Annotated in this window: 45 protein-coding genes; 30 read left to right on the top strand and 15 right to left on the bottom strand. The window is 46.6% G+C overall.

Annotation, left to right across the window (positions count from 1 at the left end):
* Positions 1–164: 164 nt before the first annotated feature.
* The 5 genes from SD450_RS14210 to SD450_RS14190 all read left to right on the top strand — a co-directional run bounded on the left by SD450_RS14210 (position 165) and on the right by SD450_RS14190 (position 7,932).
* Positions 165–1,148: an alpha/beta fold hydrolase gene (locus SD450_RS14210; RefSeq protein WP_318345122.1), complete on the top strand. Its 984-nt coding sequence runs from the start codon at positions 165–167 to the stop codon at positions 1,146–1,148.
* Positions 1,149–1,164: 16 nt separating this feature from the next.
* Positions 1,165–2,265: an AraC family transcriptional regulator gene (locus tag SD450_RS14205; RefSeq protein ID WP_318345121.1), complete on the top strand. Its 1,101-nt coding sequence runs from the start codon at positions 1,165–1,167 to the stop codon at positions 2,263–2,265.
* A 362-nt stretch (positions 2,266–2,627) separates the two neighbouring features.
* Entirely contained in the window at positions 2,628–5,879 is a 3,252-nt protein-coding gene (locus SD450_RS14200; RefSeq protein ID WP_318345120.1) for a SusC/RagA family TonB-linked outer membrane protein, read from the top strand.
* Between the two features lie 12 nt (positions 5,880–5,891).
* Positions 5,892–7,340, top strand: a complete 1,449-nt coding sequence (locus SD450_RS14195; protein WP_318345119.1) for a SusD/RagB family nutrient-binding outer membrane lipoprotein — start codon at positions 5,892–5,894, stop codon at positions 7,338–7,340.
* A gap of 73 nt (positions 7,341–7,413) precedes the next feature.
* Positions 7,414–7,932, top strand: a complete 519-nt coding sequence (locus SD450_RS14190; protein ID WP_318345118.1) for a DUF1440 domain-containing protein — start codon at positions 7,414–7,416, stop codon at positions 7,930–7,932.
* 280 nt (positions 7,933–8,212) lie between these two features.
* Here the strand turns inward: SD450_RS14190 and surE are convergent, their stop codons facing one another.
* Positions 8,213–8,953 (bottom strand): 5'/3'-nucleotidase SurE, encoded by a 741-nt coding sequence (surE, locus tag SD450_RS14185; RefSeq protein WP_318345117.1) that lies wholly within the window; start codon positions 8,951–8,953, stop codon positions 8,213–8,215.
* Positions 8,954–9,097: 144 nt separating this feature from the next.
* On the opposite strand from surE, the gene SD450_RS14180 reads away from it, so the two are divergent.
* Positions 9,098–9,967 (top strand): diacylglycerol/lipid kinase family protein, encoded by an 870-nt coding sequence (locus SD450_RS14180; protein WP_318345116.1) that lies wholly within the window; start codon positions 9,098–9,100, stop codon positions 9,965–9,967.
* A gap of 21 nt (positions 9,968–9,988) precedes the next feature.
* Here the strand turns inward: SD450_RS14180 and SD450_RS14175 are convergent, their stop codons facing one another.
* Entirely contained in the window at positions 9,989–10,459 is a 471-nt protein-coding gene (locus SD450_RS14175; RefSeq protein ID WP_318345115.1) for a thiol-disulfide oxidoreductase DCC family protein, read from the bottom strand.
* Between the two features lie 378 nt (positions 10,460–10,837).
* On the opposite strand from SD450_RS14175, the gene SD450_RS14170 reads away from it, so the two are divergent.
* The 3 genes from SD450_RS14170 (at position 10,838) to SD450_RS14160 (ending at position 12,912) form a co-directional block, all read left to right on the top strand.
* On the top strand, positions 10,838–11,308 hold the full coding sequence (locus tag SD450_RS14170; RefSeq protein ID WP_318345114.1) for a hypothetical protein: 471 nt from the start codon (positions 10,838–10,840) through the stop codon (positions 11,306–11,308).
* 173 nt (positions 11,309–11,481) lie between these two features.
* Positions 11,482–11,976, top strand: a complete 495-nt coding sequence (locus SD450_RS14165; RefSeq protein ID WP_318345113.1) for a YciE/YciF ferroxidase family protein — start codon at positions 11,482–11,484, stop codon at positions 11,974–11,976.
* An 87-nt stretch (positions 11,977–12,063) separates the two neighbouring features.
* The gene (locus tag SD450_RS14160) at positions 12,064–12,912 is read left to right on the top strand and encodes an SDR family oxidoreductase (protein ID WP_318345112.1); all 849 of its coding nucleotides are present in this window, start codon (positions 12,064–12,066) and stop codon (positions 12,910–12,912) included.
* A gap of 20 nt (positions 12,913–12,932) precedes the next feature.
* Here the strand turns inward: SD450_RS14160 and SD450_RS14155 are convergent, their stop codons facing one another.
* Positions 12,933–14,012, bottom strand: coding sequence for a DNA topoisomerase IB (locus SD450_RS14155; protein WP_318345111.1), 1,080 nt, complete (start codon positions 14,010–14,012; stop codon positions 12,933–12,935).
* Positions 14,013–14,163: 151 nt separating this feature from the next.
* Between SD450_RS14155 and SD450_RS14150 the strand changes: the two genes are divergently transcribed.
* Positions 14,164–15,435: a M23 family metallopeptidase gene (locus SD450_RS14150; RefSeq protein WP_318345110.1), complete on the top strand. Its 1,272-nt coding sequence runs from the start codon at positions 14,164–14,166 to the stop codon at positions 15,433–15,435.
* Between the two features lie 235 nt (positions 15,436–15,670).
* On the top strand, positions 15,671–17,254 hold the full coding sequence (locus tag SD450_RS14145; protein WP_318345109.1) for an amidohydrolase family protein: 1,584 nt from the start codon (positions 15,671–15,673) through the stop codon (positions 17,252–17,254).
* A 118-nt stretch (positions 17,255–17,372) separates the two neighbouring features.
* On the opposite strand, the gene SD450_RS14140 is transcribed toward SD450_RS14145, so the two are convergent.
* The 5 genes from SD450_RS14140 to SD450_RS14120 form a co-directional block, all read right to left on the bottom strand.
* Positions 17,373–18,665 carry a M20/M25/M40 family metallo-hydrolase gene (locus tag SD450_RS14140; RefSeq protein WP_318345108.1) on the bottom strand — a complete coding sequence of 431 codons (1,293 nt, stop codon included), beginning with the start codon at positions 18,663–18,665 and terminating at the stop codon, positions 17,373–17,375.
* Positions 18,666–18,808: 143 nt separating this feature from the next.
* Positions 18,809–20,755: an OmpA family protein gene (locus SD450_RS14135; protein WP_318345107.1), complete on the bottom strand. Its 1,947-nt coding sequence runs from the start codon at positions 20,753–20,755 to the stop codon at positions 18,809–18,811.
* A gap of 29 nt (positions 20,756–20,784) precedes the next feature.
* Complete coding sequence (locus tag SD450_RS14130) at positions 20,785–21,705, bottom strand: PorP/SprF family type IX secretion system membrane protein (protein ID WP_318345106.1); 921 nt, start codon at positions 21,703–21,705, stop codon at positions 20,785–20,787.
* 43 nt (positions 21,706–21,748) lie between these two features.
* Complete coding sequence (locus SD450_RS14125; RefSeq protein ID WP_318345105.1) at positions 21,749–24,757, bottom strand: Ig-like domain-containing protein; 3,009 nt, start codon at positions 24,755–24,757, stop codon at positions 21,749–21,751.
* A 210-nt stretch (positions 24,758–24,967) separates the two neighbouring features.
* On the bottom strand, positions 24,968–25,450 hold the full coding sequence (locus SD450_RS14120; protein WP_318345104.1) for a CAP domain-containing protein: 483 nt from the start codon (positions 25,448–25,450) through the stop codon (positions 24,968–24,970).
* Positions 25,451–25,712: 262 nt separating this feature from the next.
* Between SD450_RS14120 and SD450_RS14115 the strand changes: the two genes are divergently transcribed.
* Genes SD450_RS14115 through SD450_RS14100 form a run of 4 tightly spaced genes read left to right on the top strand, consistent with a single transcriptional unit; the run spans position 25,713 to position 28,641 of the window.
* On the top strand, positions 25,713–26,234 hold the full coding sequence (locus SD450_RS14115) for a 5' nucleotidase, NT5C type (protein WP_318345103.1): 522 nt from the start codon (positions 25,713–25,715) through the stop codon (positions 26,232–26,234).
* Between the two features lie 23 nt (positions 26,235–26,257).
* The gene (locus SD450_RS14110; protein WP_318345102.1) at positions 26,258–26,971 is read left to right on the top strand and encodes a carboxylesterase family protein; all 714 of its coding nucleotides are present in this window, start codon (positions 26,258–26,260) and stop codon (positions 26,969–26,971) included.
* On the top strand, positions 26,971–27,699 hold the full coding sequence (locus SD450_RS14105) for a M15 family metallopeptidase (RefSeq protein WP_404828249.1): 729 nt from the start codon (positions 26,971–26,973) through the stop codon (positions 27,697–27,699). Before SD450_RS14110 ends, SD450_RS14105 begins: the two co-directional genes overlap by 1 nt.
* Before the next feature lie 54 nt (positions 27,700–27,753).
* Entirely contained in the window at positions 27,754–28,641 is an 888-nt protein-coding gene (locus tag SD450_RS14100) for an alpha/beta hydrolase (RefSeq protein ID WP_318345101.1), read from the top strand.
* Here the strand turns inward: SD450_RS14100 and SD450_RS14095 are convergent.
* The 5 genes from SD450_RS14095 to tsaD form a co-directional block, all read right to left on the bottom strand.
* Positions 28,638–29,822: a class I SAM-dependent methyltransferase gene (locus SD450_RS14095; RefSeq protein WP_318345100.1), complete on the bottom strand. Its 1,185-nt coding sequence runs from the start codon at positions 29,820–29,822 to the stop codon at positions 28,638–28,640. The genes SD450_RS14100 and SD450_RS14095 overlap by 4 nt on opposite strands.
* Positions 29,823–29,829: 7 nt before the next feature.
* Positions 29,830–30,930, bottom strand: a complete 1,101-nt coding sequence (locus SD450_RS14090; protein ID WP_318345099.1) for an AI-2E family transporter — start codon at positions 30,928–30,930, stop codon at positions 29,830–29,832.
* 5 nt (positions 30,931–30,935) lie between these two features.
* Positions 30,936–31,583, bottom strand: coding sequence for a DUF4159 domain-containing protein (locus SD450_RS14085; RefSeq protein WP_318345098.1), 648 nt, complete (start codon positions 31,581–31,583; stop codon positions 30,936–30,938).
* 69 nt (positions 31,584–31,652) lie between these two features.
* On the bottom strand, positions 31,653–32,357 hold the full coding sequence (locus SD450_RS14080; RefSeq protein ID WP_318345097.1) for a 16S rRNA (uracil(1498)-N(3))-methyltransferase: 705 nt from the start codon (positions 32,355–32,357) through the stop codon (positions 31,653–31,655).
* Between the two features lie 43 nt (positions 32,358–32,400).
* On the bottom strand, positions 32,401–33,429 hold the full coding sequence (gene tsaD / locus SD450_RS14075) for a tRNA (adenosine(37)-N6)-threonylcarbamoyltransferase complex transferase subunit TsaD (RefSeq protein WP_318345096.1): 1,029 nt from the start codon (positions 33,427–33,429) through the stop codon (positions 32,401–32,403).
* Positions 33,430–33,557: 128 nt separating this feature from the next.
* Here tsaD and SD450_RS14070 point away from each other — a divergent pair, with 128 nt between their 5' ends.
* From SD450_RS14070 to SD450_RS14055, 4 genes are all read left to right on the top strand, one after another.
* Positions 33,558–37,958 (top strand): translocation/assembly module TamB domain-containing protein, encoded by a 4,401-nt coding sequence (locus tag SD450_RS14070; RefSeq protein ID WP_404828251.1) that lies wholly within the window; start codon positions 33,558–33,560, stop codon positions 37,956–37,958.
* 130 nt (positions 37,959–38,088) lie between these two features.
* Positions 38,089–39,075, top strand: a complete 987-nt coding sequence (pfkA, locus tag SD450_RS14065) for a 6-phosphofructokinase (RefSeq protein ID WP_318345094.1) — start codon at positions 38,089–38,091, stop codon at positions 39,073–39,075.
* A gap of 24 nt (positions 39,076–39,099) precedes the next feature.
* Positions 39,100–40,101, top strand: a complete 1,002-nt coding sequence (gene gap, locus SD450_RS14060; RefSeq protein WP_318345093.1) for a type I glyceraldehyde-3-phosphate dehydrogenase — start codon at positions 39,100–39,102, stop codon at positions 40,099–40,101.
* Between the two features lie 76 nt (positions 40,102–40,177).
* Positions 40,178–41,029 (top strand): N-acetylglucosamine kinase, encoded by an 852-nt coding sequence (locus SD450_RS14055; RefSeq protein ID WP_318345092.1) that lies wholly within the window; start codon positions 40,178–40,180, stop codon positions 41,027–41,029.
* Here the strand turns inward: SD450_RS14055 and SD450_RS14050 are convergent.
* Positions 41,022–41,402: a RidA family protein gene (locus SD450_RS14050; RefSeq protein WP_318345091.1), complete on the bottom strand. Its 381-nt coding sequence runs from the start codon at positions 41,400–41,402 to the stop codon at positions 41,022–41,024. The genes SD450_RS14055 and SD450_RS14050 overlap by 8 nt on opposite strands.
* Before the next feature lie 39 nt (positions 41,403–41,441).
* Positions 41,442–44,135 (bottom strand): putative LPS assembly protein LptD, encoded by a 2,694-nt coding sequence (locus SD450_RS14045; protein ID WP_318345090.1) that lies wholly within the window; start codon positions 44,133–44,135, stop codon positions 41,442–41,444.
* A 130-nt stretch (positions 44,136–44,265) separates the two neighbouring features.
* Between SD450_RS14045 and SD450_RS14040 the strand changes: the two genes are divergently transcribed.
* From SD450_RS14040 to SD450_RS13990, 11 genes are all read left to right on the top strand, one after another.
* Positions 44,266–45,471: an N-acetylmuramoyl-L-alanine amidase family protein gene (locus tag SD450_RS14040; protein ID WP_318345089.1), complete on the top strand. Its 1,206-nt coding sequence runs from the start codon at positions 44,266–44,268 to the stop codon at positions 45,469–45,471.
* A gap of 68 nt (positions 45,472–45,539) precedes the next feature.
* Complete coding sequence (locus SD450_RS14035; protein ID WP_318345088.1) at positions 45,540–46,508, top strand: MlaD family protein; 969 nt, start codon at positions 45,540–45,542, stop codon at positions 46,506–46,508.
* On the top strand, positions 46,508–47,833 hold the full coding sequence (locus tag SD450_RS14030; RefSeq protein ID WP_318345087.1) for a (Fe-S)-binding protein: 1,326 nt from the start codon (positions 46,508–46,510) through the stop codon (positions 47,831–47,833). The genes SD450_RS14035 and SD450_RS14030 overlap by 1 nt, the downstream gene beginning before the upstream one ends.
* A gap of 10 nt (positions 47,834–47,843) precedes the next feature.
* Complete coding sequence (locus SD450_RS14025) at positions 47,844–48,629, top strand: (Fe-S)-binding protein (RefSeq protein ID WP_318345086.1); 786 nt, start codon at positions 47,844–47,846, stop codon at positions 48,627–48,629.
* A 1-nt stretch (position 48,630) separates the two neighbouring features.
* Complete coding sequence (locus tag SD450_RS14020; protein ID WP_318345085.1) at positions 48,631–49,113, top strand: ABC transporter ATPase; 483 nt, start codon at positions 48,631–48,633, stop codon at positions 49,111–49,113.
* Positions 49,114–49,204: 91 nt separating this feature from the next.
* Positions 49,205–52,117 (top strand): glycoside hydrolase family 3 N-terminal domain-containing protein, encoded by a 2,913-nt coding sequence (locus tag SD450_RS14015; RefSeq protein WP_404828248.1) that lies wholly within the window; start codon positions 49,205–49,207, stop codon positions 52,115–52,117.
* Positions 52,118–52,235: 118 nt separating this feature from the next.
* Positions 52,236–53,378 carry an N-acetyl-alpha-D-glucosaminyl L-malate synthase BshA gene (bshA, locus tag SD450_RS14010; RefSeq protein ID WP_318345083.1) on the top strand — a complete coding sequence of 381 codons (1,143 nt, stop codon included), beginning with the start codon at positions 52,236–52,238 and terminating at the stop codon, positions 53,376–53,378.
* A gap of 2 nt (positions 53,379–53,380) precedes the next feature.
* Complete coding sequence (locus SD450_RS14005; protein WP_318345082.1) at positions 53,381–53,824, top strand: hypothetical protein; 444 nt, start codon at positions 53,381–53,383, stop codon at positions 53,822–53,824.
* Positions 53,825–53,941: 117 nt separating this feature from the next.
* Complete coding sequence (locus tag SD450_RS14000) at positions 53,942–55,111, top strand: OmpA family protein (RefSeq protein ID WP_318345081.1); 1,170 nt, start codon at positions 53,942–53,944, stop codon at positions 55,109–55,111.
* 59 nt (positions 55,112–55,170) lie between these two features.
* Entirely contained in the window at positions 55,171–56,583 is a 1,413-nt protein-coding gene (locus SD450_RS13995; RefSeq protein ID WP_318345080.1) for an MBOAT family O-acyltransferase, read from the top strand.
* A gap of 5 nt (positions 56,584–56,588) precedes the next feature.
* On the top strand, positions 56,589–57,560 hold the full coding sequence (locus tag SD450_RS13990) for a hypothetical protein (protein WP_318345079.1): 972 nt from the start codon (positions 56,589–56,591) through the stop codon (positions 57,558–57,560).
* Positions 57,561–57,671: the final 111 nt, after the last annotated feature.

Below are 57,671 nucleotides of genomic sequence, written 5' to 3'. Positions count from 1 at the left end.
CCATCTTAAGGTTTGTAAACCTTTATAAAGCTTAACCCATTGGACCAAGACAATCGGTTAGTTTTGCTTTTTGCTTGCTTTTCTGTTGGACAATTGTGTGGAGTTTTCCATCGTTGACCAGCATATAAAGCGAAGAATAGGAACAAATCATTCATTCCACTGTCATGATTTCAACATACGAACTGATAAGATATTTTAGGATTGGTTGTATCGTATTTGCCCTTTCCATGGGCAATGTCTGGGCACAATCGGGCAAGGCCAATGCAAACGGAATCACCATCGCCTATGAATCGTTTGGCAACAAGACAGATGAAGCCATCATTTTGATACAGGGAACAGGCGCCACCTTATTGCATTATCCCGTGGAACTCTGTGAGGGCTTGGCTGCCAACGGATACTATGTCATCCGATTTGACAACAGGGATGTGGGCCTGTCTTCCCATCTCGATTCCTTGGGTCAACCCGATTGGGAGGCGATTGGCCCGTTGGTAGGTAGTTGTGAACCCGCTCAACTACCTTATACTTTATTGGATATGGCCGAAGACGTAACAGGTCTGATGGATGCATTGGATGTGGAAAAGGCACACATGGTCGGAACATCAATGGGAGGGTCTATTGCACAATTGCTGGCCATCCATTTTCCAAACAGAGTATTCACGCTGACATCCATAGCTTCTTCCACGGGCAATCCTGCACGTCCACAAGGAAATCCTGAAGCTTTAAAGGCCATGTCCACTCCACCGCCGAACACTTCCGCCCCTGACTCCCTTGCCAATTATTTGGTCAATATATATAGAGTCCTTGGAGGTGTCGATGACAGCACAACGCTAAAAAATAGGGCATTGGACCATGTCAAAAACAGGAACTGGGATCCCAAAAGTGTGAATAGGCAGGTGGCTGCAGTTTTGATCGCGGATTATTGTGACAGAAGGGAACAACTGGGCCAACTTAACATACCTACCATGGTCGTGCATGGCGATGCAGACCCCCTTGTTCCGCTTGAAGTGGGGAAAGAAGTCGCTTCATCCATCCCAAATGCGGAACTGTGCATCATCAAAGGAATGGGACATGATTTATCCATGGAGTTTGTGGATAGCATTGAAGATTGTATTTTAAGGATAGTATCCAAACCCCTTCAGGGACAATAATACACTAACGCGTACCATGGGAACCACAGAGATCATCTTGTTGTTTTTTTCGTTTCAGGCCTTGTTGCTCGGGGCATTTTTTTTGATCAAGAATAGGGGGTACACATATGCCAATAGGTTGTTCGCTCTGTTTTTGTTCCTTTTTTCGTTCAGTATCTTTTCCATAGTGCTGTTCTGGTCACGTTTCAACGAGTCCCTGTTCATCCAACTGATCTATACCTTTTATATCCCCTTTTCCCTTTTTGGCCCCCTGTTCTATTTTTATGTGAGGAATTTGGTGACGGGCAGAAAGATTTCCCTTCGCGATACCTATCACTTTTTACCTTTTCTATTGGTATTGCTGGTCTTTGGGGGATTCATGGTTTTGCCCCTCGCTGAAAAAACCTTTGCCTACCGGCACCATCGGTTATCCGGCTACGAAGACTTTGTTCCCTATTTTGATTATTGCCTCACGGCATTGATGCTCATCTATGGCTTTGCCATCTATAACAGATTCATTAGGAGCTATGACAAGCAGGACGTGAACCTCCGAATCTGGTTGAAGCTGACGAATTCAATCTTTTTGCTTTTCGCACTCTCTTTTGTCGTCTATATCACACTATTGTATTTTGGTCTGTTGACCGAGGAACTGGATTATTTCATTACCTATATGATGGTGCTCTTCGTGGGCATCGTGTCCTATTTCTGTGTCATACAGCCAGAGGTGTTCAATGGCCGTCCAATGGACCGGACCATCCCGTTTGTAAAGTACGAGACTTCCGGTCTCTCGCCCAGTTTCGCCAAAGAACTCAAGGCACAGCTCACGGAACTGATGGAGAATGAAAGACCCTTTTTGAACCCTGAACTCAAACTGAACGACCTGGCCGGAATGTTGGATGTTTCAAGGCACCATGCCTCCCAGTTGATCAATGAACATTTTGGCATGAGTTTTTATGAGTTCATCAATACCTATCGCATAGAGGAAGCAAAAATCAGGTTGAAGGAAGATAGGAACGACAGCATTGAAAGCATCTCCCATGACTGTGGTTTCAACAACAGGGTATCTTTTTATAAATCCTTCAAAAAGATGGAAGGCATTACCCCTTCCGATTATAGGAACCATTTTCTGGCTTCTTAACATTTTTATGCCTCCCGTACTTCGCTAAGAACATCCATTGAAAAGGCAACTCTGCCGACCTCATATTGCTTTCCTGTCCTCTCTTGGACTTTCCCTTGTGTGTGCAGCAAGTTAATCTCTACAAAGGTTAACGTTGATCTCTATGGAGCGCAACGATCTTTCCGCGGTAGATGGCTTCTTTTGAAGCGCAATTGTAAAGGTAGGGCAGTGGGAGGCCTTACTTCAGACAAAAGACAATACTGTAAAATCCATTTGGTTTTGTTCTCATTTGTGAAGTGATTTTTTGAATTAGCACATATACTTCTTCCCTGCCCACCTTTCCCAATTGCACTGACTCTATAATTCTAACTAAAATTAAATGTATGAAAGTAAAGATCCAATGGATTGTGTCGATGGTATGCCTGTTTGGCATATGGTCGTTGTCAGCACAAGAAAAAACAATTTCGGGCCATGTGACCGATCAGTCGGGAATGCCGCTCCCAGGGGTTAACATTGTGGTGAAAGGCACCACTCTAGGTACCCAAACAGATTTTGACGGTAACTATGCCATACAGGCAAGTGTGGGCCAAACGTTATCGTTCACCTATATAGGGCAAAAAACGATCGAGCGTACCGTGGGGACCACCAATACGATCAATGTACAAATGGAGGAAGATGCACAGGCCCTGGATGAGGTAGTTGTGACCGCTCTGGGCATTTCAAGGGAAAAGAAATCCTTGGGGTACGCCACTACTGAACTGGAGGGGGATGATGTGAATGTGCCCGGCGAGAACAATGTCATCAATTCCCTTTCCGGGAAGGCCGCTGGGGTCAATATCACCAGGAACAACAACCTTGGGGGATCTACCAACGTGATCATCAGGGGGGTCACCTCCATCAATGGCGACAACCAGGCCCTTTTCGTTCTGGACGGGGTGCCCTTGAACAACAATCTGGGAAACCTCAATGGAGTAATGAGCGGTCGGGGTGGATATGATTATGGAAACCCGGTAGCTGATATTGACCCTTCCATCATAGAATCGGTGAATATTCTAAAAGGTGCCGCTGCAACAGCGCTTTATGGATCAAGGGCCGCCAATGGTGCGGTGATCATTACCACCAAAAAAGGCAAGGGCGATGGCAAACTGGGCATAACCCTTACCTCGGGAATCACGTTGGGGAAGTTCGATAAAAAAACCTTTATTGAATACCAACAGGAGTATGGGCAGAGTTATTTCGGGGATCTGACCACGGCTTCAGGGACTTTTACGGACGGATTCCGAACCACCATCGATTTTGATGGGGACGGTGCCGTAGACCCTTTGCCCAGATATGGTGACGATGCTTCCTATGGTCCAAGATTTGATCCCAACCTGATGATCTATCAATGGGACGCCCTTGTGGATGACCTGCCATCCTACAGGCAAAAATCCCCGTGGGTGGCAGCTGAACATGGACCTTCCTATTTGTTTCAAACCGCGTACAGCATCAACAATACGCTCAGTTTTTCACAGAACAATGAAAAATCGGATTTCAGGGCCACCTATTCCAATTCCATCCAAACTGGGATTTTGCCCAATAGCGAGATTGTGAAGAACAGCCTCAGTGGCACGGCCGGATATAACCTGTCCGATGATTTGCGGGTTTCCACCAATATAAACTATGCCAACATCCGCGGCAAGGGAAGGAACGGGACAGGGTATGATGGTGCCAACGCCCGGAACCTGATGACCAATTTCAGGCAGTGGTGGGCCGTCAATGCCGACTTGGAAAAGCTGAAAAGGGCCTACGAGACCACAGGCAGGAACGTTACATGGAACTGGTCCACCGTTGATGCTGAAAGGCCCGAGTTTTGGGACAACCCCTATTGGACATTGAACAAAAATATCCCAGAGGATGAACGGAACCGCGTTTTTGGAAATATAAGCCTTGATTACAAGATCAACGATTGGCTGACGGCGAATGCCAGGATTTCCGTAGATCATTTTGATGAACTCAGGGAACAGCATGTGGCTGTTGGCAGTGTGGGCGTACCTTTTTTCTCAACCTATAACCGAAGGTTCAGCGAGTTCAACTATGACGCCAACCTGACCTTCAACAAGACCCTGTGGGAGGATTTCAGCATAACGGCATTGGCCGGTCTCAACATACGAAGGACCATGACCCAAGTGATTTTTGCCCAGACCAACGGGGGGTTGATAGTACCCGATGTCTATGCGTTGAGCAACTCCCTGAACCCTCCCAATCCACCGACCGAGAATTTTTCAAAAGTTGGGGTCGATGGGGTCTTTGGTTCCATTTCCCTGGGATATGGGAACTTCCTCTACCTAGATCTTACGGGTCGCCAAGATAAGGCTTCCACATTGCCTTTGGCCAACAATTCATTCTTCTATCCATCGATTTCCACCAGTTTTGTTTTTTCCAATGTGCTTGATCAAGACTGGCTTTCCTTCGGAAAGTTGCGCTTGAACTATGCGGAAGTCGGGAAATTTGGGGAGCCGCAAAGCCTTATAAGTCCTGTACTCTTAAATCCCAATGGATCTTTTGGAGGAAACAACCTGGCATCCATTAGTGGTACATTGAGAAATCCCGACCTGAAACCGGAAACCACCGAAAGCATGGAGGCAGGTCTGGAGATGAACTTCATCAATAGGCGTATTGGGATAGATGCTGCCATTTACAAGACGAATTCCATCGATCAGATCATTGATGTGGCCGTTTCAACGGCAACTGGTTTTGATAGGAAATTTGTGAATTCGGGAGAAATTGAAAATAAGGGAGTGGAGCTCTCCCTGTATGGATCTCCCATCAAGACCCCAAATTTTGAGTGGAACATAAGGGCCAATTGGTCACAGAACAGGAGCAAGGTACTTTCCCTGTATGAAGGTGTTGACAATTTTGAGGTTTCATCTTCACAAACTGGCATCACTTTCAATGCAACCATTGGCAGGCCATATGGCACACTGAGGGGCAGTAACTTTGTCTATCACGAAAATGGTCGGCCAATCGTGGACCAGGAAACGGGGGCCTATCTGCTATCCGATACCAATGAGGAAATTGGAAATACCAACCCTGATTGGATAGGTGGATTGACCAACAGTTTCAGGTACAAAAATCTATCCTTCAGTTTTCTCATCGATGTGAGGAAGGGAGGGGGCGTTTATTCGGTCGACACCTTTTATGGTTTTGGCACCGGACTCTATCCCGAAACCGTTGGCACCAACCGGCTTGGGAATCCCATACGGAACCATTTGGAAGATGGGGGAGGGTATGTGTTCCCTGGAGTGGCCCCAGATGGAAGTCCGAACACCGTTTTGGCCGATGTCAGTGATGCTTCCGCTGCGTCTGGAGGACTCTTTGGCAATCTACCGCAGGCCTATCACGTGTGGGACGGCTCTTTCGTAAAACTCCGTGAAGTGGCCTTGACCTATACCTTGCCCAAAAAACTGGTCAATAAAATGAATTTGCAGGGCCTTTCCCTGTCACTTACAGGGTCCAACCTTTGGATCATCCATAAAAACATGCCCTATAGTGACCCTGAAGCCGGTTTCAGTGCAGGGAATGTGCAGGGCATCCAAATTGGGGCCTATCCGACTACCAAAAACTATGGGTTCAACATGAAATTGGAATTTTAAGAAATAGACAAGATGAAAAAAATAGCACTTATAATGGTTGCCTTGGGAATGTTGTTTTCCTGTGCCACCGATGATACCTTATCGAACCTCAATAAGGATCCGAAGAATCCGACCGAAGGGGTCCCGGACGAACTGTTTTTCAGCAATGCGCAAAAGGCCCTCTTTGATACCATGGAAAGCATAAGTATCAACATCAATATTTTTAGGTTTTTGCCGCAATATATCACACCCACTACCTATACTTCGGAAAGTTTGTACAATTTTCAGAGCAGGACCATCCCAGGAAATTTTTGGGGCATTCTTTACCGGGATGTGTTGACTGATTTTAAGGCGGCAAGGCAAGAACTGAACCGGGAGGGAAATTATTCGACCTCCAGGGAAATTGCCATTAGGGACAATCGATTGGCCATGGTCACTCTTTTGGAGGTCTATACCTATTCGGTCCTAGTGGATACCTTTGGGAACATTCCCTATTCAGAAGCGTTGGACGGAAACAATCTCACCCCGGCATATGATGATGCCATGGCCATCTATCAAGACCTGTTCACAAAAATCGATACGTCATTGTCCTTGTTGGACACCTCTGCGGAAGGTTATGGTGCCGCTGATGTCATGTACAATGGCAATGTGGAGCAATGGATAAAATTTGGGAATTCCCTAAAACTGAGAATGGCCATGCGATTGGTGGACATTGACCCATCACAGGCCCAATCACTTGTTGAGGAAGCGGCTCCCCATGTTTTTTTATCCAATGATGACAATGCCACCTTTGCCTATATGTCCGCTCCCCCGAACACCAACACACTCTGGCTTTCACTGGTACAAAGTGGCAGGAACGATTATGTGGTCTCGAGTACCATTGTGGATATGATGAACGATTTGGAAGACCCGCGAAGGGACATTTTCTTTTCCAATCCAATGGATGGGGAATATGTGGGTGGACCCTATGGTGCAGGGGCCGATTTTGAAACCACCTCCCAATATGGCAACTTGTTCTTGGAACCGGACCTGCCCGGCAATATTCTGGATTATTCAGAAGTAAAGTTTTTCTTGGCCGAAGCCGCTGCAAGAGGGTATAATGTGGGGGGTACCGCAGAAACGCATTATAATGAAGCAATCAGGGCCTCTTTTGAATATTGGGGATTGTCGGATGCCGAGGCAACTGCCTATTTGGCAAATCCCGATGTGGCTTACACTACGGCCACAGGTAATTTTGAACAAAAGATAGGTACACAATTGTGGATCGCCTTGTTCAATAGAGGTTTTGAGGGATGGTCGCATTGGAGAAGACTTGATTTTCCCATGATGAACCCCGCACCGCAACTGACCTTGGACGACATCCCCGTCCGGCTCACCTATCCCATTGATGAACAGAACCGGAACAATGCCAATAGGGAATCTGCTTCAAATGCCATTGGAGGAGACCGGTTGACCACCAAACTGTTTTGGGATGTAGATTAATGACACCATTTTCGGGAACGGCCTTTTCAATAAGGCCGTTTTTCTTTTTGTGATCAATTCAAACCAACCCTATATGAACCCATACAAACCCGTCGATACCCAAAACAGAAAACCATCTTTTAAAAAAATAACATCCATAGCGCTGCTAGTGGGCACCCTTGACATTCTTGCGGCAATGGTCATCACCTTGCTCCATGGCAATGGGCCCATCAAGATGCTGCGGTATATCGCCAGTGGTGCTTTTGGCAATCTGGCATTTTCGGGAGGGGAAATTTTCACTTTTCTGGGTTTGCTTTTTCACTATTCCTTGGCATTTCTTTGGACCATTTTGTTTTTCAGGGCATATCCGTTCTTAAGGAAAGTGATCAAGAGTGTTCTACTTTTGGGGATAGCTTACGGCCTGTTTGTTTGGGGCGTGATGAATCTGTTGGTCCTTCCAATCTCCAAAGCTTTCCAGGGGCCGTTTACCATGGTTTCCACACTAACGGGAATACTTGTTTTGATGGTCACGATGGGCCTTCCGCTGTCATGTATCGCCAACAGGTTCTACAACGGCGCCCATAAATCCTCCCAAAGGAACCAAAAAAAATGAGCTTTGACCCCTAGAAAATGTCCTTTATAAATCGGATTGTTGATCCAATCCATCAAGGGGGTTGGAGGGATCGGAAGGTATTTGTACTTTAGTATCATCATAAACGGGGTGCCCAATACTAGGCTGAGATCATACCCGAAGACTGGACAGGTAATACTGGCCAAGGAATTTATGAAAACAAAGGGAACTCAATATGAAATCATATTTTAGTTCCCTTTGTCCTTTATTGGCCCTATGGGTATTGGGGGCTTCAAATCCAATATAAATATGCATGTTATTTTCAGTCCCGATGTTTTTCTTTCTGGGTCTTCTTGAGGAATTGGGTATCCGTCAAATCCAGCATCATAGGGGTAATACTCGTTTTACCACCCTTGATGGCCCATCTGTCCGAACCTTCTTCTTCGGGTTCGACGGGGACGACTGTAAACCAAAAAAGAGGTCTTCCCTTCGGGTCTTCCTGGGCGATCACCTTGCCATCGTATTGGCGTAAGGCTTGGCTCGTCCATACAATATCCCCATTGGGAAACCGTGGAAAGTTGATGTTGATGAGTTCCAGTTCCTTCATTTGGATCACTTCGTCCAAAGCATTTTGCACAAAAGGTTTCAAGGCCTCAAAGTTGGTTTCGGATTCACCGACGGATACACTCAGGGCGATACCCCGTACCCCGAAGAGTACCGCTTGCCTTGCGGCGGAGAGCGTCCCCGAGTGCCAGGCCGAGTTTCCCAGATTAGATCCCAGATTGATGCCAGAGAGCACCAAATCGATGTTCTCAAAAAGGTGGAGTCCCAAAGCTACACAGTCCGAAGGGGTGCCATTTACCCTATACGCTTCAATATCATCAAAATGGATGGGGGATGTCTTGTAGGTTATTGGTCTGGATGAGGTGATGGCCTGCCCCATGGAAGATTGTTCCACATCTGGGGCCATCACAATCACCTCCCCGTAGCGGGCGGCCTCTTTTGCCAAGCATGAAATGCCCGGGCTATAAATACCATCATCGTTTGTCACCAAAATCCTCATATCCCAAAGTTTTTATAAAATTTACTAAAAAAGGATTATAAACCTCTTAATATGAGGTTAAAACCCAATGGAATTGCTTAATTTAAATAAAACGTTTCCAAAAGGGGGCATTCGCGAACCGAGTATTTTCATTCAATAAAAGCCATGGACCGATACCAAATCATATACAACCCCACTGCGGGAAACGAAGACCATTCCCCTGAAAAATTGGTCGATCATTTTTCCAAAAAGGGAGTGGAGGTGGAATTGATATCGACCGATGAGAGCGATTGGAAAGCAGCTTTGGAAAAATCACAGGCCCCTGTGATAGTGGCCGGAGGGGATGGAACCGTTCATAAGGTGGCCATTGAAATCCTGAAGCAGGATAACGACCATCCCTTGATCGTGTACCCATTGGGAACGGCCAACAACATAGCCAAGGCACTCCAGGGACCTGGCTACCCACAGGGCGTTATGTCCCCTTTTGATGCAGGCGAGATCACCGGGATAAAAAGTAACCGACATTTTATAGAAAGTTTGGGCTTTGGGGTGTTTCCAAGGTTTGTAAAAGCCATAAAAAAGGAGAAAAACAAAGATGAGGTCAAGCGAGATGGCAAGAAGGTGATACAGTTTTTGAAGGATGTTGTGGACAGCCATAAACCTCGCAAAACGACCATTTATCTGGATGGTGTGAAATTGAAGGGAAAATTTTTGCTGGTGGAGCTGTTCAATATCGATCATGTAGGTCCCAATTTGAACTTGGCACCGAAGAGTGTCCCCAACGATGGTTATTTTGACCTGTGTCTGGTTCCGGCCTCCAAAAAGAAGGAGTTTCAGGAATTTCTGTCTAGCACACCTGCCCAAAAATCAGTTATCGAGGAAAAACAGGATTTGTTTTTACGGTTCCGGTGCAGGACCATACAGTTGAAAAGCAAGGACCCAGATTTTCACATTGACGATGAACTCGTCGATTATTCCGGAGAGAAAATCAAAGTGGAGGTAATGCCCAATCGTTTACAGATGAAGCTCCACTGATTCTTATCCCTCCATTTTATTTCAACTCAAGACCCAGGCAACAATAAATAGAAGGGCTGCAAGATAGAAAATCCAATAGGGACTGGGGTTGTGGGGGTCTTCTCCAAAGAAGAGAACGGTCAGTCGATACAGAACGGGACGGTTGTTCGAAATGAACCGATATCCCATGTCGCTGGCTTTTCTGAACCATGCATATTTTTTATACCAAACCAACAGAAAGCTCCACCTGTGGGTATAGTGCAACACCCTATATGCGGCATGGGCACCGCTGTAAATTTTGCCATCTGTTTCGATCAAGCGAACCGCCTTCCGAAATTCATTTTCAGGGATTTCGTCAATACGCTGGTGCATGCGCTGGTATGGAGCATACCGGATGGAATGGCCTGTAAGGTGCCGCCACCTGATGACCCAGTACTTACAAAAACCACATTGGCCATCCCATATCAATAAAGGACGCATGGGTCTGAAGGTGGAATGGGAGGGAAGCTGCATGGGATTGTGTATTTGGAATAGACTTTTCCCTAGTTGCCTTTGGGGCATTTTGCCCCCATCGTAGGCGGTACGGGCTTATTTAAAAAGATACCAAAAAAAGATTCCAGCACATAACGGATAAGCAATAGGGACAAGATTTTAACGGTTCCGGTCAAAATGAGAAACAGTACCCTGAAGGGAAAAAAGGATTTTGCTTGTCTGGTTGAAACAAACCTATACAAAGGAGGTGTTCATTCCAAAAATGACCCAAAAAAGAGGAATGATGACCCAAAAGGGCAAGGGAGTGAATCAGCATAAAACAAAGCGGTAACTTGATGGATACTTTCATAAAATGCCATTGGGTTTTGTAAAGGTTGTCGGACCATAATATGTATAAGAGTGGAATTGCATTATAAAGCCTATCAAAAAATAAAAATCTATCTGGATAAGATCCAGATGTCCCATGGAAATTTGAGCGTGGTCCTCAATAGAATGCCATTTGCAAAGGGCAAAGCCCCCATAAAATCAAGGATAAAGGAGCTTGAACTCATGAAGGCGCTGTTGTGCGGGTTTTGTTTGAACCTTAGGTCCTCTTTGCCCTATGTGCCAGGATGTAGGTGCAAAGCATTTACATCGTGGTATGGGGACAAGGCATTGTTTGAACCCAATGATCTCTCCAGTTTCAAGGAAAATCTCCTAAAAGCAGATGATGAGGTACTCTTGGACGCAACCTATGCCATTTTGAACGATGAATTTCCTTCAGCGTTGAGGGACATATTTGTACAGCACGCTATCCGGTACAGAAAGATGCGGCAATCGTTGGACCTTGCCCAAGAAAATCCGGTTCCCCAAGAAGAAATATTTGAATAGCCACGGGCTTGTCCGACCCAAAAGGATGACCCGGAAGAAACGGCACGGACCCTTATTTTACAGTAGGTCTGTCACTCATTTTTTCAAGGCAATGTTTTGCGCAATGCAGTCAAAAAAGTGGAGGACAACCCGTTAATTTCGAGAGCAATAATAATCCTTAAAAAAACACTATTATGAAGACATTGGAAGAGTTGTTCGAACATCAATTGAAAGATTTGTACAGTGCCGAAACCCAATTGGTGGACGCCTTGCCAAAAATGGCGGAAAAGGCCAATGACAGCAAATTGCAGAAAGCTTTTGAAAACCATTTGGAAGAGACCAAAGAACACAAAAGCAGGCTTGAGACCATCTGCAAGGAGCTGGACATTTCACCCAAAGGGGAAACCTGCAAGGCCATGGAGGGTTTGATCCGTGAAGCAAAAAGCTTTATCGAGGAGGCGGACACCGATGAGGTAATGGACGCAGGGTTGATCGCCGAGGCACAGCGCGTGGAGCATTATGAAATATCGGGTTATGGCACCGCTGTCCGCTATGCAAAGGAACTTGGCCATCATGACATAGCCGAAAGACTCCGGATGACCTTGGACGAAGAATACGAGGCCGACGATAAGTTGAATGAATTGGCAGAAGGCAGACTGAACAAAAAGGCCATGAAAGAAAACGCTTAAAAAAAGCCTTGCCCAGAAAAGACCTATCCATATCGGGTAGGTCTTCTCCTATAAAAAGCATCATCAAACCGTAAAAAAAAATAGCATATGGCAAATCCAAAGAAATTTCCGGAACAGTCGCAGTCACAACCGGGTGACCAGCACCAAATGAAGCCCCAACCCCAGGTCATTAGGGAAAATTATAAGGGAAGCGACAAACTGAGGGGCAAAGTGGCCCTGATCACTGGAGGGGATAGTGGCATAGGGAGAAGTGTGGCGGTGCATTTTGCCAGAGAAGGTGCCGATGTTGCCATAGTGTACCTGAACGAGGACAAGGATGCGCAGGATACCCGGGCCATGATCGGGGAAGAAGGAAGAAAATGCATCATTTTGTCGGGTGACCTAAAGAAAGAGAAATTTTGCAGGTCTGCCGTCCAGCAGTGTGTGGACCAATTGGGCGGACTGAATATTGTGGTGAACAATGCTGCCATGCAATTTCCGCAGGACAAGTTTACGGACATTTCGTCCGAACAGCTGGAAATTACCTTCCAGACGAACATTTATTCCTATTTCCACATCACGAAGTATGCACTGGAACATTTAAAGGAAAATGATGTGGTGATCAATACGAGCTCCATCACCGCATACAGGGGCCAAGAGGTTCTGGTGGATTATTCCAGCACCAAAGGGGCCATTGTCGGTTTCACCCGTGCCCTCTCCAAAGTGCTAGCAAAACAGAATATCCGTGTCAATGGCGTGGCTCCGGGCCCGATCTGGACGCCCTTGATCCCGTCTTCCTTCGACGAAGTCTCCAAATTTGGGCAACACACCCCCATGGGCCGCGCAGGACAGCCAAGCGAAGTGGCACCGGCCTATGTTTTTTTGGCCAGCGAAGACAGCAGTTACATGACCGGTCAGTTTATACATATCAACGGCGGGGAGATCATAGGAGGATAGAACCTGATCTTCAGGGCGTGTCACTTTTGTACCAACGTGGGGCGATACTTTTTAATGACGTCCAACATGGCGACCTCCGAAGGGGAAAAATACGCCTTACCATTTGAATGCTTTTCAGCATCATCAAAAGCCTTTTGCAGGGAACCGTCCTCGTACGCCGTGACCAATCGCGGGTGTACGTAATGTTTTCTACAAATGTTCCTGGTGTTGCCCAAGGCCTTTGCTGCGGCATCATAGGCAGATAGCAGGTTCTTTTGGATGTCCTTTTTTCGTGATGCCGTTCCCATGTCCATTAGCGTATTGAAAAAAATGACGGAAGCGCCCCAAGTCCTGAAATCCTTCGACGTAAAAAACACATCGCTGATTTCATGCAGGTAGTTGTTGACCATGGCACTGTCCAGAGTTTGCTTTTTACCCTCTTCGTCATAATAATGGAAAAGTTCCCAACCCGGAATATCCTCGCACTGGCCCACCAGACGAATCAACTTTTTATTGCGGACCGTTACGGCATGGTCTTTCCCTTTTTTCCCCACAAACTCAAACTTCATTTTACTTTTGTGGATGGCCACGTGTTTTTTTCTAAGCGTGGAGAGACCATAGGATCGGTTGCGCTTGGCATAATGTTCACTACCAATGCGGATATGGGTTTCCTCCATGAGTTTGATGACCAGGGCGACCACTTTTTCCTTTGGCCAACCTGATTTTTCCAGATCCTGGTCCACCTGCTTTCGGATGGTGGGCAGCTGCTCTCCAAATGCGGTCATTCTATAGAATTTGGTCTGGTTACGGATTTTTGACCAAGTGGAATGGTAGCGGTATTGCTTCCTTTCTTTGGCATCATATCCCACCGCCTGTATGTGCCCGTTGGGCAAATGGGTGATCTTTACGTTTTCCCAGGCAGGGGGAATGACCAGTTCTTTGATCCGCTTTAAGTGCTTTTTGTTCTTTAGCGGTTTGTTCCGGAATCGATACGTAAAACCTTTCCCCTTTCTGTGTCTTTCAATGGGCAGCTTTTGGTCGTCCACATAGACAAGGTCCAAATGCTCCAAAGCAGTCTCAGGAGCCTCTACGAGTTGGTGCAACAATTTTTTTTTGGACATGGGCAATGTTAACGGGTTAAAATTAATCGGGCCCCTATCATAAGCTGTGCCTAAACGAATGGATTTTTGACCCCCTTTTCCATGTGATGTCTTTTTTCCATGTTCCCAAGATGTTGATAAGGAACAAACCTTGAATTTTTTGCGATAAACCGTGGCACAGGCGATGGGTATTTTTGTGATAAACCGTGGCACAGGCGATGGGTATTTTTGTGATATGATGGGGAAACAAGTGGGAGAAAAATTGGAAAACAAAGATGTCCGGACAACATGCCTGGAAAAAGGGTTGAAAGTTGTCCTAATATCGATATTTGCCTCCGTGTTCATCCTAATGCTCCATTCTTGCAATCAAGTACAGAAAATCTCTGACATATTTGTACAACCGACCGATCGTGAAAGATACGAGCGAATGTTTGATGAAAACGACCCTCGTCTTGCCGCATGGAACCGTGCCACACAAACTGCGTTGGCCGATACCCTTTCCATTTCTCTGCCCTATGCAGAAACGGGTGTCTTCCCGTCTGAATTTAACTTCGCCTATGGGTATGATGTCCCATTGCAGAATGGCCGGAAGTTGATGGTTTCGGTTACCCCGATCTCCGATAGCATAGGTGCTTTTGTTGATGTTTACCAGCTTCGGAACGAGCGGGAAAATGAACCGTTGTTGAGCAAAGAAGTAAATGGTGCGGGCGACATTGTGTTGCCCATAGAGGAAACGGGCATCTATAAAATAGTGGTACAGCCCAAAATTGGCTATTCCACAGCATTCCGATTGGATATTTATTCGGAGCCCACACTACTTTTTCCTGTACTTGGTGCAGCGAACAGGAACATTCAAAGTTTTTGGGGAGATGCAAGGGCGGGCGGCACACGACTCCATCAAGGCGTGGACATCTTTGCGCCACGGGCAACCCCTGTGGTTGCGGTAAAGACCGGTAGGGTGAGCTTTACCGGCGAAAGAGGACTTGGGGGAAAGCAAGTGTGGTTCAGGGATGGCCTGTTCAACCATTCATTCTATTATGCCCATCTGGATAGTGTAAAAGTATCCTTTGCCCAGAAAGTGGAGGCAGGAGACACATTGGGTTTTGTTGGCAATACGGGAAATGCCCGGACTACATTGCCACATCTCCATTTTGGTATATATGGGAGCAATGGGGCCATAGATCCCCTGCCGTTCATACAAAAAGGCCAGCGGACCGAGCGAGCACTAAAAACTCCTTTGCCCTACGGGCATATAGGCGCGGAACTTGCCAATGTCAGAAAAGGGCCCACTGTGGAAACAGAAATAATAAGGTCCCTCAAAAAGGAACGCCCAGTGTTCATTTTAGGAAAGACCGCCAACTGGTACCACGTACTTTTTGACGATAACATCCAAGGCTATGTGTACCATACCTTGATCAATGAAAGCGAAGAAGCTGCGGACTGAGCATTTGCTGATGCCCCATATCTCTTGGGCATTGCTGATTCCTTAATGTTTTCCAATAAATATTGATTTTTATTTAAAAGAATAGACTTTTGTCACCCTTTTCAGGGATTTTCCCAACACTGTATTGAGAACATGGTTTTTCAGGGAAGGAAGGCCTCGTTCAAACTTTAGGAGTTTACGTCATGTAAACCCCTAGGAACAAAATACAAATAACCAACCTTTAATTCTTTTTATTATGAAGCATTTCTTTTTGACAATCTTTCTGGTACTGCCCATGCTGCTGGCCGCCCAGATGATCGGTGGTCCGGACCGCAAGCCGGGGGAAGGAGAGGGGCCCTATGATCGCCTCATCATCCGTGGTGTCACCTTGATCGATGGGACCGGGGGACCACCACGCGGGCCAGTGGACATTGTGGTGGAAAAAAACAAAATAGTCGATATTGTGGGTGTGGGCGCCCCCCATGTGCCCATTGACGAATCCAAGCGACCAAAATTGGGCACTGGCAATACGAAGGAAATCGATGCTGCAGGAAAATATCTTATGCCTGGTATCGTAGATCTTCACGTCCATACGGGTGGAGTGCCGAAAGCTCCGGAAGCCGAATACGTTTACAAATTGTGGTTGGCCAATGGTATCACCACGGTAAGGGGCGTTCCTTTTGGAGATTTGGAATGGTCGCTCAAAGAACGTGAGAGGAGTGCCAAGAACGAGATTGTTGCACCAAGGATGGTCTCATTTCACCGCATTGGCAATGGAAAGGAGTGGAAGGACCGTAAGATTCTGACCCCGGAAGATGCCAGGGCCTGGGTACAATACGCTAAAAAGAAAGGGGTTGATGGATTGAAGCTGGGAGCCCACGAGCCATCGATCATGAAAGCGGTCTTGGAGGAAGCGAATTCCTTGGGAATGGGCAGCACGGCCCACTTGGCGCAGAGCGGGGTCGCACAGATGAACGCCATTGATGCCGCCAGACTCGGCTTGACCAGCATGACACACTTCTACGGACTGTTCGAGTCCATGTACGAGAACCATGATGTACAACCTTTTCCGGTGGACATCAACTATGGCGATGAACAGCACCGTTTTGGACAAGTGGCCCGTCAATGGAACTTGGTGAAACCGGGTGGTGAAAAATGGAACGCCCTTTTGGACGAATTCCTGAAGTTGGATTTCTACATCAACCCGACCATGACCATCTATTCTGCAGGAAGGGACGTGATGCGTGCACGCAATGCCGACTGGCACGAAAAATATACCCTGCCGTCCCAAATGGATTTCTTTGAACCAAGTAGAAAAAACCATGGTGCCTATTGGTTCGACTGGACCACCGAGGATGAGGTGGCTTGGAAAAAGTACTATCAGGTATGGATGCAGTTCTTGAACGAGTACAAGAACATGGGTGGAAAAGTGACCGTGGGTTCCGACTCCGGCTTCATCTACCAACTGTACGGTTTTGGGACCATCTTGGAATTGGAGATGTTGCAAGAAGCTGGGTTCCATCCCCTTGAAGTGGTGCGTGCCGCTACCATGCACGGTGCCGAGGAGGTATTCAAGCCCCTTAACAAACCCATCGAGTTCGGGGTAGTGCGTCCTGGTCTGTTGGCCGATATGATCATTGTGGATGAAAACCCATTGCAAAACTTCAAGGTATTGTATGGCACCGGGGCCATACGACTGAACGATGAAACCGGAAAGCCTGAAAGGGTGGGAGGAATCGAATATACCATCAAGGACGGTATCATCTACGACGCCAAGCAATTGCTGCGTGATGTGGAAGCCATGGTGGACAAACAAAAGAAAGAAAGGGCAGGAAAATAACCAACCAAACCCTCTGAAGATCACTATTTCTAAGCAGGTGGACATCATGCAAATGGTGCCACAAAACAAAACCCCCTTTGTTGGCTAAAGGGGGTTTGTTATTTCATCACGTAAATGTCTATTTTCCCAATCCAGCTTGTGCCAAGGTGATCAAAAGTGCCAATTGTATGGATTCGTCACCGGGTTCATCATTCAGGAACCATTCGTGCAGCGAGTGCGCTCCGCCTCCTTTTCCTCCGCGACCGATGCATACGGAAGGAATTCCTTTGGAAACGGGAATATTGATGTTCGTGGACCCACGCCCCAAACTTGGCGTTGCCCCAAAGTATTGCGTAGCGGCCATACTCCTTTGGATGAGGGGCAGGGAAGGGGAAAGCTCTCCAGAAGGTCTATCACCAATCTTGATGAGTTCATAAGTCACTTCATCCCGTACACCACTATTATTGTACTCCACAATGGCCTTTTCCACCGAATTTTTGAAAATAGCTTCAATTTCATCCAAATTTTTTGGGTCCACTGCCCGCATATCCACTTCCATCCACGATTCAAAGGGAATGGAATTCACCGAGGTTCCCCCACCGATACGGCCCACATTGAAACTGGTCCTTGGAATGTCTCCCGAAGTATAGTCCCATGCATCCTTGGAAAAGATATCGATGACCTTGCCCAAGGCATGGTGCGGGTTGGCAAGCCCAAAGGCACCCCAAGAATGGCCGCCAGGCCCTTTTACGGTCAGTTTATACCGTTTGGAACCCAGTCCGGCATTGCTGATCCGTCCCAAGCTACCTCCATCAATGGCGATCCACGAATCGATGTCCAGTTCCGATTCGTTGAAGAGGTATTTCATTCCCCTGAGATCACCCAGTCCTTCTTCACCGACCGTGCCTACGATAAGAATGTCCTTTCGGGTCTTGATTTCTGCCTTGTTCATGGCCTTCAGCATGCTGATGAGCATGGCCAGTCCCCGTGTGTCGTCCCCAATGCCGGGAGCCTTCAGGGTATCCCCGACCTTCTTTACGGTGACATCGGTGCCTTCTGGAAAGACGACGTCCAAATGGGCATCGACCCCCACATAGCCCGGTTCGCCGGAAGTTCCCTTACGCAGGCCGATTACATTACCGACCTTATCGGTCCAAATACTGTCCACACCGGCTTCTTGGAGCATTTGGGAAAAGACCTTTCCACGTTCATCCTCCATGAAAGGCGGGGCCAGCACTTCAGTGAGTGTGATGAGGTCTTCAGTAGTGTTATCCTTTTGCTGCCGTATGAAATCGAAAGCGGCCTTGACCTGTTTTGTCTTGGCCAAGCGTTCCACTTCCTTGATGTATTTGGCTTCGATTTTTTCTTGGGCCATTGTGGAGAATGACAATAGTCCGAAGGTCATCAGCAGACCCCATTGGAATTGTTTCATGTTTGGTGTTCTTTTTAGGTTTAGTTTGATGATTGACAGTTTTAACCACAAAAGCGCAAATACATGCGCTTTTATGACCGTAATCCCCGTGAAGGTAACGGTTTTCCCAAACTAAAACTAAACCAAGCTTTACCTTTCCATGCTCATCGCTGTACGTTTTCCAAGGTTTCCCCTTTTTCCACGATGACAAAGTCGGAACGCCTGTTCACCAAATGTTCCTGTTCGCTGCACTTCACACCGTTGGAACATTTGTTCTTCAAGCGGTATTCCCCATAACCGTTGGCACTCACGATGCGGTCCGGTTCCACTCCTTTGGAGATGAGGTACCACATGGTGGATTTTGCCCTATCGTCCGACAGCCTAAAATTGTATTGGTCCGACCCCCTGGAATCGGTGTGCGACTCTATCTTTATCTTGATGCTGGGGAATTCCTTCATGGCAAAAAGGACTTTTTCCAGCTCGATTTCGGCCCTTGGGGTGATTTCCGATTTGTCATAGTCAAAGTAAATGGGATCCACCTTGATTTTTTCCACATCGCCCTCCTTCACCACCAAACTTTCGAAAGGAGTAAGGTACACCATGTTCTCTTCTGATGGACTTTGGGGATTTTCGCCCGTGTTGATCAAAATCTCTTTTTTGGTGAACCTTGGTTTGGAGAACACCAGTCTGCTTTCCTTGTTACAGGGCAATGTCACACTGAAGGCCCCATTGTCATCCGTTTTCATGCCCGTGACAAATCCAGTGGTGGTATCGTAGAGTTCCACATTTGCCATGGGTAGGGGGTCGCCAGTTTTTTCATTCAGCACATAGCCCGAATAGACCAAACAATTGACAGGTTTAGCTTTTTTGATGCGATAGATGTCATCGTCCCCCACACCGCCAAATCGGTTGGAGGCATAGTACCCATTTCCGGTTTCGCCACGGAGGGTCATGGAAAAGTCATCCATATTGCCATTGATCGGTGGGCCAATGTTCTTGGGCAGTGCATAGCTGTCCTTCGACTGTATGGTGGTGGAAAAAATATCCAATCCCCCAAGGCCATAATGCCCATCGGAAGAGAAGTAAAGGGTGTTCCCATCCACATAGGGGAACATCTCCCTACCTTTGGTATTTACATTGGGCCCCAAGTTTTTGGGAGGGGTCAGGGCATCCCCATCAACGCCGATTTCCACCACATACAGATCGCTTTCCCCATAACCGCCAGGCATATTGGAGGTGAAATAAAGGTATTTTCCATCTGCGCTCAGGGCCGGGTGCCCGCATGAGTAGTCCTTACTGTTCAAGGACAGCGAGCTCACATTTACCAATTCATTGTTCAGGATGCTCCCCTTGAGGATCTGCATGTGGGAAAGTCCGTCGCTATTCGCGTTCAGCTTGTCCTTTTTCAGATAGTTCCGGGTAAAATAGAGGGTCTGTCCCCCAGGGGCAACGGCCACATTGGCATCATGGTAGGAGGATGCCAGATTGTCCAAAAACTTTTCGGGCACAGCGCGGGACACATTGGGATTGGTCACGTAGAGGTCCAGATAGGGCTGGTTGTTCCACGGATACAGCTTTCCGCTGGATTTTAAGGTGTCCCTGGCCGAGGCAAAGATCAAAAGGTCCTCATAGAACGATGGTGCAAAATCTGATTTTTTGCTGTTGAAGGCCAACTTCTGTACTTCAAAAACGGGATCATGCGTCAAAATGCTGTCCAGATATGTTTTCTGGGCCATGATCATATCCAATCTTTTTTGGTCGGAATAGAAGTCGCGTAGCAATTTGTCCGCTTCCTCAGCCTGCATGTCGGCCTTGAGGCATTGCACCAGTTTGATGATGTTGCCCTCTCCCGTGTTTTTCCCTTCAGATGCATAGAGCTTGGCATACCATTCCTTGGCCTTTTGGTATTCGCTCATATTGAAATAGCTGTCCGCCAACCGTTGCACCACGTGCAGGGAAGGGTTTGATTTTTCCGCAGCCAGGTCTTTGTACAGGACTATGGCCTTGTCAAACTTAAAGTCATTGAAAAGTTCGTCCGCCCTTTCAAGCTTGTTCTGCGCCATTGCACTGATAAAGGAACAGAACGCTATAAGAAGTATCGTTTTTTTCATGGTATTATTTTTTAGACATTCAGTGGTCCTTAGAAAAATCTTGGAGAGAGCGCCCTTTTGGTTACATCGAAAACACTGTATTTCAAGATGATTTCGTGTGAACCATCATTGTAATTGTCCAAGCCTGTCAAGGAATAGTCATAGGCATAGCCCACAAAGAACCTTTTGGCAAAATGGAGCCCCGCCAGTATGCTCACGGCATCGTCATACCTGTAGGCCAGACCTAGGTTCACCTTTTCCTGCAAAAGGAAGTTTGCGGAAACGTCCAAAGTGAGGGGGGTGCCCGAAACATGCTTGGTGAGCATGGCCGGCTTGAACTTGATACTGCTGGAAAGATCCATCACATAGCCAGCCATGAAGTAGTACTGGCTTTTTCTGTCCGTTACCGTCCTGTCGTCATCACTGTATATTTCAGAGTTCATGAAATTGTCGGTGGATAGTCCCAGGTACCAACGATCACTATAGAAATAGGCACCTACCCCGAACATGGGCCTGGTCTCATTGAGGTTTTCACTGAAAACGGGATCCAGATCGTCCGAGAAGACTCCTTTGGACCAGTCAATGTTCAGGATGTCCAACCCGGCATTCAAGCCAAGGGACAATCTGGTTTTTTGGCCTGTTGGGATCTCATACGCAAAATGTCCGTTCACTTTCACGTTGTTGGATGCGCCGATATTGTCGTTCACGGCGGTCAGGCCAAGCCCTATCCTTTTGCCGGTCCGGCCCTGTATGGTGAACGATTGGGTCTCGGGTGCCCCGTCGAGGCCCACCCATTGCGTGCGGTAGAGCACATTTGCCTCAAAATTGGCGCTGGTCCCTGTGTATCCAGAGTTTAGGACCGTTGTGTTGTACATGTATTGCGTGTACTGTGGGGCCTGCTGTCCTTTGACCCCGGTCCAATGCAACGCCAATGTGAGGCATAGTATGGCTCCTATCTTATTTTTTATCATCTGTATCATTGTTAAATGGTATTGTTTGATTTGAAAAGGGTACCTATCGTGCCAATTGTATCCAACCCACGAGGTTTCTGTTCAGTTCCGGGATGTTGATGACATAATAATAAGTGCCGGAGGGTAAATGCTCCCCTTTGTTGAGGATGCCGTTCACGTTGGCTATCCCGTCCCAGTTGTTCTGGTAGTCGATGGTCTCGAAGACCTTGTTCCCATTTCTGCTGAATACTTTTATGCTATTGGCATAATCTTCTATGCACTCTATTTCGAAAAAGTCGTTGAAACCATCGTTGTTGGGGGAGAACTCGTTGTACACCTTTAGGCAGAATTCCTCTCCCAGAACACACTCGATGACCGCCACGTCCAATTGGAACATTTCAGTGGGGCTGCAACTGGCCGTGTCTTCATAGCCCACGCTGATGGATGTATTTTGCAGACTGTCCCACGTAACGGTCACAAAATCGTCGGTGGACGTTCCCCCTGCCACAATGCTTCCGCCGGTAACCGTCCAGGAATACATCTGTTTGCCGGTCTCTGTGGTATAGGTGTATTCTTCCCCATTCAGACAAGCCTCTTCGGTCTGTCCTGTAAGTGTGATGGGTCCGCTATCATCAATTGTAACAGCAATCGATAATCGGTCAGTACTTTCGCATCCATTGGTGTCCCTTATGGCCGCATAATAATTGCTGCCATCTTCCAAAGGTGTTGAAGCATCCAGTTCTTGACCTCCGGAAGGACTGTCATAGAATACCACATTGGTCTCGTTCACTTGGAGATCTCCCACAGTGGGGTCATTGCTTGCACAAAATGTCTGTGTACTGGAAGTGGTGGTCGGTGTCGCCGGATTGATGATGTCCACAGTGATACCTATTCTGGCGAGGACTGAAACCGGAATGCCTAAAATCCCTGCAAAATAAACCTCCCCGTCCACCAAGGGAGTGTCAAGGTCCAATTCCACCAGGCTATCCAGGCTGTCGAAAAGTGAGATATTGCTCCCCACCTCCAAATCGAGCAAGGTAGGATTGTCCGAGGCACAGAATATTTGAAGAACATCATCAACGATCAGGTCGGGAAGATCTAGATCAATTTCCCCGGTCAGTGTGCAAAGCCCGCCGTTGATGAATACCTCAATGGCTGTATCGGGATCGAGAGCCAAATCCGACCCATCAACGTCAATGTCAAAATCCAAATTGGCATCCAAAACGCCATTGTAGGTTTGACCATTGATGGTAAGGGTTATGGCATCCCCGACATTTGCATCGCCGGTAATACTGCCAGATACTGTATATGTTGGCACTCCCAAAAAGAAGTCGATCAAGTTGTCCAAGGTGATGTTGGGCGCTGAAATAATATTGACAATTGCGGCTGAATCCACAACTTCGACATTGGCCACTTGCAGGTCGCCAGGGGCATTTTCACAACCAGCTGTGGCTTCGGTGACCCTTACATAATAAGAATATGGGCTGCCCGCTTGGTCCAATCCGTTGATGGTGAGTGTTCCGTCATCCGGGTCGATGTTGTATGTTACCGACCCTACTACCTGCCCATCCGTGATCTCGTTTGTGGCGTTGGCGTCAAAATACCAACTATAGGTGCCATCCACATCACTGGAAGGGATCAATACCACATTATTGGAGGAACAAATGGGATTCTCATCACCAATGATAGTGATGTCACTGGTCGTTGGAATGTCAACTACATTTACGGGTACTGGAACTCTGGGGGATTCTTCGGGGCAACCCACTTCAGCCGCTGCTACATAATATGTTGTGTCCGTGTTCAAGATGGGTGTTGTATAGGCCTCCCCGGAATTTAACGTGGCCAATAGATTTCCACCTGTCTCGGCATCATACCATCGCAATTGGTTGCCCACGGATGTAGTGGCGGTCAAATCTACGGATGAGCCGTCACAGATGCTTACATCTTGTGAGTCTGGATCTAATTCAGGCATGGCCGGGGCACGGTATATTTCAAAGAGGTTCAGATTTTGGTCCAAAGAAATGTTCAGTAGGGAAGACAACCGGAGTGTGACCCTATCGGCAGGTGCTCCCGGGTCCAATGGGATGGTGACCACTTCCCCGCCTTGCAACAGACCCAATAGATCAGCATTCAAAAGGCTGGAAATGTTTTCTGTAAAAAAGGGAGATTGAGAACCATTTTGAACGATGGCTTCAATATTGTTCAGGACACCCGCCTGAACCAATTCAGGATCCACACCTAACCGGATGTAGAAATTTTCCCCATCTTCGGAAAGAGTATCAAAGTAAACGGTCTGTTCAATGCTGGCGGCCACGCCCAAGACACCTAGTCCCAATTGGGATGAAGTAGCCAAATCCCCATCTATGGCCAAATGGGGATCGATTACCCCTGCCCCAAGGTTCAACAGGTCCAAAGTAAGCCCGCTCCCATCAAATGAAGTATATGTGGGAGTTCCGCACAAAGCGGGATCGGCACCGTGGAAAGCCCCAAAGACACTCAACTCCCTGGTGTTGTTCAGGCCAATCAATGATCCTATGCTATTGGTGAGTCTTACCCTGTTGTAGTCCGAATCGGGAGCCATGGCCAAAAAGTAATCGTTGTTCACATTGGTCACGACCCTTAACATATCCGTTGTGAAGGGATTGGCATCGCTGGAGGATTCTTCCATCACCGTTGCGGCATTGTTCTTGACAGTGACCGTGAATTCCTGGTTTCCGATAAGCACTGTGCCCAAAATATCGGATAAAAGCCCTCCAAGATTACCCCCCAATAAAAGGGGAAGCAAATCTTCCTCAGTTTCCAGTTTTACATAGGAAGTGGTGTTGGATGTCAAAGTAGAAGGAAACCCTACTTCCAAATGACCGGCGTAGGCGCCGATTCCCAATGCGATGCCAGTACTTGCTCTGACAGTTGCAGCGGTGGACAGATTACCATCGATCGCGTTGGCCGAATTGTCCACTTCATCCTCGCTTATAATGTTTGTGGCAAAGGTTTGTCCCTTAGCGGAGATAATAGATAAAACAAACAAAATAAAGAATGATGACCTTTTGAAATAAAGTATTGATTTATTCATAATTTAAGTCATGTATTTTTATACATAACTCAATTATTTTTCAATTATTTTATTTCGTAGTCTAATTCTTACTAAAAATGAAAGAAAATATGATTTATATCATGTGTAAAATGAAATTTTTATTGCATAGAAATATTATTATATATAGTTAAAAATGTGTGATAAAAGTGAGATTTGGATTATTAATAATGATATCAATGTGCATTCAAACTATTTGTAGAAAAGCTGGGTGAAGTATAGAGTGCCCGATTCATCTGCCTGAACGCTGACGGCCGTGTAGAGAAAATCCCCTTCCATTACTTTTCTGTGGATGTCACTTTTGATCCATGCTTGGACTATGGCCTTGGCGGTCGTGTAGCTCTTTCCCACATTTTCGGACACATAATCCGCATTGGCATCTTGGGCCAGGTTGGAGGACCGTACATCAAAATTATCATGGCTGATTTTGCCATCAGAGATCATTTCTTCCGTATGTTGGGCCGCATAGTCATAGGCGATACCATCAAACTCCAAGGCAATCAACCCTTTTGATGATCGATATTCGTTCACAAGTTCAATAATTTCCAACTCGATGTCCGAAGCCACATTTTCGGGAGAAAGTACAAGCTCATCCTCCAATGAAGGAGCACTGCAAGAAGCCATAAAAAGTACAAGTGTGATGAAGATAAAGTGGGGGAATTTCTGTTTTTTCAAAACTAGGTTTTTTAAATTCGGGTGCAAAAGTATCCCGACAATTCCCATGGTTAAAGACCAGTGGGGTTCTTTATGTGAAGTGGCCATTATCCTCGATGAAAGACCTGGATTTTGCCCAAATCCGCTTGATGTGGAATCAATGAAAAACGGTTATCGGGAAAAGCCTTCAGATTATCGTGGCACTATGTAAGGGAAAGATTGTTAATTGGAATTTTTTTGAAAAATTCACAAGTTTTGACGTACTTGAACAAAAAATAACAGCATGACCATTTTTGTGGATATGGACGAGGTGATAGCCGATGCATTTGGCGCACATCTTGAACTTTACAATAAAGAATTCAATGCCCAACTCAAAATAGAAGATTGTTATGGCCGGGAGGCATGGCAGTGCGTACCGGAAGCGCACCAACAGTCCATACGGGACCATACTTGGCGCGATGGATTTTTCAAGTACTTGAAAGTTATACCGGATAGCCAGGAAGTACTTTTTGAACTCAACAAAAAGCATGAAGTCTATATCGCCTCCGCTGCTATGGAATTTCCACAGTCCCTTCGGGAAAAATCGGATTGGCTGGATGAGTTTTTCCCTTTTATCCCTTGGCAAAATCGAATCCTGTGCGGTAACAAGCATGTTTTGAAAGGGGATATCCTCATCGATGACCGCAGCAAGAACCTTGAGTTTTTCCCAGGTCGGCCTATCATGTTCACCTCTCCCCACAATACAAATATCTCGGCTTTCGAACGAGCTGATACCTGGAGGGACATAGCCGACAAACTTTTGTAACTTGTAGTCCCAAAACAAAACAGATGCTATCCCGGATATTTTTCATGGCCACTCTTTTATTGCTACAGGCCTGTGCCGCACAATCCCAGTTGGTACAGGATGAACTGGAGACCGTGACCAAGGAAAACCTCAAATACTACCTTTATTATCCAGAAGGGTATTCTCCAACGGGGGACAAAGAGTTCGGCATTTTGCTGTTTTTGCATGGTGGTGGCGAATCCGGAGGGGAATTGGGATGGGTAAAAAGAAATGGTCCGCCCAGACTCTTGGCGGAGGGCAAGCAATTCCCGTTTTTGATCTTGGCCCCGCAAAACCCCCATGAAAAGAAATGGTGGAACACCCATGCCGTGATGCAATTGTTGGACTCCGTCGTCGATGCCAGTAGGGTCGACACCGAAAAAATTTATTTGACAGGGCTCAGTAGGGGAGGAAGTGCAGCTTGGGAACTGGCCACACAATACCCCGATAAATTTGCGGCCATGGCCGTGGTCTGTGGTATGGCGCCCTTGCCCTACGCCCATTGGATTGAAAAGGAAATGCCCATCTGGGTCTTTCACGGGGACAAGGACGATGTCATTGATGTGGAAGAATCTGACCAAATGGTGGATAAGCTAAAGGAAATGGGATACAATGTCCGCTACACTAGATATAAAGGTGTGGGGCATGATGCATGGGATCGGGCCTATACCACCGATTCCCTCTATACTTGGTTTGCCGAACAAAAACGTATAAACTGATGACGATGAAATATTGGATGCCCTTTTTTTGCCTTGTTGTCCTTATTGCCTGCCGTGGGAAAAATGTGGAAGGGAAAAATAGGGAAGATGGACTTGTGGGAATGGAAAAGGAAGCCACCTTGCAGGTCGTGGACACGCTTTCCCAAGAACCAAAGCGGAAAACATTTGAAGGACTGGCCGATACCACTTTTGTCCGTTTGGCCGATTTCAGTGATGATTTTGCGTACGACCTTCGCTATGCCACGGAAAACAATTTTTTAAAGGCCAAGGTCTATGACTGTGCCGAATGTTACACCCGGGTCAAAACGGCCAAGGCACTCATTGCCGCCAACAAGGATTTTCTGAAAAAAGGGGTCAAGATCAAGTTTTTTGATTGTTACAGGCCCAATTCCGTACAGTACAAGATGTGGGAAATTGTGCCCAATCCGCAATACGTGGCCAATCCCGTCAAAGGGTCCATACACAACAAAGGCGGGGCCGTGGACATCACTTTGGTGGATATGGAGGGCAACGAACTGGATATGGGCACCGATTTTGACTTTTTCGGAAAAAGAGCCTACCACGACAATACAGATTTGCCCAAAGCGATTTTGGACAATAGAAAACTATTGAAGGAAACCATGGAATCACATGGTTTTTGGTCCATCCGGACCGAGTGGTGGCACTATAACCTGTCAGCCGCCTCCAATGATAAGGTGGCCAACTTCAAATGGGAATGCAATGATTGACCTTTATTCGGATATATGAAAATACTTGGAAAAACAACTTTGATTTTTACATTGATGACGATTGCAATGTCAGCACAGGATACGATAATGCCCCTATGGCCGAAAGCAATTCCCAACCAGATAGAATCTGAGGAAAAGGAAGTTGTGGAGCATACAGATGATGGGATAACCTGGATCACCAATGTCCAGACCCCCACATTGGAAGTCTATTTGCCCGCCCCAAAACATGCGAATGGGCAGGCCGTGCTCATCTTTCCGGGAGGCGGATACCATGGTCTGGCCTACGATTGGGAGGGAACGGACATTGCGAAGTCCCTCACCGTTAAAGGTGTGGCCGGCATTGTGATAAAATATCGATTGCCTTGGTCAAAGTCCATAACCAATGGCAAAAATGCAGTGCCTTTGCAAGATGCACAACGGGCCATCAGGTTGGTACGGTCGAAGGCAGCAGCGTGGGGCATCGCACCCGACAAGATCGGCATCATGGGGTTTTCGGCAGGAGGCCATCTGGCCTCTTCGTTGGGCACCCACTATAAAGATAAGGTGTATCAGCGGCAGGATGCGGCCGATGATCTCTCCGCACGACCTGATTTTATGGCATTGATCTATCCGGTCATCACTTTGGGCCACCCAAGTACCCACACGGGGTCCAGGACTTCCTTGTTGGGCGAGAACCCTACACAGGAGGAAGTGGACTACCTCTCCAATGAAAAACACGTCAATGGGGATACGCCTCCCGTATTCCTGTTGCATGCCATGGATGACAAAGCAGTGCCCGTGGAGAACACCACTTTGTTCTTTGAGGCTTTACGGCAGCATCAGGTCCCTGCCACCATGCATGTCTATCCAACAGGAGGCCATGGTTTTTCTATGGCTTTGACCGACGAGCGATTGAAAAATTGGATGGAACTGCTTTTTGATTGGCTTGCCAACCTGGACTAGTCCTTCGTTTTTGCACACTGTAAAACCAATAGGGAGTCAGTGAGGTCTTTCGTGAAGAAAAGATATGTCTCACCCCCATCCTTAATTTTATGCTTTTTACGGAGATCGGCCACGGACAATGGAAAATTACGAGTGGTAATGTTGGCCTTGGTGATGCCAAGTGCTTTCATCGCGCTTTTGGAGTAGGGAAGCACCTTTTCTATAATAAAAGACCTTCCGGGGAAATCCACCAATGTGGGCGAAGTGTATAAATGGGAATGGGGGTGTAGTTTATGGAGTTGGTAGGCGGCGCCAATGGACTTGAACCCCCCTGATTTCAATATGGCTGCATTTGGCTCGTACAAATAGGCCGATGGTTCACCCAGGGCAACAGTGCTGTTCTGTTCGTCCTCTAGCACGAATCGGAACTTGTCCTCCTTGCCGTTGATGATGTTCACGGTCTGGACGGCAATGCTGCCCACAACATCTTTTTCAAGCACGAACAAAAGCTCTTTGACCTCATTGTTGAGGGCGACCACATGCACCTCTTTTACATGATCTAGTTCACTGATGCCTTGCTTGATGTCGAGCAACGGTGACGTCTTCAATAACACATTTTGGGTCTTCTGAAAAATCAGGTCGAGATTTTCTGGTAGATTGGGCAAGCAATCGGCAAGTAAAAAAACTTTTCCCTTCTTGTCGTTCCGTCTTGACGGGTCGATGTAGATCCAATCGAATGTTTGTGTCGTGGTCTTCAGAAAATCCATTCCATCCACAGCAAAGCAGTTGATGTTTTCCCTGCCCAGGACTTTGAAATTATGGGCGGCAATTTCACTCAGTTCCGGATTGATTTCACAATGCACTACGGAGTCCATTTTTTGGGAAAAGAAATAGCAGTCCACACCAAACCCACCGGTAAGATCTGCCAGTGATTTTCCACTTACGATTTGGGCCTTATACTTTGCCGTGGCTTCGGAGCTGGTCTGCTCAATATTGAGTTTGTTGGGGTAGTAGATGTGGGCCGAATGGAACCAAGTGGGCAGTTTGTCTTGGCTCTTTTTTTTCGCTTCAAGCTGGGCAACCAGTTCTTTTTGGGATACCCCTTCAAATTGGGGTTTCTGTAGTAAAACTGACATCATGTCAGTATTGAAATTTTCAGATATAAATGATTGTGGACCAGTATGTAATATAAATTTATTCAAATCGATACTATAAGCCTTTGGTCAATTTTTTCACAAAGGTATTTTCGGCCAGAAATTCCTTCAAGATGACTTTGATGGCGGTATATCCGGGTACGGCAACGACCATTCCGACTACCCCAAAAAGCAATCCCGCTATGATGATGATCAAGAAGATTTCGAGGGGATGTGATTTCACACTGGTGGAAAAAATGAAGGGCTGTGAAAAGAAATTATCCACCAATTGACCCACGGCCAAACCGATCAAAACATAGAGTGTTTTTGGCAATATCACCGCACTGAAATCTTCCCCTAAAAAACTGGTCATGGTGAGCGTGACCATAATGGCCCCGCCGATGAGCGGACCTATGTATGGAATGATGTTGAAGAGGGCACAAAGGAAGGCGATGACGACGGCGTTTTCCACTCCCACGATCAACAGTGCTATGGTGTAAATCACAAAAAGAATGAAAAGTTGCAACAGGATCCCGGCAAAGTATCTGGAGAGCAATCCGTTGATTTTATCAATGGATTTGACCAAATTACTTTCCTTATTGTCTGGCACAAACGTCAACATCCCATTTTGGAACAATTTGCTGTCCTTCAAAAAGAAAAATGAAATGAAGAGCACCGAAAATAGGCCCACGCTGAAATTACTAAGGGTATTGATAAAGGAGTTGATGAAGTTCGGGATAAACTTCAGGTCGAGGCCTTTGAGCACATTTTCCTCAATTTTGGCCTCCTCGATCAGGTCATCCACATTCCTTGTCGAAGCACCAAAGTAATCCAGGATTTGGTAATACAGACTGTTTATGTCCGTCTTAAGGGTGTCAATGTCCAAGAGGGAAAGGTTTTTGCTCTGTTCCGAGATCAATGGGATAAAAAGGGCCAGGATGCCCAGAAAGATGGAGAGCATGAAAACCATGGCCGCCACCACTGCAAGCGTGTTGGGGAATCTTAGCCTTCGCCGTAAGAACAGCACGATGGGTCTGCCCAGCAATGCGATGACAGCAGCTATGACCAAATAGGCCAATACGGACCGGATCTTGTAGATGAAATAGGCCAAAAGGACCACACCGACCATGATGGCCACAGCCCTAACTATTCCGTTGGCTATTGTCTTAGAGTTCATGAAAATCAGCTTTTAAAGGCATATGCTATAATATTGGCACCCATTTGGAGCGCTTTCAAACGGACTTCCTCTGGGTCATTGTGCACCGTAGGGTCTTCCCAGCCATCACCAAGATCGCACTCAAATGTATAAAGTAGGATCAATCTGCCATTGTCAAAAATGCCAAATGCCTGGGGCCTTTTTCCGTCGTGTTCATGGATTTTGGGGAGTCCCTCCGGAAACTTGAACTTTTGGTCAAAAATGGGGTGGTCGGCTCCCAGTTCCTCCAATTCCTTTTCGGGAAAGAGTTTTTGGAGTTCCCTCTTGAGGTAAGGCTCCATGCCATAGTTGTCATCGATGTGCAAAAAACCACCGGATAGGAGATAGGTCTTCAAATTCTGCACTTCATCGTCCGTAAAAAAGACATTGCCATGACCTGTCATGTGGAGGAAGGGGTATTTGAAGATGGTGACACTGCCGGCCTCTACAGTCTCGGGCTGGGCATCCATCTTGGTGCCAAGGTTGGCATTGCAAAACTGTATCAGATTGGGAAGTGCCGTGGGGTTGGAATACCAATCGCCCCCACCGCCATACTTCAATACGGCAATCTGCTGGGCATCGGAAGAAGCCATGACAAAAATGAAAGCAATGGTCAGCAGAAATATCCTTTTCATGGTGAAACGTGCCAATTGATTCAAAAGTAAGGCATACGGTCCAAAAAAGAGGAAAAATATTCTTTTTGGTCAGCTGTTGATTATGGATACCGTTGAGCAGGCCACAATGGCGGCCGTTTCAGTGCGGAGACGGTTGTTCCCAAGGGAGATGGGCACAAAGCCCTTTTCTCTGGCCAAATCCACTTCCCCTTTTGAAAAATCCCCTTCGGGCCCTATGAGTATGACAACATCCATATCGGCGATCACCCTTCGCTTCAGTTCCATTTTTTCGCCATTGTGGCAATGCGCGATGAACTTGAGCCCTAAAAACTCCTTTTCCAGGAACTCATTGTAGGATATGGGCGGGTTGAGTTTGGGCAGAATGGTCTGCAGGGACTGTTTCATGGCAGATTGTATCACGCGCTCCATCCGTTCCAGCTTTATCGTTTTTCGTTCGGAATGTTCGCAGATGATAGGGGTGATCTCGTCCACACCTATTTCGGTCGCTTTTTCCAACAGCCACTCATACCTGTCGTTCATTTTTGTGGGGGCCACGGCCATGTGGAGGCTGTACCTTTTGGGAATGGCCTTGATTCGGGATATGATCTGCGCCACACATTTTTTGGGGTCGGGGAGCAAAATCTCAGCCTCGAACAGGTGGCCCTTGCCATTGGTGATTTGGAGCATGTCGCCCTCCGTTTTTCGCAACACCCGAACAATGTGCTTGCTCTCTTCGGGGGAAAAGGTAAACTGCTTGACGCTGTTGTCCAATGAAGGGTCGTAAAAAAGTTGCATGTTTTCTCGATTTTTAAGGTTCGGGCCTTTCTCGGGGAAAGCTTTAGCTTCCTATGGCATATCTTGCCTTCGCCGCTACACTCTGGTCCGTGAACTGTCCTTTTTCAAATTTAAGATAACCGACAATACCGATCATTGCGGCATTGTCCGTACAATATTCAAACTTTGGGATATAGGTTTTCCACCCCAAGATTTCCTCTGCCTCCTTGAGCTTGGCCCGTATCCCCGAATTTGCGGCAACGCCCCCACCAATGGCCACTTCCTTGATGCCTGTCTGTTCCACCGCCATGTGCAGTTTTTCCATAAGGATTTCCAGGATGGTATGCTGCACCGAAGCACAGATGTCGTTGATGTTCTCGGCAATAAAATTGGGGTTCTTTTGGGTTTCCCTTTGCAAGAAATAGAGGATGCTCGTCTTCAGGCCACTGAAACTGAAATTTAGGCCATCGACCTTGGGCTTGGGAAAATCGAAGGCCAAGGGGTTGCCCATACGTGCATATTTATCCACCAAGGGTCCACCGGGATAGGGAAGTCCCATCAGTTTGGCGCTTTTGTCAAAAGCTTCCCCCACGGCATCGTCCAGGGTCTCTCCCAGCACTTCCATGGTGAAATGGTCGGAAACCTTCACGATCTGGGTATGCCCTCCACTGATCGTCATGCCCAAAAACGGAAAGGAAGGGGAAGTCCCCTCTTTATCGGCAATGAAATGCGCCAGGATATGGGCTTCCATGTGGTTCACCTCGATTAAGGGAATGTCCAGACCCAAGGCCAGTGACTTTGCGAAGGAAGTGCCCACGAGCAATGAGCCCATCAATCCTGGCCCTCTTGTAAAAGCTATGGCGGATAGCTGTTTTTTGTCGATATTTGCCTTGGCCAAGGCTTGGTGTACCACGGGAACGATATTCTGTTGATGTGCCCTAGAGGCCAACTCTGGGACAACACCTCCATATTGCTTGTGGATTTCTTGTGTAGCTACCACATTGCTCAGTACTTTTGCATCACAAAGTATGGCAGCGGATGTGTCATCGCAGGACGATTCAATGGCGAGGATATATTTTTTTATGTCTGTCACAGGTTTTGGAACAAAAATTGGTCATCAAAGGTAAAACATAAAGCCCTATCAAAAAACTTCGCAAAATACTGTTGCGCTCCCTACTGGCCATTCTGGTGCTATTGGTTTTGGCCTCATTGGTGCTCTCCATGCCCGTGGTGCAGACCAAATTGGCCCGATACGCAACGGATTCCATCAACAAGGAGTTTGGGACCAATATTCAGATCGATCGGGTGAGTCTTTCCCTTTTCACCTTGAATGCGGGCATCAAGGGAGTTTATGTGGAGGACTACAAAAAGGATACACTTTTTTACATTGAGAAACTGAACACCTCAATCCTCAACCTCAGAAACATGGCCAGTGGCAGTAAGATGGAGTTTGGCGATATTGAAGTGGATGGACTCATCTTTAATCTGAAGACCCACGAAGGGGAAACCGATACCAACCTCGATGTTTTTGTGGCGAAATTGGATGATGGCAAACCCAGAGATCCAGGTACCCCGCCCTTCTTTTTGGCTTCAGATGAAATACAGATCGAAAATGGGACGTTCAGGTTGATCGATGAAAACCTGGAATCTGAAAAGATTTTGGATTTTACAGGAATCAAGATCCTCTCCCAGGATTTCCAGATTTTGGGACCAGAGGTCACCCTTAATATTTTGGACCTCTCCATGCAGGCCAAACGGGGGATCTTGTTGAAGAAACTGGCGGCAAACTTCAAATATACCAAAGAGGAAATGCGCTTTGATTCCCTGTTGATCGACACCGAACAATCCGAACTGAAAGGGAATTTGGTGTTCAAGTACAATCGGGAGGACTTTTCCGAGTTTCTGGATCGGGTGAATGTGGAGGCGGATTTCACGGAATCCACCGTTGCCCTCAATGAGGTAAATGCATTTTTTGATGAGTTCGGCAAGGATAGGGAAGTCACTTTTACCGGAAACTTCAGTGGGGTGCTCAATAAACTCCAGGTGAGCGACCTGTTCCTTTTTACGGACAATACGGGGATACGTGGGGATTTTGAGTTTGATAACCTTTTCAGCGAACAGGCCCCTTTTGTATTACGGGGGGATATCGACAACCTTACCTCGAGCTATTACCAACTTAGGGGCATTTTGCCCAATATCCTTGGAGAGAACATCCCTGAATCGGTACAAAAACTGGGGCAGTTCACCGTGCGTGGGGATGCCGAGGTCACCGAAACCTCTCTGGATGCCAAGGTCAATTTGAACACCGCCATTGGCAGTAGCTATGTGGATCTGCAAATGACCAATATCCAGACCATGGACGATGCCTCGTACATTGGCTTCATATCCTTGATAGATTTTGATCTGGGGAGTTTTATCAACGATGATCAATTTGGATTGACCTCTTTGGACATGAACGTCGAAGGGAAGGGATTTGTGGCCGAAAGCCTGAATACGGAGGTCATAGGGGAGATTTACAAACTGGAGTTCAACGGATATGAGTACAATAAGATCAAGGTATCAGGTATTTTAAAGGACCAACTCTTCGATGGGTCCCTGTTGTGCAATGATGAGAACTTCCGGTTTGATTTTAAGGGACTGGCAGATTTTGGGGGAGGAGAGAACAAGTTCAACTTTATCGCAGCCGTGGATTATGCCGATTTGAAGAAACTGAATTTCATAGACGATAGCATCGCCATTTTCAAGGGCAATGTCAACATGGATATCGAAGGCAGTACCCTGGACGATATTGCAGGTCAGATGAATTTCACCAACACCACCTATCAGAACAAAAACGACACCTATTTTTTTGAGGATTTTACCGTGAACTCTTCTTTTGATAAGGATACAGTACGGACAATTGAGATCAACTCGCCCGACATCATCACCGGATACATGCGTGGAAAGTTCAAGGTCAACGAGATCGGAAAATTGGTGCAGAATTCAGTGGGGAGCATCTACACCAATTATAGGCCGTTCGAAATATCCAAAGGTCAATACCTGGACTTTAATTTCAAGATCTACAATAAGATTGTGGATGTATTTGTCCCCGATATCACTTTTGATCCCAACACGTTCATACGTGGAAACATCGTGGCGGATGAAGGTGACTTTAAGCTGACCTTTAAATCCCCCAGCATAGAGGCCTTTGAAAACAAGTTCGACAACATCGAATTGAAAATAGACAATAAGAACCCGCTCTTCAACACATTTATTTCCGTGGAGGACATGTCAACGGTGTATTATGACATCAAGGATTTCAACCTGATCAACACCACCCTCAAGGACACCCTCTTCTTTAGGACGGAGTTCAAGGGCGGCAGCGAATACAACGATAGCTACAACCTTAACTTCTACCATACCTTCAACGAGAACAACAAATCCGTCATTGGCCTCAAAAAATCCGAGGTCAGTTTTAAGGGAAATACCTGGGTGCTGAACAAGGATGGGAACAGCAAGAACAAGGTCATTTTCAACAGTGATCTGGACAGTATCCGGATAGAGGACGTTGTGATGGACAACAACAATAGGGAACAGATCCGTTTGCGGGGAGAATTTGCCGATTCCACCTATAAAAATTTGGACCTTCAATTTAAGATCGTTTCCCTGAGCAAGATCACCCCAGCGATAGACAGCCTCAAACTGAATGGGGCTGTGGACGGATTCTTGAACATTCTTCAAAAGGACGGGAAATATTTGCCCACCTCAAGCCTCAACATCAAGGATTTCAGTGTGAACAACATCCGTTTGGGGGATTTGGAAGTAGGCATTTTTGGGAACAACGACCTTACCGAGTTCGGTGTGAGCACCTGGTTGAACGACAATGGAAAGGAGAAATTGAGCATCAACGGGAAGGTGACCAACATCAATAACAGACAGGATCTGGACCTGATGGCCAATTTGACGGATTTTGATATGGCACCCTTCAGTCCCTTGGGGGAAGGGGTCATTTCCAACATCAGGGGCAAGATCGGCGGTACGGCAAAGATCAGTGGAAGTGTTGAAAACCCTTCCATAAATGGGGAACTCACGCTCAATGAAGCAGGAATGGGTGTTCCTTATCTCAATGTGGATTATGATTTTGCCCCTTACTCAAAGGTCCGGCTTTTTGATCAATCCTTCTATTTTGAAAATGTAGGTCTCTCGGATGTGGATGAAGGGACCACGGCCACCCTTGACGGTACCATCAGCCATACAGGTTTTGAAGAATGGTACTTGGGACTGGACGTGGACACCAAGAACAACCGTTTTTTGATCCTCAATACAGAATTTGATGAGGAGTCATTGTACTACGGAACAGGGTTCATCAACGGGACAGGTAGCATCTATGGTCCTACGGACGCACTCACCATCTCCGTGGATGCCACAACGGCAAGAGGAACTTCCTTGAAAATCCCCTTGAGCGACGTGACCAGCGTGGGGGACTATTCCTTCATCAATTTCATTGAAAAGGGAGGGCCGCAATCCTTTGAAGAGGAAAGGGTCCTGGAGGAATACCAAGGCTTGGAAATGGCCTTTGACCTTGCGGTAACGCCCGATGCGGAAGTGGAGATCGTGGTGGACAGAAGTTCCGGAAGTTCCCTCAAAGGGACTGGGGAAGGGATTTTGTTGATAGAGATCAATACGAATGGTAAGTTCAATATGTATGGGGACTTTGTTGTGGTTTCTGGGGAGTACAATTTAAAATATGGTGGGGTCATCGACAAGAAGTTCAAGGTGCGTCCAGGAGGCACCATTCTTTGGGAGCGAGATCCCTTGGCCGCCCAATTGAACCTCGAGGCGGTCTATTCCCTCAATGCCAATCCCGGCCCCCTTTTGGACAATGCAGGTTTTACGGGAAGGATTCCAACCGAGGTGGTCGTCCGATTGGACGGTGAACTGGAAAGCCCCAATATCAATTTTGATATTGATTTTCCAGGGACCAATTCCGTGGTGCAGTCCGAACTCCAATACAGGTTGCAGGATCCCACGGTCAAGGAGCGGAATGCATTTTTCCTGCTCGCCCAAGGAACCTTTGTGAATGCACAGAGTGGGATCAGCCAACAAGCAGTTACCGGAAACTTGATCCAAACGGCTTCTGGGCTGCTCAACCAGATTTTGGGCAGCAACAACGACAAGTTCAATCTGGGGGTATCCTATGAGCAAGGACTTTTGGATCCCAATGCGGACATCCGCACGGAAAACAGGATCGGGGTCACCGTTTCCACCCAAATTTCCGACCGCATTCTGGTGAACGGAAGGGTAGGGGTGCCTGTGGGCGGGGTTTCCGAGACCGTAGTGGCCGGCGATGTTGAGGTTCAGGTGCTACTGAACGACGAAGGCACCCTCAGTGCCAAGATATTCAACCGGGAAAACCAAATTCAACAGTTTTTGGCCGAACGCCAAGGCTATACCCAAGGGGTCGGACTTTCCTATCAAGTGGATTTTGACAGTTTCAAGGAATTGATGCGAAAGGTTTTCCAAAAGAAAGAAAAAGTGGAGGCACCTGCCCCACAAAAAGCAGTTACAGAAGAGGTTATGGGGAAGGATAACCTGATCCGTTTTTCGCCCAAATCAAATGGCTCTCCAAAATCCAAAGGTTAGGTTGAAGTTTTACACATTTTTTGATTGTTTTTTTACGAAAACGTTTGAGAAATTCCCCTAAAACAAATAAACTATCAAGACATTCATAAATTGGATAAAGTTTCCTAGTTTTGATCTCTTAAAATTTTTAATGGCTTCAGAAATTAAGAAAATAGGAGTTTTTACCTCAGGTGGGGACTCGCCGGGAATGAATGCTGCCATTCGTTCCGTAGTCCGTACTTGTGCGTATTTGAAGATTGAATGTGTGGGTATCTATCGAGGATACCAGGGTATGATAGAAGGGGATTTCAAGACCCTCGATGCACGAAGTGTGAACAATATCATCAACAAAGGGGGGACCATTTTAAAATCCGCCCGTTGCGAAGAGTTCAGGACAAAGCAAGGAAGACAGAAAGCTTACGACCAATTGGTAAAGGAAGGTATAGATGCCTTTGTAGTGATTGGGGGCAATGGGAGCTTTCACGGTGCCATGTTGTTCAACCAAGAATTTGGTTTCCCAGTGATGGGAATCCCCGGAACCATCGACAACGATATTTTGGGGACCTCATTTACCCTAGGTTTTGACACCGCCATCAACACCGTGGTGGAAGCAGTGGACAAGATCAGGGACACGGCAAGTTCGCACAACCGCCTCTTCTTTGTGGAAGTGATGGGAAGGGATGTGGGCCATATCGCCCTCAATGCAGGGGTTGGTGCAGGGGCCGAGGAAATACTTATCCCAGAGCAAAATTTGGGACTGGAACGCCTTTTGGAATCCCTGAAACGCAGTAAGGCCTCTGGAAAATCCTCCAGTATAGTCATTGTGGCCGAAGGGGACAGGACCGGTAAAAATGTGTTCGAGCTCAAGGAATATGTGGAACAGCACTTGCCCATCTATGATGTGCGGGTATCCGTTTTGGGGCACATGCAGCGTGGAGGCAACCCCACCTGCTACGACCGCGTTTTGGCCAGTAGAATGGGCGTGAAGGCCGTGGAAAGCCTATTGGAAGGAAAATCCAACTATATGGTGGGCATCAGGGACACCAAACTGGTGCTTACCCCGATTGCGGACGCCATCAAGGCCCACACGGAAATTGACGAGGAACTCTTGAGGGTTTCCGATATCATGACAACATAAAACATAAACATAAAAAAAGTAGAAATGTCAAAATTGAAAATAGGGATCAACGGATTCGGTAGAATTGGAAGGTTGGTATTTAGGGCAACCGTAAAAAGAGGCGATGTAGATGTTGTGGCCATCAACGACTTGTTGGATGTGGACCATCTTGCCTACTTGTTGAAATACGATTCGGTACACGGTGTGTTTGATGGTACCGTGGAAGTAAAGGACGGCCATTTGGTCGTAAACGGAAAAACCATCAGGATCACCGCCGAGCGCGACCCGAAAAATTTGAAATGGGATGCCGTAGGTGCTGAGGTCGTTGCAGAATGTACCGGGATCTTCACCACTTTGGAAACAGCACAGTACCACATTGATGGTGGTGCCAAAAAAGTAGTGATCTCCGCTCCTTCAAAAGATGCCCCCATGTTCGTTATGGGTGTGAACCACAAAGAAGTGAAGCCTACCGACACCATTATCTCCAATGCTTCCTGTACCACCAACTGTTTGGCCCCTATCGCAAAGGTGCTCAACGATGAGTTTGGTATTGCTGAGGCTTTGATGACCACCGTACATGCTACCACGGCCACGCAATTGACCGTGGACGGACCTTCCCGAAAAGATTTCAGGGGTGGTAGAAGTGCCCTTTTGAACATTATCCCCGCCGCCACAGGTGCTGCCAAGGCAGTGACCAAAGTAATCCCATCCTTGGAAGGGAAACTTACGGGTATGGCCTTCAGGGTGCCCACCGCCGACGTTTCTGTAGTGGACCTTACCGTGAAATTGGAGAAGGAAACTTCTTATGAAGGAATCAAAAAAGCCATGAAAAAAGCCGCTGATGGTGAATTGAAAGGCATCTTGGGCTATACGGACGAATTGGTCGTCTCCCAGGATTTCGTGGGTGATGTAAGGACCTCCATTTTTGATGCCGATGCCGGTATCGAGTTGAACTCCACGTTCTTCAAGGTGGTTTCTTGGTATGACAACGAAACAGGTTATTCCAACAAATTGGTTGACCTTGCCTTGCATGCAGCAAGCCTTTAATAAAGTAGCTTTTTATACATATTTATAATCCCAAAGGAGCATTCACTCCTTTGGGATTCCATAAAAATATCAACCTATGATCTTGATTGTGGATAGTGGCGCCACCAAGTCCGATTGGATTGCCTTGGACGAAAAGGGAGAACAATTGTTCCTTACCCAAACCTTGGGGCTAAGCCCAGAAGTATTGACCAGGGAGGTCATAGAAGATCGGTTGGCCAACAACTTTGAGCTTTCCAAGAACAAACAGGCCGTGCGCCAACTGTATTTCTACGGAGCAGGTTGCGGTACCGATCGGATGAAAAGGTTCCTAAAGGATATTTTCAAGGATTTTTTCCCCAACGCCAAGGCAGAAGTGCGGGAAGACACTTATGCGGCCATATATTCCACTACGCAGATAGGCAGGCAGGGCATCGTATGCATATTGGGAACAGGTTCCAACTGCAGTTATTATGATGGTCACCAATTGATACAAAAAGTGACCTCCCTGGGCTATATTTTGATGGACGATGGCAGCGGGAACTTCTTTGGCCGAAAATTGTTGCGGGACTATTATTTTCACAAAATGCCACAAGATCTGGGCATCAAGTTTGCCAAGGAATTTGACCTTGATGCGGACGTGATCAAGGAACATCTCTACAAGCAGCCCAATCCCAATACCTATTTGGCCACTTTTGCCAGGTTCATCATTGAGAACAAGGAGCACCCCTACTGTAAGGGTGTCATTGAAAAGGGGTTGCAACAGTTTGTGAACAACTACATCATGCAGTTCGAGCTGGCCACAAAGGTACCTGTCAGCTTTGTCGGGAGCATCGCCCACTTTTTGAAGGACGAGCTAACGGCTTGTTTGGAACGAAACGACCTGATTTTGGGCGTTATCCGCAGAAGACCCATAGAAGGGTTAGTGGAGTTCCACAAAAAGACTATTTGATCGCAATCATCGAAATTTCAACATTCACGAACCTAGGGAGATTGGCCACTTCAACCGTTTCTCTCGCAGGTGCCGTATCAGCATCAAAATAGCTGCCATATATCTCATTGATTTGGGAAAACTGGTGCATGTCCTTGATGAAGATGGATGTTTTCACCACATCTTCAAAGCTCATTCCGGCCTCTTCCAAAATCGCCTTTAGGTTTTCCATGCACTGTTGGGTCTCTTTTTTGATGTCGCCTTCCACCAATTTTCCAGTGGATGGATCCATGGGGACCTGTCCGGAGACATATAGGATGCCGTTGACGAGCACTGCTTGATTGTATGGTCCTATTGGGGCCGGTGCCTTGGAAGTGTTAATGATTTTTTTCATGGTCTGTACTGAATTTAAGTGCTGAAAATTATAAAAAAACTATCTGTTGCTCCTGAAAGGCTGGCTCCTATTTTCCCACTTAAGGTCGCTGAGGATGGAACTCTTGATGCCCACAAAGAAATACCATCTTTCGTAACGTCCGAAGGGAGTCCAGTCAAAACTCAGCCTAAAACTGCCCAAGTCACGCTTGAAATTGAATCGGGTATCTGCAAAACCTTGATTTTTAAGATCGTATCCAGAGTTGAAGCCCACTTCCCATTTAGGTGACAGTTGTATGTTTCCCGAAAACATGAGGGAGTGGTTGGTGATTTCTCCCTGCCGGTTATTGTTGTTGTAAGTGGCCACGTAGGTAAAACGGGCATCCCAGGGTAGTTTGTTGCCGTATATGGGATTGTCCGCGTCCTCATTTTCCCCCTCTTTATTGCCAAAGTGAGGTTCCCCAGTACGTGCCCCGTCCAGTTCAAAAGGGTTGGCCCCATAATCCGGGGCTTGTTGGTCATCAATATCTTTTTTCTTTGCCCCTCCCTTTTGGAACATCTCGCTGTTCAGGGAAAAACCGGTATTCAATCGGGCAGAGGTCAATCGGGCAATACCGCCACCATTTTTGATGTTCAGGGTGTTTATCCTACGGCCACTGTTGTCAATGGCATAGGGGTCAAAGGTAGCAGCAAAATTGATGGGCACATTTTTGATGATCTCGGTGGCCCCACTCATATTGATAGGGCTCAGCTTGAGGGAATCTGCCTCTAGGTTATAGCTGGCTGAGAAGGTAAGGTTGCTCAAGATACTGACCTTTTTGGGCTCGGTCGCAGTCGAATCTTTGTCCCTGACCTTTGCCTCTAGGGAGTTCTGTAGGGAAAAGCTAAGGGAACTTCCCTTGCTCAGCGAAGGTCTTCCATAAATGCTGGTCTCGAAAGGAGTGTACTGTACATCATCACCATCCCCGTCCACATAGGTTTCATAAAATTGTTCAAAGGAAGGGGCATAGCTATAGCTCACCGAAGGCCTCATGACGTGACGCAAAGCCTGTATTTTTTTGCCCTCGCCAAAACCCCAAGTCCCATACACAGTGGTTCCGATGCTGGCCCCGAGGTTGTATCGGTTAAAACGATCAAAACCGGGAATGGTGTCCGTAATCACCCGGTCTTCTTCCGCATCATATTGCCTACGGATGGTCTCCAATGTCCACACGTCCTCATAGCTTCCGTTCAAGCTCACACTGAAGTATTTTGCCACCTTGAAGTTGGTTCCGATGGGAATTCTGTGCCGGGCCCCGATCTTTGCTTCATCGAACATTTTGCTGGTAAAAAAGTCCTCTTCGGTGGTAGTGATGCTGTTCTGGGCATTCACATCATATTGAAAGTTCACATTTTGAATGATTCCCTTTTTGATGCCGTCCCGTTTGGCAAATGGAAAAATACGTTCCATGCTCGCCTGAAAGGTAGGCAGGGACATATTGACCTGTTGCGTTCTTGAGTTTTGGGTATGGCTGAGCGTCAAACTGGTGTTTACGGACGGATAGGCCGGAAATGTCTTGGAATAGCTTATGGACGAGGCAAAGGTGTTCGTTTGTGTATTGTCCCGGTTGACTTGGTTGAGCGAATTCGTGAAAAATTGGCTGCTTCCCAGGTTCACCGAGGCCGAAAACCGTGAATTGGGACTGGCCTTCGGGTCTTGGGTGTGCGATATCCGTATGTTGTAGTTGCTCGTTCTGCTGTAATCACTAAAACCTAATTGGCTCTGGATAAGATTTTCGTAGCTGACATTCACATTGCCCCTGAACTTGTAGCGCTTGGAATAGATGGACTGTCCCCTGAAACCATAACTCCCATTGGTATAGAAATCCCCTGTGACGGCCAAGTCCACATAATCACTGATGGGGAGGTAATACCCCCCGTTCTGGATAAAATATCCCCTTTGGGGATCGTTTCCGAAGGTGGGGAAAATAAGCCCCGGGGCGCGGCCCGTGGTCAAGGGAAAATAGGCAAAAGGCAGTGCAATGGGCGTGGGCACGTCCACGATGTACATATTGCTATATCCGGCAATGATCTTCTTTTTGGGCACAAATTTGGCCTTCCGCACCCTGATGTAATAGTCGGGATCAACAGTATCTTTAGAGGTAGTGAGCTTTCCTTCATACAAAAAGTACACGGAATCGTTCTCCTTTTTGGTGATCTCCGCATAGACATTCATCGCATCACTGCCCAATGTCCCCGCACCCGCTTGCTGTTCGGTCCTGGAGTTCCATATCAAGGCTTTTTGGGTATCAAAGTTGAAGCGTATGGAATCCGGCCTTACCTCGTTTTCCCCTTGTTTGAAATAGGGCAATTGGGAATAGTTGCCCAAAGAATCCTTTATTCGGCCGGCATATACCTCCTTTTTCACATAATCCATAACGATCACACCTGCCTTCAGCTCCGTGTCCTGGTAATAGATCTCCGCCTCATCGTACAAATAGATCTTGTTGTCCTTTTGGCTGAGCTTCACATAATCCTTGGCCTTGTACTTGATCTTGTCCAGCAACAAAGGTTGTTTTTCAGGGACGGTATCGGTTTCAACAGAATCAACGGCGATAGAGTCGTTCAGGATGTTCGCGGGGAGCAGGGGAGCGGTCAACGTATCCCCTACAACTTTGATGGGCAAAGGCACAATGGGGTCTTCCTGAGCTGTTAGGGTCGCCTTGCCACATAGAAGAACAAATAGGAAAACTAAAAGATGTTTGTTTGCTTGCAACGTGATAAATCCTATTTTTGTGCTAGTTTGGCCCAGTTTTTGGCCTCAAACTTACATATATTTTTTGTTCTACTTACGGGGGATTACAATATTTTTAACCTTAAGGAACACTTCTAATTACTCAGTTCTTATGAATAAAAGTCGGGCCGCATTTTTAGTTTTCATTCTCTTGGTACTTCCATTCACTTCTTTTGCCATTGATGAAATCGTAGAACCTCCACAGGATGAATTTGTAGTGGTATTGGATGCGGGCCATGGTGGCCATGACCCTGGCAATATCGGGAACGGATATTTGGAGAAGGACATTGCACTGGCCATTGTGCTCAAAATAGGGGAGGAACTGAAAAAACACCCGGGCATCAAAGTGGTCTATACCAGGGACGATGACACTTTTATAGATCTTTTTGTGCGTGGAAAAATTGCCAACGAGGCGAACGCGGACCTTTTTGTATCGGTACATTGCAATGCACACAATTCGGATGCCTATGGTGCCGAAACCTATGTGCTGGGACTGCATGCCAACCAGCAGAACTTTGAAGTGGCCAAAAAGGAAAACTCTGTAATCTATTTGGAGGACAACTACGAGCAGCGCTATGCCGAATATGATATCAACTCCCCGGAATCCGTTATCGGATTGACCATCATGCAAGAGGAATTTTTGGACCAGAGCATCCATTTGGGAAAAAAGCTTCAGGACAATTTCACCAAAAAGCTCAGCAGAAAGGATAGAAAGGTAAAACAGGCAGGTTTTATTGTCCTCCATCAGACCTTCATGCCAAGTGTGCTGGTCGAGGTCGGTTTCTTGACCAACAAGAGCGAAGGGGGCTATCTCAACTCAAAAAAGGGGCAGAACGAAATGGGAACGGCCATTGCAACAGCCATTTTGGCCTATAAAGATGAAGTGGGCGGTGGAGGAGAGCCAAGTGTTGGAACCCCTAAACCAGAAGATGCCAAAGTTGTGGTGGATATGCCGGAGGCAAATGATGGTGGAAAGGGTGCAAACAGCGAAGAAGTAAAAAAAGAAGTGCCTGCCAAGGCGGATATACCGGCCAAGACCGAGGAAGTGTCAACTGCACCACGGTCGGATGTGGTGTTCAAGGTGCAGCTTATGGCCAGCGCAAAGAATATTCCCTTGAAAGGTGAAAATTTCAACGGTTTGGATGAGCTGTCCAAAGAACCCTACCAAAACCTGTTCCGCTATCTGTATGGGAATGCCAGCACCTTGGAAGAAGCCAAGCGACTGAAGGCAAGGGCAGATGCCAAAGGCTATACCACCTCCTATATCGTGGCCTATAAAAATGGAAGCAGGGTGCCCCTGTCCAAAGCTCTTGAATGAGAATTGAATATCTGTGGATACCTTGTAAAAAATATTCCTAAATTTGTTTAAATCATAAACCGAATCTTTTGAAACTATCCAGGGAAATCAAAACTGGGATTATTGTGATTGCTGGCATCGTGGCCTTTATTTTTGGGCTGAGCTATCTTAAATCATCTCCACTTTTTGAAAACAATAAAACATTTTATGCTGTTTATGACAATGTGGGCGGCCTTCAGCCCGGCACACAGGTGTCCATCAATGGCTATGGTGTGGGCAACGTCACCGGCATCAATTTTAAGGACAGTTCAGGAAAACTGTTGGTGACATTTACCGTGAGCAACGAATTTGATTTTTCAAAGAACAGTGTCGCGGAATTGTTCGATACAGGTATCATAGGAGGCAAGGGCATACAGATCATCCCGATTTTTGATGAAGCGCCAAGGGCCCAATCAGGGGATACCCTGCCATCCAAGATCAAACCGGGACTTACCGAGTTGGTACAGCAAAAACTGACCCCTTTACAGCAAAAAGTGGAAGGAGCGGTATCCCATGCGGATTCCCTTCTGATGAACGTCAATGATATTTTGGACGAGCCCACCAAAAAGGAGCTCAAGCAGACCGTTATTTCGTTGAACGAGCTGATCGGGACCTTCAAGGGTAGTGCGGACAAGCTGAACGTGCTTTTGGAAAACAACAAGGAGCAATTGGACAACTCCTTGAAAAATGTGGACAAGATCACCTCCAACTTTTCCAAACTTTCCGATTCCCTGGCCAGTGTGGACCTGGCAGGGACCCTGACCAACTTCCAGACTACGGTGGACAAATTGAACGGCATACTCGCCAAGATAGAAAGGGGAGAAGGCTCTTTGGGCAAGTTGCACAAGGATGATGCCCTCTACAACAACTTGGCCGAGGCCTCAAGGGAACTAGATCTTTTGCTGCAGGATTTCAGGCTGAACCCCAAACGCTACGTGAACGTCTCCGTTTTCGGAAAAAAACAGAAGGAGTACACCCTCCCAGAGGACGACCCGGCTGAGGAAAATCAAGAAAATTAATGGAATACCTCCCAAACATAATCTTCGCCATAGCCCTGGTTCTGGGCATTGGGTTCTTTGCGCGCAATGTGAAGAAGCTGGTCAGAAACATCAAGTTGGGTAAAGAAGCCGATGTGGGCGACAACAAGCCCCAACGATGGAAGAACATGGCAAAGATTGCCTTGGGGCAGACCAAAATGGTGGTAAGGCCCATAGCCGGTCTCATGCACATTATTGTCTATCTAGGGTTCATCATCATCAACATTGAGGTACTGGAGATTATCTTGGATGGAATTTGGGGAACCCATAGGCTGTTTTCCCAATTGGGGTCATTTTATGATTTTTTGATAGGATCCTTTGAGATATTGGCCCTTTTGGTGATAGTGGCCGTTACCGTTTTTTGGGTCCGGAGGAACATCATCAAGCTCCGAAGGTTCATCAAACCAGAGATGAAGGGTTGGCCCAAAAAAGATGGGAACATCATCCTCTATATAGAATTTGTGCTCATGGTCTTTTTCCTCACCATGAACGCCGCGGATTACCAATTGCAACAGATGGGAGCTGAACATTACGTACAGGCGGGAGCTTTTCCCGTCAGTCAATTCATAACCCCATTGTTCGAAGGTCTCTCGCTTTCCACCTTGATAACCATCGAAAGGACGGCTTGGTGGTTGCACATCTTGGGCATATTGGCCTTTTTGAATTACCTGTACTATTCCAAGCACCTTCATATCCTTTTGGCCTTTCCGAACACCTATTATGGAAAACTGAAACCGCAGGGACAGTTCAACAATCTGGAATCGGTGACCAATGAGGTGAAACTGATGATGGACCCCAATGCGGACCCATTTGCGGCTCCGGCCAATCCTGATGCCGCTGCCCCTGAAAAATTTGGGGCTTCCGATGTGATGGACCTCAATTGGGTACAACTACTGAACGCGTACACTTGTACCGAATGTGGTCGCTGTACCTCCGAATGCCCTGCCAACATGACCGGGAAGAAACTGTCCCCTAGAAAGATAATGATGGATACCCGCGACCGATTGGAAGAAGTGGGCAAGATCATGGATGCCAACAAGGGAGAATTTGTCGCCGATGGAAAGCAATTGCTCGACGATTACATCAGCAGGGAAGAACTTTGGGCCTGTACCACTTGCAACGCTTGCGTGCAGGCATGTCCTGTGAGTATCGACCCCCTGTCCATCATTGTGGAAATGCGCAGGTATTTGGTGATGGAACAGTCCGCAGCACCCATGGAACTGAACAACATGATGTCCAATATCGAAAACAACGGGGCACCTTGGCCCTACAACCAAATGGACCGTTTGAACTGGGTAAACGAATAAAACTGGCACTATGGACGAACAATTGAAGGTGAAGACCATGCAGGAGTTTATGGCGGAAGGCAAACAGCCCGAAATTTTGTTTTGGGTGGGCTCTGCCGGAAGTTATGACGATAGGGCAAAGAAAATATCCAGGGCATTCGTGAAGTTGTTGAACAAGGCCAATGTGGATTTTGCCGTGTTGGGTCAAGAGGAAAGCTCAACAGGAGATGTGGCCAAACGGGCGGGGAATGAATTCCTGTTCCAAATGCAGGCCATGATGAACATTGAATTGTTGAATGGCTACGAGATCAAACGCATCGTGACCTGTGATCCGCACTCCTTCAATACCCTAAAAAATGAATACCCAAGTCTCGGAGGCACTTACGAGGTCATCCACCATACGCAATACCTGAAAGAACTTTTGGACCAAGGGCGTCTGACCTTGGAAGCCAAAACCTATAAAGGAAAGCGCATCACGTTTCACGATCCATGCTATTTGGGCAGGGGCAATTCCGTTTATGAGGCCCCAAGGGAGGTACTCGCCAAGACCAATGCGGAATTGGTGGAAATGAAGCGCCACAAGAAAACCGCCATGTGTTGTGGGGCAGGAGGGGCACAAATGTTCAAGGAGCCCGAAAAGGGAGATATGGACGTCAATGTGCTACGTACTAAACAGGCCCTTGAAATCAACCCCAACATCATTGCAACCGGATGCCCCTATTGCAATACGATGATGACAGATGGCATAAAGGCACATGAAAAAGAAGGTAGTGTTACGGTCTTGGACGTAGCTGAACTTTTAGCAAATTCAATTTGATATGTTGGTCGATTTTAATGACTTACCGGAACACTCAAGGATTTGGATCTATCAGTCCAATCGTAGTTTCACGGATACTGAAATACAGGAAATAGAAGAAAATTTGTCCAATTTCCTAAAGGAATGGACTGCCCACGGCAGTGAACTCCATGCCGGGTTTGAGATCAAATACAAGCGATTTATCGTGATAGGCCTGGACCAGACCAGTGCCAGTGCATCTGGCTGTTCCATAGATGCTTCGGTCCATTTTATACAGATTTTGGAGCAAAAGTACAATGTGGAGCTCATGGACCGGATGAACGTTTCCTTCAAACAAGGGGAGTTCATTGCATACAAACCCTTGAAGGATTTCAAAAAGATGGCCAAGGACAAGTCCGTTTCCCCCAATACCATCGTGTTCAATAATTTAGTGGCCACCAAGCAGGAATATCTCGAACATTGGGAAGTGCCCGCCAGCGAAAGTTGGCATTCCCGTTTCGTGTAAGGCAATCTTAAAGTATCTTAATTTCTGTGCATTTCTCGACCAAATGCAATATTTTTATCAGCTATAAGTTCATGTCCTAGACAAGATATTTATGCGGTCAACCCTATTTTTCTCCCTTTTCATATTGTTTTGTTTTCAGACCATGGGTCAAAAGAACCCTTTGGTGACCCAAGATTCCCTTGCCCAGATGGCGTGGGTGGAAAACAAGTACAATAACATGTCCCTTCAAGAGCGGATCGGTCAATTGTTCATGGTGAGCGTGGCCTCCAATCAGGACAAAGCTTCCACGGACAAAATTCAGAAATTGGTCGGGGAATTGGGCATCGGTGGAGTCATTTTTTTGACCGGAACCCCTGTGCGGCAAGCCAAATTGACCAATGCATACCAATCGCAGTCCAAGGTTCCTTTACTGATTGGCATGGATGCGGAATGGGGACTGGCCATGCGTCTGGATTCCACCTATGCATTTCCTTGGAACATGACCTTAGGAGCCATTCAAGACAGTACTTTGGTGGAAAAGGTGGGCCATCAGATAGGCCAACACGCCAAGCGGCTAGGGGTGCACATCAACTTTGCACCCGATCTGGATGTGAACAATAATCCGCAGAACCCCATCATTGGCAACCGTTCCTTTGGGGAAGATCCCATCAATGTGGGAAAAAAAGGTACTGCCTTTGTGAAGGGAATGGAAGCAGCGGGAGTCCTTTCCTGTGGCAAGCATTTTCCGGGCCATGGCGACACCGCCACGGATTCGCACAAGGCACTCCCGATTATTAGTTCTTCCAGGAAAATGCTGGACTCCATAGAGCTACGCCCATTCCAAAAAGTGATGCAGCATGGATTGAGTTCCGTGATGATAGCCCATTTGGATGTACCCAGTCTGGAGAGTAGGGAAGGACACCCATCGTCCCTTTCAAAAGACATAGTCACTGGCTTGTTGCAAGAAGAAATGGGTTTTGAGGGTTTGATATTCACCGATGCCCTGAACATGAAAGCCGTTTCCCAATTTGCGGATGAGGGAGAGGTGGAACTGGAGGCCTTTTTGGCAGGAAACGATATGCTTTTGATGCCCGAAAATGTCTCCAAGGCAAAGGACAGGCTCATTTTGGCCTATAATGAAGGCGTCATCAGCGAAGAAAGATTGGCCCTATCCGTGAAGAAAATATTGATGGCCAAGTACAAGGTAGGATTGAACAACTACCAGCCCGTAAAATTGGAAAACCTATACGAGGACCTGAACACCCTTGAAAACGATGTGATCTACGAAGAGGCAATCGAAGGGGCCATAACCGTGGCAAAGAACAATTTTTCCCTGATGCCCATCAGGAAGCTGGACAATAAAAAAATTGCCTACGTGCAGTTTGGGGACGATTCCGGTTCCACCTTTTTGGAAACCATGAACAAGTATTATAAGGTCACCCACATAAAGGCCAAGGATATTGCGGCCTATAAAAATGAACTGGCCAATTACAATCTGGTGATCATTGGTTTCCACAAGAACAATGAAAGCCCTTGGAAGGGCTATAAGTTCTCCAAGAACGAACTCTTTTGGATGGAGGAAATATCCAGGCTCCGTACCAGCAATACCATTTTGGCCTTGTTCGCAAAGCCCTATGCACTTTTGGATGTGCTCAACTTTGATACCATGGACGGGGTCGTGGTGGCCTATCAGAACAGTGACCTTGCACAGGCAAAAACGGCAGAGGTCATTTTTGGGGCCATCGGAGCCAATGGCAAGCTGCCCGTTTCCGCACATACCGAATTTCCGGTCGGCACAGGGGTCAAACTGGAATCCTTGCAACGATTGGGATACAGCATTCCCGAACGGGTGGGCATGAGTTCGGAGAAACTGGCCCAAGTGGACACTTTGGTGCAACAAGGCCTTGATTCCTTGATGTATCCCGGAGCCCAAGTCTTGGTGGCAAGAAAGGGGAAAGTCATCTACAACAAGAGCTTTGGAAAACCCACGTACAATTCCGATTTGGAGATCACCGAGGAATCCGTTTACGATTTGGCCTCATTGACCAAAATCTTGGCCACCCTGCCAATCATCATGAAAATGGAAGAGGAGGGCAAAATTGCGCTCAATGATACGTTTAAGGACTTGATCCCTGGCTATGTGGACACCGACCTGAAGGATGTGACCGTTTTGAAGGCCCTTTCACATTACGGTCGGCTTCCGGCCTGGATCGCTTTTTATATCGACACCTTGACCAAGGACAGAAAACCTTCCCCGGAATTTTACAGCAAGAACCCTTCGGAGGCTTTTCCGTACAAGGTTGCGGAGCATTTGTACCTCACTAGGGCCTACAAGGACTCCATCCACAATAGGATAGGACGGCAAAGTTTGAAGTCCAACCGCTATCGGTACAGCGATTTAGCCTACTATGTGCTCAAGGAATACATTGAAAATACCTATCAAAGGCCGATAAACGAATTGGTGGACGAATTTTTCTACAAGCCCATGGGCCTGCAACGGACTACCTTCAATCCGCTGAAAAAAATTCCAAAAGACGAGATAGTTCCTTCCGAGGAGGACGACTATTACAGATATCAGACCGTGCAAGGCTATGTCCACGATATGGGAGCGGCCATGCAGGGCGGGGTCGGTGGACATGCTGGACTTTTCAGTACGGCCAATGAAGTGGCAAAGATCATGCAGATGTACCTGCAGGGCGGTTTTTACGGTGGGGAACGCTTTTTGAACGAACGGACCATCAAAAAATTCAACACCTGTTATTTTTGCAATAATGACGTGAGAAGGGGAGTAGGTTTTGATAAGCCGCAATTGGGGAGCAGTGGTCCCACCTGTGGATGTGTGTCCAGAAAAAGTTTTGGACATAGCGGTTTTACGGGCACGTTCACATGGGCAGACCCCGATACGGAAATAGTCTATGTTTTTTTGTCGAACAGGACCTATCCGTCGGCGACCAACACATTACTGATAAGTTCTGGATTACGAACACGTGTCCAGCAGGCTATTTATGATTCCATTATCAACTAGACAATAAATATTGCCTTAGATTTGTTCGGATAGAGTACCTTCCTGTTTGGGTACAGGCTGAAGGAGTTCAATTACAGGGAAATGCAATGACCATGGCAAAAAAATTAAATACTGACAGATGAAAATCGCGATTGTTTGTTACCCCACCTTCGGAGGTAGTGGGGTGGTTGCCACGGAATTGGGCATCGCTTTGGCACAAAGAGGACATGAGGTACACTTTGTGACCTATAAACAACCGGTCCGTTTGGGGCTTTTGGACAACAATATCCATTTTCATGAAGTGCATGTGCCGGAATACCCATTGTTCCATTATCAACCCTACGAATTGGCACTGTCCAGCAAGTTGGTGGATACCATCAAGCTTTACGATATAGAATTGCTGCATGTGCATTATGCCATTCCCCATGCCTATGCAGGGTATATGGCCAAAAAAATGCTTCAGGAATATGGCATCTTCATCCCGATGATCACTACCCTCCACGGGACGGATATCACTTTGGTGGGCAAACACCCTTTCTACAAACCTGCGGTAACGTTCAGCATCAACAAGTCCGACGTGGTCACCTCGGTTTCTGAGGCCCTCAAAAAAAGCACTTTGGAACTGTTCGATATTGAAAGGGAAATCGAGGTGGTCCCCAATTTTATCGAAACGTCCAAGTATAGTCCGGATTATTCCGACTGCCAGCGCAGCTTGATGGCGAAAGAAAATGAACGCATCATCACCCATATCAGTAATTTCAGAAAGGTAAAGCGCATTCCCGATGTGATCAATGTATTCCATCGCATCCAGAAAGAAATTCCAGCAAAGCTGATCATGGTGGGCGAGGGCCCCGAAAAAGAAAAAGCGGAGCAGTTGTGCGACAGGCTCGGCCTGAAGGAAAAGGTGTTGTTTTTGGGGAACAGTACCGAGATTGATCGTATTCTTTGCTTTTCAGACCTCTTCCTTTTGCCCTCCGAAACAGAAAGCTTTGGGTTGGCGGCTTTGGAGGCCATGATCAACAAGGTGGCCGTGGTTTCCAGCAACACCGGCGGTATTCCCGAAGTGAATGTTGATGGCGTATCCGGTTACTTGGCCAATGTGGGCGATGTGGAGGACATGGCGGCAAAGGCCTTGAAGATATTGAAGGACGACAAGGTTTTGGAACAGTTCAAGCAAAATGCCTACAATGTGGCAACGAAGTTTGATATTGTCCATATTTTGCCCCTGTATGAGGAAATCTATGAAAAGGCATACAAGTCCCGCTTTAAGAATACCTTTTGACCATGAAACGTTTTCTGTTCCTTACATTGGTATGCTTGCTGTCCTGCAATGCCCAAAAGCATTTGGGCAAAGAGATTGAGGGCCTGGTTGTGTTGGAGCAGGATGGATATTCCGGAGTAGGGGCATTTGAAGCCCGGGAAATACGTGATACCAAATCACTGAACAAATTCTATTCACAGATCAACAGGACCCGAAAACCGGGACTCCCTGTGCCCATGGTCGATTTTTCCCAAGAAATGGTACTGCTGATATGCTTGGGCGAGCAACAAGGTCAAAAATCGCTACGATTGTCCAAGATCAAGGAAACCGAGACTGAATTTGTTGTGGGCATACTAATGGATGGCAAAACTGGGAAGCCTGAGGAAACGAAGCCCATCACCACCCCTTTTTATCTATATAAAATGCCCCTTACCGATAAAGCGATCGTTTTTCAACAGGTCGATTGATAATGTTGCAAAATCCTTTCCTGCTTCTTGTCGAATAAAAACGCACTTAAAAGTGCAAAATTTAACCGTAGGACGAGTTGATATAGCTTTAACAACGAAATTGTAAAGTATATCTTTTTGAAAAGAGTCCATTTGAAAATAAGCACGTTCCTGTTCATTTTTGTGCTCCAGCTCCATGCACAAGAAAGGGGTTTGACAAGAAAGGATAGTATTGTCGAAAGTTATTGGCTGGTAGGTTTGGGGATGAATATTGTTGATGACTCAGGAGACGAATTCAGGGAACTTTTTGATGTTCGGGATGCATGGAACATAGCTCCCTATCCATCCCGGGTTCATATTGGGCGTTATCTGAAAAACGGTGTAGGATTCGAAGCGATAGGATCGTATAATGTATATAAAAGAGGGAAGGTTGTTGATGAAATTGAACTAGCCGATGATGTAGATTATCTTTCTGTGGATTTCCGCATAAGCTATGATTTGAACAAGATCTTGGGCGAGACAGGTTTTTTTGATCCTTATGTCGGAATTGGTGCGGGTTATACCGATGCCAATGACCAGGGCAGGGGCACCTACAATGCTGTGTTGGGTTTCAGGACATGGTTCTCGGACCATTGGGGGTTGGATGTCAACACGACCGGAAAATGGGCCATGAGCACGGAAAATGCCACCAATCATATACAGCATGCCCTAGGAGTGGCCTATCGTTTTGACGTGGAAAAGGAGCTTTCCAGAAAAGGGCAAGAAAAACTGGCCTTGTTGGAGGAAATGGAGAAAGAACAGCAAAAGGTCCAGGATTCCATAGCGAATGCAGAAAAAGAAGCACGTTTACTGGCCGAACGCTTGCAAAAAGAAAAGGAAGCCGCAGAACTGGCCGCTGCTGAAAAGGCAAAAAAGGATGTGGAAGAGGCCCGACGTGCCGCACTACAAAATAAAATCAATAATTTGGGGAGCGTTTACTTTAAGCTGAATTCTTCGTACCTCACCCAAAAAGACAAGGAGTTGTTGGACCAATTGGTGTCCATTATGGAAAATGAGCCCAATATTGCCATCAAAGTTACTGCGCATACAGATGCAAGGGGAACCCATCAATACAATCAATGGCTATCGGAGCGCAGAGCGGAACGCACGGTGGAATATGTGGTGTCCAAGGGAATTTCAGCAGAACGTATCAGCCATGATGCCTACGGGGAGACCAGACTGGTCAATGAATGTAAGGATGGAGTTTATTGTACTGAGGATAAGCATGCTAAGAACAGGAGGTCTGAGTTTGAGATTATAGAATTTTAATTATATGTAGTGCATTCATGCTGTTCAACTCGCTAGAGTATTTCATATTCCTACCAATAATGTTTGTGCTTTATTGGTTTGTGTTTCATAAAAAGGTCAAGGTACAGAATGCCTTGATCTTGGTGGGGAGTTACTATTTTTATGGTCTTTGGGATTGGAGGTTCCTCTTCCTTATTTTGGCAAGTACATTGGTGGATTACTTTGTAGGCCTCATGATCTACAAGTACGAAGGGAAAAGGAACATACAAAGGGCATGGTTGTGGGTCAGTATGATCTTCAACATATCATTGCTGGGGTTTTTCAAGTACTATAATTTCTTTGTGGATTCCTTTGTGGATCTTTTTGAAATGTTGGGGTACACCATTCATAGTACATGGACCTTACAGATAATCCTCCCGGTGGGAATTTCTTTTTACACATTCCAGACCATGTCCTATTCTTTGGACGTGTATTATAAAAAAGTAAAGCCGTGCCAAGACGTTTTGTCGTTTGCCACTTTTGTCGCCTTTTTTCCACAATTGGTTGCGGGCCCGATTGAAAGGGCATCCAATCTTCTCCATCAAATCACCAATAAAAGGACCTTTAGCTATGAGCAAACAGTTGCAGGGCTAAAACTGATTTTATGGGGTTTGTTCAAAAAAATGGTGATAGCGGATGGGATAGCACCGATTGTGGACGATATTTTTCTCAATTATGACACTCATTCTGCATCCACCCTCATTTTAGGGGTGACCTTGTTCAGTTTTCAGGTATATGGGGATTTTAGCGGATATTCGGATATAGCCATTGGCACATCAAAAATGTTCGGGGTGGAGCTGATGTCCAATTTTAAATTTCCTAATTTCTCCAGAAACGTTGCCGAATATTGGCAGCGATGGCATGTGTCACTCTCCACTTGGTTCAGGCATTACTTATATATTCCTTTGGGAGGGTCTAGGGTGACCAAGTTAAAATCGGTCAGGAACATCTGTATCATTTTTTTGGTCAGTGGGTTTTGGCATGGTGCCAACTGGACCTTCATATTTTGGGGTGGCTTTCACGCACTGGCATATATACCGGTGTTTTTGATGGGGCGCAACACCATGTATAAGGACAATGTGGTGGGAGAGAATACTTTTTTCCCCACCCTCACCGAACTGGGGCAGCTGATCCTGACCTTTGGTATTGTGACTTTTTCCCGTATCTTTTTCAGGTCGGAATCGTTGACCGATTCTTTCCAGTTCATAAAAGGAATATTCGCAAATTTCCATTACGAGACCTACCACCATCCCAACGGATATAGAATGGTGGACTATTTTATACTGTTGGTGGCATTTGTCCTCTACGAGTACAGAATCCGAAGAGATGAGCGTAACCCGTTCCCATTCAAGTCCAAAGTAGTGCGGTTTTTAGTCTATACTTTGGTGATTTTTACCATGCTATTGTTTTATGACAGTGGTTTTGATAGATCGTTCATTTATTTCCAGTTTTAGAAAAGATGAAAAAATTAATAACCCAGCTAGGTATTTATTCTGTTCTCATACTCATCAGTTTGGAGATCTTGGTGAGGATATTTTATCTTGGAGAGGACAAACCCACCCGTTTCGTTGATGGGAGGAGTGTAGAAAAATGGGTTCCTAACCAAGAAGGGTATTCTGTGACAGGCAATAGGAACCAAAACTTTATCAGGTACAACATCAACAGCTCCGGATTCAATTCGTACCAAGAGTTCATACCTACAGAGGAAGGGATTGAGGTGGCATTGGTGGGGGATTCATTCATAGAAGGGTTTCATCAACCTTATAAAATATCAATAGGTAGAAAAATTGAACAAAGACTCGATGACAGGGTCAAGGTATTTGAATATGGTTATGCGGGCTATGATATGGCCGATCAGCTCCATTTGATCAAGGCATATGAAGAGGATTTTGGATTGATCGATAGGATTTATATCAAGCTGAAGTTTTCAAACGACCTCACGCGTGGGGAATATTTTGTTGAAGAATCCAGACTGAACCTGGAATCACCTGTCAATAAATTGCTGAAGAAAAGCAAATTGTTGATTTACTTTTCCGAGATCGGTGTTTTGAATCCGGCCAGAAACTTGATGAGGGACGCAATGGCCTTGGCACGGGGGGGCAATGGAGGTGAACCCCCAAAAAAAGATAAAAACGATGAAGGGAAACAAGATAGGATGTATCTTGTGAATTTCAAGAACCTAGTGTCCCTGTATGGCTACGATAAAGAAAAAACTGTTCTTTTGATGGATGTGGCCACCACGCCATCACTTTTTTTGGATTATTTGGACACAAACGGGTTTGAATACATTGATTTTGGGGCTGATCTGAACGCTTCAAAGAGAAAGACCACCTTGGTTTATGATAGGCATTGGAACAACCATGGGAGGGATTTGGTGGCAGAGATCATTGTAAAGGACCTCAAGGCCAATTTATTGGATACCGTCCCATAATCCCTAAAAATATATCGATGGGTGGTCACCCCATTGGATAAGCCGGGTAAAGTGACCCACCTTCGCCGGATGAAACTGACCAGGGTAAACGAACTGCCTAGATTTGATCTA

Source organism: Flagellimonas baculiformis (assembly GCF_033441575.1).
Classification (GTDB): Bacteria; Bacteroidota; Bacteroidia; order Flavobacteriales; family Flavobacteriaceae; genus Flagellimonas; species Flagellimonas baculiformis.
The sequence above is the reverse complement of the archived record's forward strand: the minus strand, read 5'-3'. Positions and strand labels throughout refer to the sequence as shown.

Excerpts from the sequence above, each read along its gene's own strand:
- SD450_RS14210 (WP_318345122.1), top strand. The coding sequence starts at position 165 with ATGATTTCAACATACGAACTGATAAGATATTTTAGGATTGGTTGTATC.
- SD450_RS14205 (WP_318345121.1), top strand. The coding sequence starts at position 1,165 with ATGGGAACCACAGAGATCATCTTGTTGTTTTTTTCGTTTCAGGCCTTG.
- SD450_RS14200 (WP_318345120.1), top strand. The coding sequence starts at position 2,628 with ATGAAAGTAAAGATCCAATGGATTGTGTCGATGGTATGCCTGTTTGGC.
- SD450_RS14195 (WP_318345119.1), top strand. The coding sequence starts at position 5,892 with ATGAAAAAAATAGCACTTATAATGGTTGCCTTGGGAATGTTGTTTTCC.
- SD450_RS14190 (WP_318345118.1), top strand. The coding sequence starts at position 7,414 with ATGAACCCATACAAACCCGTCGATACCCAAAACAGAAAACCATCTTTT.
- surE (WP_318345117.1), bottom strand. The coding sequence starts at position 8,953 with ATGAGGATTTTGGTGACAAACGATGATGGTATTTATAGCCCGGGCATT.
- SD450_RS14180 (WP_318345116.1), top strand. The coding sequence starts at position 9,098 with ATGGACCGATACCAAATCATATACAACCCCACTGCGGGAAACGAAGAC.
- SD450_RS14175 (WP_318345115.1), bottom strand. The coding sequence starts at position 10,459 with ATGCAGCTTCCCTCCCATTCCACCTTCAGACCCATGCGTCCTTTATTG.
- SD450_RS14165 (WP_318345113.1), top strand. The coding sequence starts at position 11,482 with ATGAAGACATTGGAAGAGTTGTTCGAACATCAATTGAAAGATTTGTAC.
- SD450_RS14160 (WP_318345112.1), top strand. The coding sequence starts at position 12,064 with ATGGCAAATCCAAAGAAATTTCCGGAACAGTCGCAGTCACAACCGGGT.
- SD450_RS14155 (WP_318345111.1), bottom strand. The coding sequence starts at position 14,012 with ATGTCCAAAAAAAAATTGTTGCACCAACTCGTAGAGGCTCCTGAGACT.
- SD450_RS14145 (WP_318345109.1), top strand. The coding sequence starts at position 15,671 with ATGAAGCATTTCTTTTTGACAATCTTTCTGGTACTGCCCATGCTGCTG.
- SD450_RS14140 (WP_318345108.1), bottom strand. The coding sequence starts at position 18,665 with ATGAAACAATTCCAATGGGGTCTGCTGATGACCTTCGGACTATTGTCA.
- SD450_RS14135 (WP_318345107.1), bottom strand. The coding sequence starts at position 20,755 with ATGAAAAAAACGATACTTCTTATAGCGTTCTGTTCCTTTATCAGTGCA.
- SD450_RS14130 (WP_318345106.1), bottom strand. The coding sequence starts at position 21,705 with ATGATAAAAAATAAGATAGGAGCCATACTATGCCTCACATTGGCGTTG.
- SD450_RS14125 (WP_318345105.1), bottom strand. The coding sequence starts at position 24,757 with ATGAATAAATCAATACTTTATTTCAAAAGGTCATCATTCTTTATTTTG.
- SD450_RS14115 (WP_318345103.1), top strand. The coding sequence starts at position 25,713 with ATGACCATTTTTGTGGATATGGACGAGGTGATAGCCGATGCATTTGGC.
- SD450_RS14110 (WP_318345102.1), top strand. The coding sequence starts at position 26,258 with ATGCTATCCCGGATATTTTTCATGGCCACTCTTTTATTGCTACAGGCC.
- SD450_RS14105 (WP_404828249.1), top strand. The coding sequence starts at position 26,971 with ATGACGATGAAATATTGGATGCCCTTTTTTTGCCTTGTTGTCCTTATT.
- SD450_RS14100 (WP_318345101.1), top strand. The coding sequence starts at position 27,754 with ATGACGATTGCAATGTCAGCACAGGATACGATAATGCCCCTATGGCCG.
- SD450_RS14090 (WP_318345099.1), bottom strand. The coding sequence starts at position 30,930 with ATGAACTCTAAGACAATAGCCAACGGAATAGTTAGGGCTGTGGCCATC.
- SD450_RS14085 (WP_318345098.1), bottom strand. The coding sequence starts at position 31,583 with ATGAAAAGGATATTTCTGCTGACCATTGCTTTCATTTTTGTCATGGCT.
- SD450_RS14080 (WP_318345097.1), bottom strand. The coding sequence starts at position 32,357 with ATGCAACTTTTTTACGACCCTTCATTGGACAACAGCGTCAAGCAGTTT.
- SD450_RS14070 (WP_404828251.1), top strand. The coding sequence starts at position 33,558 with ATGCCCGTGGTGCAGACCAAATTGGCCCGATACGCAACGGATTCCATC.
- pfkA (WP_318345094.1), top strand. The coding sequence starts at position 38,089 with ATGGCTTCAGAAATTAAGAAAATAGGAGTTTTTACCTCAGGTGGGGAC.
- gap (WP_318345093.1), top strand. The coding sequence starts at position 39,100 with ATGTCAAAATTGAAAATAGGGATCAACGGATTCGGTAGAATTGGAAGG.
- SD450_RS14055 (WP_318345092.1), top strand. The coding sequence starts at position 40,178 with ATGATCTTGATTGTGGATAGTGGCGCCACCAAGTCCGATTGGATTGCC.
- SD450_RS14050 (WP_318345091.1), bottom strand. The coding sequence starts at position 41,402 with ATGAAAAAAATCATTAACACTTCCAAGGCACCGGCCCCAATAGGACCA.
- SD450_RS14040 (WP_318345089.1), top strand. The coding sequence starts at position 44,266 with ATGAATAAAAGTCGGGCCGCATTTTTAGTTTTCATTCTCTTGGTACTT.
- SD450_RS14030 (WP_318345087.1), top strand. The coding sequence starts at position 46,508 with ATGGAATACCTCCCAAACATAATCTTCGCCATAGCCCTGGTTCTGGGC.
- SD450_RS14025 (WP_318345086.1), top strand. The coding sequence starts at position 47,844 with ATGGACGAACAATTGAAGGTGAAGACCATGCAGGAGTTTATGGCGGAA.
- SD450_RS14020 (WP_318345085.1), top strand. The coding sequence starts at position 48,631 with ATGTTGGTCGATTTTAATGACTTACCGGAACACTCAAGGATTTGGATC.
- SD450_RS14015 (WP_404828248.1), top strand. The coding sequence starts at position 49,205 with ATGCGGTCAACCCTATTTTTCTCCCTTTTCATATTGTTTTGTTTTCAG.
- bshA (WP_318345083.1), top strand. The coding sequence starts at position 52,236 with ATGAAAATCGCGATTGTTTGTTACCCCACCTTCGGAGGTAGTGGGGTG.
- SD450_RS14005 (WP_318345082.1), top strand. The coding sequence starts at position 53,381 with ATGAAACGTTTTCTGTTCCTTACATTGGTATGCTTGCTGTCCTGCAAT.
- SD450_RS13995 (WP_318345080.1), top strand. The coding sequence starts at position 55,171 with ATGTTTGTGCTTTATTGGTTTGTGTTTCATAAAAAGGTCAAGGTACAG.
- SD450_RS13990 (WP_318345079.1), top strand. The coding sequence starts at position 56,589 with ATGAAAAAATTAATAACCCAGCTAGGTATTTATTCTGTTCTCATACTC.